At 71.1% G+C, this 55526-nt stretch carries 61 protein-coding genes, 1 tRNA gene and 1 riboswitch (2 of these 63 cut by a window edge); of the genes, 38 read left to right on the forward strand and 24 right to left on the reverse strand.

Annotation, left to right across the window (positions count from 1 at the left end; genetic code table 11):
• A protein-coding gene (locus V1351_RS01100) for a histidine phosphatase family protein (protein ID WP_338749897.1) crosses the window boundary here: on the forward strand, positions 1–141 show its final stretch. Its footprint begins 534 nt before the window's first position; only the last 141 of its 675 coding nucleotides appear in the window; the start codon falls outside the window, past its left edge; its stop codon occupies positions 139–141.
• A 38-nt stretch (positions 142–179) separates the two neighbouring features.
• Here V1351_RS01100 and V1351_RS01105 read toward each other — a convergent pair whose 3' ends face one another.
• A complete protein-coding gene (locus V1351_RS01105) occupies positions 180–1898 on the reverse strand; it encodes a S8 family peptidase (RefSeq protein ID WP_338749899.1) in 1719 nt (572 codons plus the stop codon).
• Between the two features lie 77 nt (positions 1899–1975).
• A riboswitch (cobalamin riboswitch) is annotated at positions 1976–2151 on the forward strand.
• A gap of 41 nt (positions 2152–2192) precedes the next feature.
• Between V1351_RS01105 and V1351_RS01110 the strand changes: the two genes are divergently transcribed.
• The 8 genes from V1351_RS01110 to V1351_RS01145 all read left to right on the forward strand — a co-directional run bounded on the left by V1351_RS01110 (position 2193) and on the right by V1351_RS01145 (position 9257).
• Entirely contained in the window at positions 2193–3032 is an 840-nt protein-coding gene (locus tag V1351_RS01110; protein WP_338749901.1) for a hypothetical protein, read from the forward strand.
• Positions 3022–4074, forward strand: coding sequence for a FecCD family ABC transporter permease (locus V1351_RS01115; protein WP_338749903.1), 1053 nt, complete (start codon positions 3022–3024; stop codon positions 4072–4074). The genes V1351_RS01110 and V1351_RS01115 overlap by 11 nt, the downstream gene beginning before the upstream one ends.
• A gap of 2 nt (positions 4075–4076) precedes the next feature.
• Positions 4077–4880 (forward strand): ABC transporter ATP-binding protein, encoded by an 804-nt coding sequence (locus V1351_RS01120; RefSeq protein ID WP_338749905.1) that lies wholly within the window; start codon positions 4077–4079, stop codon positions 4878–4880.
• Positions 4877–5944, forward strand: a complete 1068-nt coding sequence (locus V1351_RS01125; RefSeq protein ID WP_338749907.1) for an ABC transporter substrate-binding protein — start codon at positions 4877–4879, stop codon at positions 5942–5944. Before V1351_RS01120 ends, V1351_RS01125 begins: the two co-directional genes overlap by 4 nt.
• Positions 5945–6009: 65 nt before the next feature.
• Complete coding sequence (locus V1351_RS01130; RefSeq protein WP_338749908.1) at positions 6010–6732, forward strand: enoyl-CoA hydratase/isomerase family protein; 723 nt, start codon at positions 6010–6012, stop codon at positions 6730–6732.
• 54 nt (positions 6733–6786) lie between these two features.
• Positions 6787–7338, forward strand: a complete 552-nt coding sequence (locus V1351_RS01135; protein WP_338749911.1) for a hypothetical protein — start codon at positions 6787–6789, stop codon at positions 7336–7338.
• Between the two features lie 249 nt (positions 7339–7587).
• Positions 7588–8247 (forward strand): DUF47 domain-containing protein, encoded by a 660-nt coding sequence (locus tag V1351_RS01140; RefSeq protein ID WP_338749913.1) that lies wholly within the window; start codon positions 7588–7590, stop codon positions 8245–8247.
• 5 nt (positions 8248–8252) lie between these two features.
• Positions 8253–9257, forward strand: a complete 1005-nt coding sequence (locus tag V1351_RS01145) for an inorganic phosphate transporter (RefSeq protein ID WP_338749915.1) — start codon at positions 8253–8255, stop codon at positions 9255–9257.
• Positions 9258–9293: 36 nt separating this feature from the next.
• Here the strand turns inward: V1351_RS01145 and pstB are convergent, their stop codons facing one another.
• From pstB to V1351_RS01185, 8 genes are all read right to left on the reverse strand, one after another.
• Complete coding sequence (gene pstB, locus V1351_RS01150) at positions 9294–10073, reverse strand: phosphate ABC transporter ATP-binding protein PstB (RefSeq protein WP_338749917.1); 780 nt, start codon at positions 10071–10073, stop codon at positions 9294–9296.
• 29 nt (positions 10074–10102) lie between these two features.
• Positions 10103–11206 (reverse strand): phosphate ABC transporter permease PstA, encoded by a 1104-nt coding sequence (pstA, locus tag V1351_RS01155; RefSeq protein ID WP_338749919.1) that lies wholly within the window; start codon positions 11204–11206, stop codon positions 10103–10105.
• A complete protein-coding gene (gene pstC, locus V1351_RS01160) occupies positions 11206–12153 on the reverse strand; it encodes a phosphate ABC transporter permease subunit PstC (protein ID WP_338749921.1) in 948 nt (315 codons plus the stop codon). Before pstC ends, pstA begins: the two co-directional genes overlap by 1 nt.
• A 94-nt stretch (positions 12154–12247) precedes the next feature.
• Positions 12248–13360 carry a phosphate ABC transporter substrate-binding protein PstS gene (locus V1351_RS01165; protein ID WP_338749923.1) on the reverse strand — a complete coding sequence of 371 codons (1113 nt, stop codon included), beginning with the start codon at positions 13358–13360 and terminating at the stop codon, positions 12248–12250.
• Positions 13361–13553: 193 nt separating this feature from the next.
• The gene (locus V1351_RS01170) at positions 13554–14513 is read right to left on the reverse strand and encodes an NUDIX hydrolase (protein ID WP_338749925.1); all 960 of its coding nucleotides are present in this window, start codon (positions 14511–14513) and stop codon (positions 13554–13556) included.
• A 1-nt stretch (position 14514) separates the two neighbouring features.
• A complete protein-coding gene (locus V1351_RS01175; RefSeq protein ID WP_338749927.1) occupies positions 14515–16797 on the reverse strand; it encodes an RNA degradosome polyphosphate kinase in 2283 nt (760 codons plus the stop codon).
• Between the two features lie 8 nt (positions 16798–16805).
• Positions 16806–17711 (reverse strand): mycothiol synthase, encoded by a 906-nt coding sequence (gene mshD, locus V1351_RS01180; protein ID WP_338749929.1) that lies wholly within the window; start codon positions 17709–17711, stop codon positions 16806–16808.
• The gene (locus V1351_RS01185) at positions 17708–18418 is read right to left on the reverse strand and encodes a winged helix-turn-helix transcriptional regulator (RefSeq protein WP_338749931.1); all 711 of its coding nucleotides are present in this window, start codon (positions 18416–18418) and stop codon (positions 17708–17710) included. Before V1351_RS01185 ends, mshD begins: the two co-directional genes overlap by 4 nt.
• A 43-nt stretch (positions 18419–18461) precedes the next feature.
• Between V1351_RS01185 and V1351_RS01190 the strand changes: the two genes are divergently transcribed.
• Positions 18462–19298: a hypothetical protein gene (locus V1351_RS01190; RefSeq protein ID WP_338749933.1), complete on the forward strand. Its 837-nt coding sequence runs from the start codon at positions 18462–18464 to the stop codon at positions 19296–19298.
• Positions 19299–19320: 22 nt separating this feature from the next.
• A complete protein-coding gene (locus V1351_RS01195) occupies positions 19321–19815 on the forward strand; it encodes an FABP family protein (protein WP_338749935.1) in 495 nt (164 codons plus the stop codon).
• 249 nt (positions 19816–20064) lie between these two features.
• On the opposite strand, the gene V1351_RS01200 is transcribed toward V1351_RS01195, so the two are convergent.
• Positions 20065–21072 carry an LCP family protein gene (locus tag V1351_RS01200; protein WP_338749937.1) on the reverse strand — a complete coding sequence of 336 codons (1008 nt, stop codon included), beginning with the start codon at positions 21070–21072 and terminating at the stop codon, positions 20065–20067.
• A 122-nt stretch (positions 21073–21194) separates the two neighbouring features.
• Here V1351_RS01200 and V1351_RS01205 point away from each other — a divergent pair, with 122 nt between their 5' ends.
• From V1351_RS01205 to V1351_RS01240, 8 genes are all read left to right on the forward strand, one after another.
• Positions 21195–21632 carry a Fur family transcriptional regulator gene (locus V1351_RS01205; RefSeq protein WP_338749939.1) on the forward strand — a complete coding sequence of 146 codons (438 nt, stop codon included), beginning with the start codon at positions 21195–21197 and terminating at the stop codon, positions 21630–21632.
• Positions 21629–22648: a YgfZ/GcvT domain-containing protein gene (locus V1351_RS01210; protein WP_338749941.1), complete on the forward strand. Its 1020-nt coding sequence runs from the start codon at positions 21629–21631 to the stop codon at positions 22646–22648. The genes V1351_RS01205 and V1351_RS01210 overlap by 4 nt, the downstream gene beginning before the upstream one ends.
• A 183-nt stretch (positions 22649–22831) precedes the next feature.
• Positions 22832–23506 carry a helix-turn-helix domain-containing protein gene (locus V1351_RS01215; RefSeq protein ID WP_338749943.1) on the forward strand — a complete coding sequence of 225 codons (675 nt, stop codon included), beginning with the start codon at positions 22832–22834 and terminating at the stop codon, positions 23504–23506.
• Positions 23503–24123 carry a hypothetical protein gene (locus V1351_RS01220; protein WP_338749945.1) on the forward strand — a complete coding sequence of 207 codons (621 nt, stop codon included), beginning with the start codon at positions 23503–23505 and terminating at the stop codon, positions 24121–24123. Before V1351_RS01215 ends, V1351_RS01220 begins: the two co-directional genes overlap by 4 nt.
• Before the next feature lie 96 nt (positions 24124–24219).
• Positions 24220–25206 carry an asparaginase gene (locus tag V1351_RS01225; RefSeq protein WP_338749947.1) on the forward strand — a complete coding sequence of 329 codons (987 nt, stop codon included), beginning with the start codon at positions 24220–24222 and terminating at the stop codon, positions 25204–25206.
• Entirely contained in the window at positions 25203–25631 is a 429-nt protein-coding gene (gene dtd / locus V1351_RS01230) for a D-aminoacyl-tRNA deacylase (protein ID WP_338749949.1), read from the forward strand. The genes V1351_RS01225 and dtd overlap by 4 nt, the downstream gene beginning before the upstream one ends.
• Before the next feature lie 9 nt (positions 25632–25640).
• On the forward strand, positions 25641–25937 hold the full coding sequence (locus V1351_RS01235) for a DUF2516 family protein (RefSeq protein WP_185990812.1): 297 nt from the start codon (positions 25641–25643) through the stop codon (positions 25935–25937).
• 46 nt (positions 25938–25983) lie between these two features.
• Entirely contained in the window at positions 25984–26349 is a 366-nt protein-coding gene (locus tag V1351_RS01240) for a phosphomannose isomerase type II C-terminal cupin domain (RefSeq protein ID WP_338749951.1), read from the forward strand.
• Here V1351_RS01240 and V1351_RS01245 read toward each other — a convergent pair.
• Positions 26337–27164, reverse strand: coding sequence for a class I SAM-dependent methyltransferase (locus V1351_RS01245; RefSeq protein WP_338749953.1), 828 nt, complete (start codon positions 27162–27164; stop codon positions 26337–26339). The genes V1351_RS01240 and V1351_RS01245 overlap by 13 nt on opposite strands.
• 70 nt (positions 27165–27234) lie before the next feature.
• Here V1351_RS01245 and mshA point away from each other — a divergent pair, with 70 nt between their 5' ends.
• From mshA to V1351_RS01260, 3 genes are all read left to right on the forward strand, one after another.
• Entirely contained in the window at positions 27235–28506 is a 1272-nt protein-coding gene (mshA, locus tag V1351_RS01250; protein ID WP_338749955.1) for a D-inositol-3-phosphate glycosyltransferase, read from the forward strand.
• Entirely contained in the window at positions 28503–28997 is a 495-nt protein-coding gene (locus V1351_RS01255) for a YbjN domain-containing protein (protein WP_338749957.1), read from the forward strand. The genes mshA and V1351_RS01255 overlap by 4 nt, the downstream gene beginning before the upstream one ends.
• A 112-nt stretch (positions 28998–29109) precedes the next feature.
• The gene (locus tag V1351_RS01260) at positions 29110–29841 is read left to right on the forward strand and encodes a phosphoglyceromutase (RefSeq protein ID WP_338749959.1); all 732 of its coding nucleotides are present in this window, start codon (positions 29110–29112) and stop codon (positions 29839–29841) included.
• A gap of 6 nt (positions 29842–29847) precedes the next feature.
• On the opposite strand, the gene phoU is transcribed toward V1351_RS01260, so the two are convergent.
• Complete coding sequence (gene phoU / locus V1351_RS01265; RefSeq protein ID WP_338749961.1) at positions 29848–30528, reverse strand: phosphate signaling complex protein PhoU; 681 nt, start codon at positions 30526–30528, stop codon at positions 29848–29850.
• Positions 30529–30681: 153 nt separating this feature from the next.
• Here phoU and V1351_RS01270 point away from each other — a divergent pair, with 153 nt between their 5' ends.
• Together V1351_RS01270 and V1351_RS01275 are read left to right on the forward strand one after the other, a co-directional pair.
• Positions 30682–31860, forward strand: coding sequence for a sensor histidine kinase (locus V1351_RS01270; RefSeq protein ID WP_338749963.1), 1179 nt, complete (start codon positions 30682–30684; stop codon positions 31858–31860).
• Complete coding sequence (locus tag V1351_RS01275; RefSeq protein ID WP_338749965.1) at positions 31857–32537, forward strand: response regulator transcription factor; 681 nt, start codon at positions 31857–31859, stop codon at positions 32535–32537. The genes V1351_RS01270 and V1351_RS01275 overlap by 4 nt, the downstream gene beginning before the upstream one ends.
• A gap of 65 nt (positions 32538–32602) precedes the next feature.
• On the opposite strand, the gene V1351_RS01280 is transcribed toward V1351_RS01275, so the two are convergent.
• On the reverse strand, positions 32603–33121 hold the full coding sequence (locus tag V1351_RS01280) for a hypothetical protein (RefSeq protein WP_338749967.1): 519 nt from the start codon (positions 33119–33121) through the stop codon (positions 32603–32605).
• 144 nt (positions 33122–33265) lie between these two features.
• Here V1351_RS01280 and V1351_RS01285 point away from each other — a divergent pair, with 144 nt between their 5' ends.
• Both V1351_RS01285 and ispD read left to right on the forward strand, forming a co-directional pair.
• Positions 33266–33748 (forward strand): CarD family transcriptional regulator, encoded by a 483-nt coding sequence (locus V1351_RS01285; RefSeq protein ID WP_277454157.1) that lies wholly within the window; start codon positions 33266–33268, stop codon positions 33746–33748.
• Between the two features lie 52 nt (positions 33749–33800).
• Positions 33801–34502, forward strand: a complete 702-nt coding sequence (gene ispD, locus V1351_RS01290) for a 2-C-methyl-D-erythritol 4-phosphate cytidylyltransferase (RefSeq protein WP_338749972.1) — start codon at positions 33801–33803, stop codon at positions 34500–34502.
• 100 nt (positions 34503–34602) lie between these two features.
• Here ispD and V1351_RS01295 read toward each other — a convergent pair whose 3' ends face one another.
• The gene (locus V1351_RS01295) at positions 34603–35655 is read right to left on the reverse strand and encodes an FAD-dependent oxidoreductase (RefSeq protein WP_338749974.1); all 1053 of its coding nucleotides are present in this window, start codon (positions 35653–35655) and stop codon (positions 34603–34605) included.
• Between the two features lie 50 nt (positions 35656–35705).
• On the opposite strand from V1351_RS01295, the gene ispF reads away from it, so the two are divergent.
• Positions 35706–36194: a 2-C-methyl-D-erythritol 2,4-cyclodiphosphate synthase gene (gene ispF, locus V1351_RS01300; RefSeq protein WP_338749976.1), complete on the forward strand. Its 489-nt coding sequence runs from the start codon at positions 35706–35708 to the stop codon at positions 36192–36194.
• 64 nt (positions 36195–36258) lie between these two features.
• Here the strand turns inward: ispF and V1351_RS01305 are convergent, their stop codons facing one another.
• Both V1351_RS01305 and V1351_RS01310 read right to left on the reverse strand, forming a co-directional pair.
• Positions 36259–36963, reverse strand: a complete 705-nt coding sequence (locus V1351_RS01305) for a type 1 glutamine amidotransferase (RefSeq protein WP_338749978.1) — start codon at positions 36961–36963, stop codon at positions 36259–36261.
• 9 nt (positions 36964–36972) lie between these two features.
• Positions 36973–37311, reverse strand: coding sequence for a transcriptional regulator (locus V1351_RS01310; RefSeq protein ID WP_338749980.1), 339 nt, complete (start codon positions 37309–37311; stop codon positions 36973–36975).
• A gap of 163 nt (positions 37312–37474) precedes the next feature.
• On the opposite strand from V1351_RS01310, the gene V1351_RS01315 reads away from it, so the two are divergent.
• From V1351_RS01315 to V1351_RS01335, 5 genes are all read left to right on the forward strand, one after another.
• Entirely contained in the window at positions 37475–38572 is a 1098-nt protein-coding gene (locus V1351_RS01315) for an S-(hydroxymethyl)mycothiol dehydrogenase (protein ID WP_338749982.1), read from the forward strand.
• The gene (locus tag V1351_RS01320; protein WP_338749984.1) at positions 38572–39207 is read left to right on the forward strand and encodes an MBL fold metallo-hydrolase; all 636 of its coding nucleotides are present in this window, start codon (positions 38572–38574) and stop codon (positions 39205–39207) included. The genes V1351_RS01315 and V1351_RS01320 overlap by 1 nt, the downstream gene beginning before the upstream one ends.
• Before the next feature lie 133 nt (positions 39208–39340).
• Positions 39341–40771 (forward strand): cysteine--tRNA ligase, encoded by a 1431-nt coding sequence (gene cysS, locus V1351_RS01325; protein ID WP_338749986.1) that lies wholly within the window; start codon positions 39341–39343, stop codon positions 40769–40771.
• Entirely contained in the window at positions 40771–41715 is a 945-nt protein-coding gene (rlmB, locus tag V1351_RS01330) for a 23S rRNA (guanosine(2251)-2'-O)-methyltransferase RlmB (RefSeq protein WP_338749988.1), read from the forward strand. Before cysS ends, rlmB begins: the two co-directional genes overlap by 1 nt.
• A 90-nt stretch (positions 41716–41805) precedes the next feature.
• Positions 41806–42354 carry a hypothetical protein gene (locus tag V1351_RS01335; protein WP_338749990.1) on the forward strand — a complete coding sequence of 183 codons (549 nt, stop codon included), beginning with the start codon at positions 41806–41808 and terminating at the stop codon, positions 42352–42354.
• A gap of 55 nt (positions 42355–42409) precedes the next feature.
• Here V1351_RS01335 and V1351_RS01340 read toward each other — a convergent pair whose 3' ends face one another.
• The 3 genes from V1351_RS01340 to V1351_RS01350 are packed head-to-tail and all read right to left on the reverse strand — an operon-like array spanning position 42410 to position 45878.
• The gene (locus tag V1351_RS01340) at positions 42410–43657 is read right to left on the reverse strand and encodes a DUF4032 domain-containing protein (RefSeq protein ID WP_338749992.1); all 1248 of its coding nucleotides are present in this window, start codon (positions 43655–43657) and stop codon (positions 42410–42412) included.
• A 10-nt stretch (positions 43658–43667) separates the two neighbouring features.
• Positions 43668–44432 (reverse strand): trehalose-phosphatase, encoded by a 765-nt coding sequence (gene otsB, locus V1351_RS01345; protein WP_338749994.1) that lies wholly within the window; start codon positions 44430–44432, stop codon positions 43668–43670.
• Positions 44433–45878 carry an alpha,alpha-trehalose-phosphate synthase (UDP-forming) gene (locus tag V1351_RS01350; RefSeq protein ID WP_338749996.1) on the reverse strand — a complete coding sequence of 482 codons (1446 nt, stop codon included), beginning with the start codon at positions 45876–45878 and terminating at the stop codon, positions 44433–44435.
• Positions 45879–45961: 83 nt separating this feature from the next.
• Between V1351_RS01350 and V1351_RS01355 the strand changes: the two genes are divergently transcribed.
• The 6 genes from V1351_RS01355 to V1351_RS01380 all read left to right on the forward strand — a co-directional run bounded on the left by V1351_RS01355 (position 45962) and on the right by V1351_RS01380 (position 52037).
• Positions 45962–46390 carry a CBS domain-containing protein gene (locus V1351_RS01355; RefSeq protein ID WP_338749998.1) on the forward strand — a complete coding sequence of 143 codons (429 nt, stop codon included), beginning with the start codon at positions 45962–45964 and terminating at the stop codon, positions 46388–46390.
• A gap of 69 nt (positions 46391–46459) precedes the next feature.
• Entirely contained in the window at positions 46460–48151 is a 1692-nt protein-coding gene (locus tag V1351_RS01360; RefSeq protein WP_338750000.1) for a serine/threonine-protein kinase, read from the forward strand.
• A complete protein-coding gene (locus V1351_RS01365) occupies positions 48148–49986 on the forward strand; it encodes a threonine/serine exporter family protein (RefSeq protein WP_338750002.1) in 1839 nt (612 codons plus the stop codon). The genes V1351_RS01360 and V1351_RS01365 overlap by 4 nt, the downstream gene beginning before the upstream one ends.
• A 130-nt stretch (positions 49987–50116) precedes the next feature.
• Positions 50117–50935: a transglycosylase family protein gene (locus V1351_RS01370; RefSeq protein ID WP_338750004.1), complete on the forward strand. Its 819-nt coding sequence runs from the start codon at positions 50117–50119 to the stop codon at positions 50933–50935.
• 242 nt (positions 50936–51177) lie between these two features.
• Positions 51178–51894: a transglycosylase family protein gene (locus V1351_RS01375; RefSeq protein WP_338750006.1), complete on the forward strand. Its 717-nt coding sequence runs from the start codon at positions 51178–51180 to the stop codon at positions 51892–51894.
• A 70-nt stretch (positions 51895–51964) separates the two neighbouring features.
• Positions 51965–52037 (forward strand) — tRNA-Thr (locus V1351_RS01380).
• Positions 52038–52057: 20 nt separating this feature from the next.
• Here the strand turns inward: V1351_RS01380 and V1351_RS01385 are convergent.
• The 5 genes in view from V1351_RS01385 to V1351_RS01405 are tightly spaced (at most 58 nt apart) and all read right to left on the reverse strand, a layout consistent with a single transcriptional unit that may run on beyond the window.
• A complete protein-coding gene (locus tag V1351_RS01385; protein ID WP_338750008.1) occupies positions 52058–53224 on the reverse strand; it encodes a tyrosine-type recombinase/integrase in 1167 nt (388 codons plus the stop codon).
• A gap of 57 nt (positions 53225–53281) precedes the next feature.
• Entirely contained in the window at positions 53282–53428 is a 147-nt protein-coding gene (locus V1351_RS01390; protein WP_277238874.1) for a helix-turn-helix domain-containing protein, read from the reverse strand.
• A 58-nt stretch (positions 53429–53486) separates the two neighbouring features.
• Positions 53487–54989 carry a replication initiator gene (locus V1351_RS01395; protein ID WP_338750017.1) on the reverse strand — a complete coding sequence of 501 codons (1503 nt, stop codon included), beginning with the start codon at positions 54987–54989 and terminating at the stop codon, positions 53487–53489.
• Positions 54976–55386, reverse strand: a complete 411-nt coding sequence (locus tag V1351_RS01400; RefSeq protein ID WP_338750019.1) for a WhiB family transcriptional regulator — start codon at positions 55384–55386, stop codon at positions 54976–54978. The genes V1351_RS01395 and V1351_RS01400 overlap by 14 nt, the downstream gene beginning before the upstream one ends.
• Positions 55383–55526, reverse strand: the final stretch of a protein-coding gene (locus tag V1351_RS01405; protein ID WP_338750021.1) for an FtsK/SpoIIIE domain-containing protein. It continues 1293 nt past the right edge of the window; the window shows 144 of its 1437 coding nt (coding positions 1294–1437); its start codon lies off the right edge, out of view; its stop codon occupies positions 55383–55385. Before V1351_RS01405 ends, V1351_RS01400 begins: the two co-directional genes overlap by 4 nt.

Raw genomic sequence — 55526 nt, forward strand, 5'->3', positions numbered from 1 at the left:
ATGGGTGTCCTCGAGGGCGACCCGCGGTCGGGATGGCGCCTGGCCGGCTGGTCCAGCCAGCCGCTCGGTGGTCTCGACCTGGAGGACCCGGACGCGCAGGACGTCACCGGTGAGAGCGCCGAGGACGTCCTCGACGGCTGAGGCGAAGGGGGTGCCCCGTCCCCGCGGAGGTCGCCCGGTCAGCGCACGGCCGCGGCTGCGTCGAGGATGCCGTCGCCGAAGAAGCCGTTGCGCTCGGTGGTCCCGGTGCACACGGCACTGGTGCCCCCGTCACCGTCCTCGTCGCTGCCGAGCGACGGGCACTCGTGGTCGCGGGCGCTGCGGCGCAGGGTCTGCACGACGTCGTCGGGAGCCATCCGGCCGCCGTGCTCGCTGATGACCAGGGCGGCGGTGCCGCTGACGTGCGGAGCGGCCATCGACGTGCCCATCAGCCAGGTGTAGAGCCCGCACGTCTCCTCGGGGTCGGGTTCACCCTGACCGATGCCCTCGGGGCAGCTGCGGACGATCCCCTCCTCGGCGCCGGAGACGCTCACCCGGCCCTCGTCGTCGACGCGGCCCGTGGCGCGCAGCTCGTCCCTCGATGCCGTCGAGAGGATGGGCAGGCCGCCGTCGGCGCCCGCGCCGCCGGGTGCTGCGATCGCCACGTCGTCCGAGCCGGGGTCGGACGTGTAGTTGGAGAAGCCGCTGCGCGTGAGGTCCTCGTCGATCGAGGAGACGCCGACGACGTGCGGCCCGTCGAGGGGGAGCAGCCGGCAGTCCTCGTCGAGCGTCCGCTCGTGCGTCGTGTCGCCGAAGTTGGGGCTGGTCTGGTCGATGCCGGGGTCGGCGAGGTCCCGGTCGTTGTTGCCGGCTGCCGTGACGAGCGTGACGCCCTGCTCGTGGGCGAGCTCGAGGGCCCGTCCCATCAGCTCGATGGTCACGTCCTGCACGGCGGCCTGGGCGGCGGAGTCCTCGGGGGCGCCGCCCGGGCAGGAGTAGAGCCAGGGATCGACGTAGAAGCTCATGTTGAGCACGTCGAGCTCCTGCGCCGCGCCGGCGGTGACCGCATTGGCGACCGGACCGAGGAAGAAGTAGCCGGAGTCCTGGCCCGCGCGCAGGTCGACGATGCCGACCTCGGGTGCGACCCCCTGTACGCCGAGCCCGTTGGCGGAGGCGGCGATGGTCCCCGCGACGTGGGTGCCGTGCCCGTTGTCGTCGCTGCCCACGGGGTCGATGCACCCGTCGTGCTCGCAGGCACCGTCGAGACCGGGCAGGTCGGTGACGAAGGACCGCGAGCGCTCCTCGTCCACGCGGTCGACCAGATCGGGATGGCCGGAGTCGACACCTGTGTCGATGACCCCGACGCGCACGTCCGGATCCCCGGTCGTCACCGATCGCGCCCGGGCGGCGTTGATCTCGGCCATGCCCCACAACCACCCGTCGAAGGGGTCGCCGCCCTCGGGGGGAGGTGGAGGGCGCAGCGTGCTGCCCGCGGGAGAGGTGTCGTCCGCGGTGGGGGTGGGCTCCTCCTCGGGGGACCAGCCGACGCTCTGGTCGGTCACCGCGTGCACCACCCCGTCGACGTCCTCGGCCACCGTGCGGACGTCGTCGTCGGTGCTGCGCAGCGTCACCATGCCGATGCCCCGGTTGAGCGAGGTCAGGGCGAGGCCGGACCCCTCGAGCTCGTCGGCGACTCGATCGGTGTCCGTCGGGTCCTCGACGAGGACGACCCAGTCGCGCCCCTCGGCCGGCTGGGCCCGGGTCTCGACGAGATCCCTCTCCGGCGAGCCCGACGACGCGGTGGACGTCGTCGTCCCCGATGGCGAAGGGGGGTCCTCACCGAGGAGGGAGCAACCGGCGAGCGAGACGGCCAGTGCGGCGACGAGCGCCCCTGCGGTGCGGGTGCGTCGTCCACGCATCTGTGCTGCCCCCTTCGTCCGAACCGGTCGGGAGGCAGTCTACGGATGGATCCGTCGGTGGCGGGCGGAGTCGCTGCTATGGTCCGTGGTGAGTCAGACGCACACCAGTGCAAGGGAATCCGGTGCGAATCCGGAACTGTCGCGCAGCGGTGAGGGTGACTGACGGAGTGTGAACCACTGGGCTGCCAGCCCGGGAAGGAACTCCGTCGGGACGACCCCGAGTCCGAAAACCTGCTGGCTCACCGTCATCCGACCGGGCCTCGCGATTCGGGCCCCTGATGCTTCTGGAGAACCGTGGGCTCTGCCGTCCCCGCGCCTCCCGCCCTCGTGGCGGAGGCCTGTGAGTTGTTGCGCGCTGCACCGACGCGCGCGCCGTTGACCCTGACCCCTGACCTCGATCCACCGAGCGGCCTCGTCGGCTGGCATCCGGTGACCCGGTTGACCGAGATCCCCTTCGTGTCCGACCTGGTCGCCGCCTACAGCGCCGGCCTGGCCACGCGTCATCTCGCCGTCGGCGGGGCGTGCGGGCTGCAGCACTACGCGGGCCGCTTCGTCCTGGCTGCCATCGGCGCATGGGTGCAGACCTCGGCGGTGCCGGACATGGACCACTCCGCCTGGCGGGTCAAGCTCGACGAGTCCGGACACACGGTCAGCGTCGCGCCCCCGGTCACCGGCGCCACCCACGTCGGCACCGCGCAGGACGCCGCCAGCGAGATCATCACCGCTCACCTGGGGCCGATCGTGGCCGCTGTCCGGGAGGTGTCCCGGATCACCGAACGCGTCGCCCACGGGTGCATCGCCGCCTCCTGTGCCGGGACCTTCGCGACCTTGTACCGCCGCACCCCGCCGCAGCGCCAACGCCACCTTGCCGACCTCGCGGACGCGTTTCTCGGTGCTCCCGCCTGGCCGGGCGGACGGCCGCTCGTCGACCTGCAGGAGATCGACGTGCCCACCGGCCCGGCGCTGGTGCACCAGCGCAACGTCTGCTGTCTCATCCGCCTCGGCCGGCGCCATGGTGCCTGCGGTACCTGCCCCGACATCGATCCCGACGAGCGGATGACCCGGATCATCCGCCACGCCACGGCAGCCGCCCGCGGCACCGACCTGCCCCTGGGGGTGCCCGGTGTCTCATGACCGCCCCGGCGGACGGCGCCTGCCGCTGGTGGCGCTGTGTGTCGTGCTGCTCACCGGCACCCTCGTCAGCGCCGTCGTCTCCTTGGCCTTCGGCTCGGAGCCCCTGTCCGTCTCCGGTGTCATCGACGTCCTGCGCTCCAGACTGACCGGGGTGCCGGGCGCCGACCCCACCTACGACACGATCGTCTGGGAGCTGCGCGCACCGCGTGTGCTCATGGCGATGGTCGTCGGTGCGGGTCTGGCTCTGGCCGGGGCCTGCATGCAGACCCTGGTGCGCAACCCGCTGGCCGACCCCTACCTGCTGGGCGTCTCCGCCGGGGCCGGCGTCGGAGCCACCCTCGTGATCGTCCTTGGCGTCTTCAGCGGTCTGGGCATCTGGGCGCTCTCCTTCGGGGCGCTCGCCGGGGCCCTCATGGCGACCGTCCTCGTCTTCGGCATCTCCATGGCCCAGGGTGGGATCACCCCCCTTCGCCTCATCCTCACCGGCGTCGTCATGTCCGCCGCCTTCTCCTCCGTCTCCAGCTTCCTCGTCTTCTTCAGCGCCGACCCGAAGGCGACGCAGTCAGTGCTCTTCTGGCTCCTCGGCAGCCTCTCCGGGACGGTGTGGCAACAGATCCTCCCGTCGGTCATCGCCGTGACGATCGCGGGCGTGATCCTGATGAGCCTGCACTCCTGGCTCGATGCGCTCGCGGCAGGGCCGGACGTCGCCGCGGGCCTCGGCGTGCCGGTCAAGGGCCTGCGGGTCGGCCTCTTCGTCCTCGTCTCGGTTCTCGTCGGCGTCCTCGTCGCGGTCTCCGGGGGGATCGGTTTCGTCGGTCTCGTCATCCCGCACCTGGCGCGCATCCTCGTCGGCGCCCTGCACCGCGCGGTGCTGCCGGTGGCCGCCCTCGGCGGAGCCTTCTTCATGCTCTGGGTCGACATCGCCGCGCGCGTCATCGTGCGCCCCCAGGAGATCCCCCTCAGCGTCGTCACCGGCCTCGTCGGTGCACCGATCTTCCTGCTGCTCCTCGGCCGGCGCCACTACACCTACTCGGGAGGCTGACGATGCACCACCTCGTCGCGCGGGGCCTCGCCTGCGGCATCGACGGACGAACGATCGTCTCCGGGGTCGACCTGGACATCCCGCGAGGGTCGATGGTTGCCCTCGTCGGACGCAACGGCAGCGGGAAGTCCACCCTCATCCGCTCGCTCATCGGACTGCGACCGATGACGGCCGGCACGGTGCACATCGACGGGGCCGACCTGTCGACCCTCTCCCCGCGGCAGCGCGCGACCCGGCTGGCCCACGTCGGCCAGGAGGACGCGCCGCCGGAGGACCTGCTCGTGGGCGAGATGGTCGCCATGGGCCGCATCCCGCACCGGCCCCCGTGGGCCGTGACGGACACGTCCGACGAACCCGTCGTGCTCGATGCGCTCGCCGCCGTCGGGATGGCCCACGCCGTCGACCGTCCCTGCCAGCACCTGTCCGGGGGTGAGCGACGCCGGGTGATGTTGGCGCGCGGGATCGCCCAGGGCAGCGACCTGCTCGTCCTCGACGAGCCGACGAACCACCTCGACATCCACCACCAGATCCAGCTCATGGACACCATCCGGGGGCTGGGCGCCACCGTGCTCGCGGCCGTGCACGACCTGTCGCTGGCCGCCGCCCACTTCGACCGGGTCGCCGTGCTCCACGAGGGGCGCTTGTTCGCCGTCGGAGAACCCACGAGCGTCCTCGACCCCACCACCCTCCACCGCGTCTTCGACGTCGACGCGGCCCACCTCACGGATCCGGTCACCGGCCGGGCCCACCTCGTCCTCGGCGCCGGCGCACCCGTGCTCGCCGATCAGAGAAAGGCAGTCTCATGACCTCCAGCCCCATCCGCCCGGCACCCCGCCGCGTCGTGCGCGCCGCCGCCGTGGCCGTCCTCGGCGGTCTCCTCGCCGGATGCGGCAGCGGCGCGGGAGACCCCTCGGCCGCGCAGACGAAGGGGGAGGTCACGGTGACCAACTGCGGAGCCGAGGAGACCTTCCCTTCGCCCGCGGAGCGGCTCCTGGTCACCGGCGACGGCAACATGGTCGCGATGGTGCTCGCCCTCGGCGCGCAGGACCAGATCGCCGGGGTGACGGGAGTCGACGGTCCGAACGAGACGCTGTCGGTGGCCTACGGTCAGGACGTCGTCGACGCCCTGCCCGTGGCGTCGAAGGACTACCCGACGATGGAGAACACCATCGCGACGAAGCCCGATGTCGTCGTCTCCGGGTGGAACTACGGGTTCAGTGAGGAGAAGAACTTCACACCGGATGCGTTGAGGGACCATGGCATCGCCCCCTACGTGCTCTCCGAGAGCTGCCGTCAGGCGGATGGTGCCCGCGGGACGATGCCGCCGTGGGAGGCGCTCTACGCGGACCTGGAGAACCTCGGGCAGATCACCGGACGCGACGACGTGGCCGAGGAGGTCACCACGGACATCAAGGACCGCCTCGATGCCCTCGACGGGTTGCCCCGGGCGACGAAGACCCCGACCGTCTTCCTCTTCGACTCCGGGACGAAGGACATCTTCACCAGCGGAGCCTTCGGCGGTCCGCAGGCGATCATCGAGGCGGCCGGCGCGAAGAATGCCGCCGCTGACGTCCAGGACACGTGGACGGAGGTCTCCTGGGAACGGCTCGTCGCGTCCGAACCCGACTTCTTCGCCTTCGTGGACTACTCCGGGCAGAGCTTTCAGGACAAGGTCAGGGTGCTCGAGTCCAACCCGGCGACGAAGGACCTCCCGGCCGTGCGGGAGAAGCGCTACCTCAACCTGCCCATCTCCGCCTGGACATCCAGCCCGTTGAACATCGATGCGGCCGAGCACCTGCGGATGGCTCTCGAGGACCACGGGCTCGCCCCGGGAACCGACATCGAGCCGACCCACGACCTCCGGCCGTGAGCAGCAACCCCGGCACCACGTCAGGGGAGTGCGCTCCGGAGGCCGCGGTGGCTATGGTTCAGGGTGTGGGAGTCACGTACGAAGCATCCGATCGCCTGGCCCGAGTCGTGCTCGACCGGCCCGAGGCCGGCAACGCACTCGACCTCGGCATGGCACGCGAGCTGCACGAGCAGGTCCAGCGCGCCCTCGCGGACCCGTACGTCGACATCCTGACGCTGACCGCCAACGGCGCTGACTTCTGCGTCGGGTCGGACACGAGTGAGGCAGAGCAGGCGGACGACCCGACGACGGCCGTCTTCGAGCTCGCGGCCGCCCTCGAGGAGCTCTTCACCCTGCTCAACTCCTCCGCCAAGCTCGTCCTCGTCGGCGTCCAGGGGCTCGCGGCCGGTTCCGGTCTCGGCCTCGTCCTCGCCGGGGACCTCGCCTTCTGCTCCGCAGACGCCTGCTTCCGTGTCCCGCCGAAGGGAGGAACCGGCGCCCCCGACCCGGGGCTGGCCTGGCTGCTGCCGCGAGCGATCGGTCAGCAGCGCGCACTCTCCTTCGGGCTGGGGGGCCGCACGCTCGATGCGGCCACGGCCGACAGCTGGGGCATCGCCGAGCTCGCGCCGGACGGTGACGTGTCGTCGGCCCTGCGCGATGCCGCAGAGAACCTCGGCGGCAAGCACCTCTGGGCCAACTCAGAGATGCGCCGTCTGCTGCATGCCTCCTGGGAGACCTCGCGCACCGAGCTGTCCCAGTCCGAGGCGGTCACGCTCGTGCGCGCACTGCTCAACCGGCAGCGGCGCTGAGTCGTGGTCGATCCCGGCAGGCCGCGGCGACCGCTCCACTTCGGCCCCGACGCCATGGAGGCCTACGGAGGCACGCTCCCCGACCCCGCCGAGGCGGCCGAGGCAGCCCATGCGGCCGCCGTGACCGTCGTCGAGGCCGGGCGCTCCGGAGCCGATCCAGCGACGACCGACCGGCTCGTGCGTCTCGTGGACGAGCTGGGTATCGACACCCTGGCCCAGCTGTGGTCCGACCGGCCGGCGCGCAGCCTGCCGGGCGCGCTGTGGCGGATGTACCTGCTGCGTGAGTGGGTGCAGCGCCAGCCGGTGGAGGCCGCCCGGGAGTACGGATCCGGCATGACCGTCGCCCCCGTCAGCCACGTCATCGCCGGCGTCGTCGAGCCGCCGGGCGTCGACGAGATGCGCCAGCTGTCCGACCGGATCCTCTCCGGCGTCTTCGACGGGGACCTGGCGATCGCCCTGGAGCGGGCTGCCGCCTTCTGCCGGGTGATCGCGACCGGCCGGGCGCACCTGGAGGACGGCAATGTCACCGCCGCCTCGGCGATGATCGGCACTGCCGAGAACCTCGAGGCGAGTGCGCGGCTGTGGCGCAGCGGCCACCTGGCCTGACTGCTCCCCAGTCCCGACGGCCCCTCACCACGCAAGAGCCCCGGCAGATGCGAAAGGGGAACATCGTGACCTTGGTCGCCGTTAGGGTGGGGGAGTGCGCCGGGCCGCGGTAGCCCCGGGTCCCAAAAATCGCCGCTACGAGCGGCCGTGCGCCGTGAGGCGCTCCCGGCCCGGCGCACTCTCTCCTGTCGTGGGGCGCGTGCCGATGGCGTGGAAGTGGTGTGACGGTTCTAGGCTGGGACCGACAGCGTGACTTCCCCCCCGATCCGGAGACAAGAACGAGTGGGCTTCCTACGAGCAAAATCACGAGATGACGGCTTCTACCAGCTCCTCGCCGACAGCGCCCGCCATGCCGTTGCCGCGGCCGAGATGCTCACCCGTATGCTCGGGGCGAGCCCGGCGGAGCGTGAGGAGCTGGCACCCCGGCTGAAGGACATCGAGCACGAGGCCGACGAGGCCACCCACGCGATCATCCACAAGGTGAACTCCAGCTTCGTCACCCCCTTCGACCACACCGACATCGTCGAGCTGGCCGCCGCGCTGGATGACTGCACCGACCACATCGAGTCCGTCGGCCAGACCGTGGTGCTCTACCGGATGAACGGCCTCATGCCCGAGATCACCGGCCAGATGGAGGTCATCCTGCGGATGGCCGAGCTGACCGCGCAGGCCATGCCGCAGCTGGCGACGATGAAGGAGCTCAAGGACTACTGGGTGGAGATCAACCGCCTGGAGAACGAGGGCGACGCGATCTACCGCCGTCTGCTGCGCGACCTCTTCGGCGGCGCCGTGAGCGACCCCATCGAGGTGATCAAGCACAAGGACATCATCGAGCGCCTCGAGATGGCGGCCGATGCCTTCGAGAACGTGGCCCACCGCGTCGAGGGCATCGCCATCAAGGAGTCCTGACCGACGTGGAGTGGATTCCGGTCGCCCTCGTCACTCTCCTGGCGATGGGCTTCAACTACACGAATGGCTTCCATGACGCGGCGAACGCGATCGCCACGTCCGTCTCCACCCGGGCGCTGACCCCGCGGGCAGCGCTGGCGATGGCCGCGGTGGCGAATCTCTTCGGTGCGTTCTTCGGCGCCAAGGTGGCCAAGACGGTCGGGGAGGGCATCATCGACGCCCCCGACGGAAACCTCGGACTCGTGCTCGCTGCGTCCGCGCTGATCGGTGCGATCGCGTGGAATCTGCTCACCTGGTGGTTCGGGCTGCCGTCCTCCTCCTCGCACGCCCTCATCGGAGGGCTCGGCGGCGCGGCACTGGCCGCCGGCGCCGCGGTGAAGTGGCAGGGGATCCTCGAGAAGGTCATCATCCCGATGGTCCTCTCCCCGATCGTCGGCATCGTCGTCGGCTACCTCGTGATGCGATTCATCCTCAGGGCCTTCCGCGACGCCCACCCCGGCCGCACCAAGCGGGGCTTCCGCTATGCCCAGACCGCTTCGGCGGCCGCAATGGCCTTCGGCCACGGTATGCAGGATGCCGCCAAGACGGCCGGTGTCGTCGTGCTCGCCCTGACGGTGGCCGGCTATCAGGACAGTGGTGACCAGAGCATCCCGCTGTGGGTGCTCGTGATGTCCGCCGTCGTGATCTCGATGGGCACCTATGCCGGTGGTTGGCGGATCATGCGCACCCTGGGTCGCGGGATCATCCACCTGGACCCGCCGCAGGGATTCGCTGCGGAGGTCACTGCCGCCTCGATCCTCTACGTGGCGACGGCGTTGCGGGCCCCGATCTCGACGACCCACGCGATCACGTCCGCGATCATGGGTGTCGGCGCGACGAAGTCGCTCAAAGCCGTCCGGTGGGGCGTGGCGAAGAACATCGTCGGCGCCTGGATCTTCACCTTCCCCGGGGCGGGCCTCAGCGCCGCGATCCTCATGTGGATCCTGACGCCGATCTTCTTCGGTTTCTGACCCTCTGGGGATCACCGGCTGACCCGATGACGTGACTCAGCCGAAGCGCCCCGAGATGTAGTCCTCGGTGGCCTGCTGGCCGGGGTTGTTGAAGATCCGCCCGGTGTCGTCGAACTCCACGAGCTGGCCGGGCTGGCCGGTCCCCTCGATGTTGAAGAAGCCGGTCCGGTCCGAGCACCGGGCGGCCTGCTGCATGTTGTGCGTGACGATGACGATCGTGTAGCTCTCCTTCAACTGATCGATCAGATCCTCGATCGCCAGCGTCGAGATCGGGTCGAGGGCAGAGCACGGCTCGTCCATGAGCACGACTTCCGGTTCGACGGCGATCGTGCGGGCGATGCACAGGCGCTGCTGCTGGCCGCCGGAGAGCCCGGAGCCGGGCTTGTCGAGCCGGTCCTTGACCTCGTTCCACAGGTTGGCGCCGCGGAGGCTGGACTCGACGAGGGCGTCGGCGTCCGAGCGCTTGATCCGCTTGTTGTTCAGCTTCACGCCGGCGAGGACGTTCTCCCGGATGGACATCGTCGGGAAGGGGTTGGGCTTCTGGAAGACCATGCCGACCTTGCGCCGCACGAGCACCGGGTCGACCCCCTTCGCGTACATGTCCTCCCCGTCGAGGACGACGGTGCCGTCGACGTGTGCTCCCGGGATCACCTCGTGCATGCGGTTCAGCGCCCGCAGGAAGGTGGACTTGCCGCAGCCCGAGGGGCCGATGAGGGCGGTCACCGTGCGGGGCTCGATGGTCACCGAGACGTCCTTCACGGCGAGGAAGTCGCCGTAGTAGATGTCGAGGTTCTTGACGTCGATGCGCTTGGACACGTCGGCTTTCCTTTGTCTGGTCTGCTCGGTCAGCGACCGGTCTTGGGGGCGAAGAAGGTGGAGATGAGGCGGGCCGCGAGGTTCAGCGCCATGACGATCAGGATGAGCGTCAGGGCAGCCGCCCACATCCGCTCGAAGTACGGCTCCTTGGGGATGCCGGGCGTCGCGTAGCTGTAGTAGGCGAAGATCGGCAGCGTCTGCATGCGCCCGTCGAAGGGGTTGAGGTTCATCGAGTCCGTCGTGCCGACGGTGACCAGCAGCGGAGCCGTCTCACCGATGACGCGGGCGATCGCGAGGGTGACGCCGGTGGCGATGCCGGCGATCGCGGTCGGCAGGACGACCTTGGAGATCGTGAGCCACTTCGGCACGCCGAGCGCGTAGCTGGCCTCGCGCAACTCGTTGGGCACCAGCCGCAGCATCTCCTCGGTGCTGCGGACCACGACGGGGATCATCAGCACCGTCAACGCGACCGCGCCGATGATGCCCATGCGCACGCCCGGACCGAAGAAGAGGGTGAACAGCGCGATCGCGAAGAGACCGGCGACGATCGAGGGGATGCCCGTCATCACGTCGACGAAGAAGGTCAGGCCCTTGGAGAGCGCGTTCCTGTTGCCGTACTCCACGAGGTAGATGGCAGCGAAGATCCCGATCGGGACCGAGATCAGCGTCGTCAGGCCGGTGATGATCAGCGTGCCCATGATCGCGTGGTACGCGCCGCCGCCCTCACCCATGACACCGCGCATCGACCAGGTGAAGAACTCGGCATCGAACCGTGAGATGCCCATGCTCGCGACCTCCCACACGACCGACACGAGCGGCAGCAGGGCGATGAGGAACATCGTGGTGACGACGCCGGTGACCGTGCGGTCGACCGCGTGGCGGTGGCCCTCGACGACCCGGGAGAGCGTGTAGATCCCGATCAGGTAGAGCACTGCGGAGACGGCGCCGGCGGCGATGGCACTCCATCCCCACGCGAGCGTCGTGATGAGGACGCCCAGGACCACGGAAGCGGCGAGCACGGCCCAGCGGGCCGCGTCGGTCAGCGTGCCGTGGTCGCGGGTGCTGCCGGTGCCGCCCGGCCGGCGGTCAGGGGGCCGCGGCGGTGCCGGTGCCTCGGTGTTGGTCGCGGTCATCAGTTGGCTCCTGAGAACTCCGACCGCCGGGAGACGATCCAGCGGGCGAACATGTTGACGAGCAGGGTCAGGAAGAACAGCACCAGCCCGCTCGCGACGAGGGTGTTGACGTCCATGCCGCTCGACTCCGGGAACTGCAGCGCGATGTCGCCGGCGATGGTGCCGGGATTGGCCGAGCTGGTGATCACCGGCGTGAAGCGGGCGGACGCCGACAGGATGATGGCGACGGCCATCGTCTCGCCGAGCGCGCGGCCCAGACCGAGCATCGCACCGGAGATGATGCCGGACTTGGCGAAGGGCAGGACCGCCTGCTGGACCATCTCCCACCGGGTGGCGCCGAGCGCCAGTGAGGCCTCCGCGTGCAGACGCGGTGCCTGGAGGAAGATCTCACGGTTCACGGCGGTCATGATCGGCAGGATCATGATGGCCAGGACGAGGCCGGTGACGAGCATCGACTTCGGGCTGGCCGGGCCACCGAAGAGTGGGATGAAGCCGAGGTACTCGATCAGTCCCTGCTGCGTCGGCATCAGCCACGGGCCGAAGACGTAGAAGCCCCACAGGCCGAAGATGACCGAGGGCACCGCGGCGAGCAGATCGATGACGTAGCCGAGCGCCGAGGCGAGCCGCCGGGGGGCGTAGTGGGAGATGAAGAGCGCGATCCCGATGGCCAGCGGGGTGCCGACGACCAGGGCGATGAGCGCGGAGACGACCGTGCCGAAGAGCAGGGGTGAGATGTAGTGGACCAGGCCCTGACCCCCACGCACCTCCTCGGGCGCGGCGGTGAGGGCGGGCAGCGCCTGCCAGAGGAGGAATGCCGCGACGAGGAAGAGCACGACGAGGATGGTGATGCCGGCCGACAGGGAGAGACCGGCGAAGACCGCGTCACCGCGGCGTTTCCTGAGGCTGGTGAATCCGGTGTCGCCGGGAGCCTGGGGTGGCGAGCTCACGAGTGGGGACTCCTGTGGGAAGGGGGGTCGGACGCGGTCGTGGCGGCCCACGCCCGGGTGGGCCGATCCGGGACCGCTGGGAACCGTTGGGTGGTCACTTCGCGGTGATCGCCTCGATGGCGGTCATGGCTTCCTCCTGCGTCGCCGGACTGATCGGGGCGGAGCCGGCGGTCTTGGCGGAGGCCTGCTGGCCCTCGTCGCTGGTGACATGGGTCAGCCACGCCTTGACGAGGGCGGCGGTCTCGTCGTCGTCGTACTGGGTGCAGGCCAGCTCGTAGGACGCCAGCACGATCGGGTAGGTGCCCGCCTCGGTGGTGTCCCGCTCGATCTCCGTGGCGTGGTCGTACTGGCCGCGGCCCTCGACCTGGGCGGAGGTCTCGATGATCCTGGCGGCGGCCTCGGCGCTCGGGCCGACCCAGTCCTGACCCACCTCGACCTGCACGGCGGGGAGGTCGCCGATCTGCGAGACGTCGGAGTAGCCGATGGCGCCGTCGGTGGCCTCGACGGACTGGACCACGCCGGTGGTGCCCTTGGCCGCGGTGCCACCGGCGACCGGCCAGTCCCCGGAGACCTCGTGCGGCCAGGCGTCACCCGCCGCGACCGAGAGGTAGTCGACGAAGTTCTCGGTGGTGCCCGACTCGTCGGAGCGGTTGACGACCGTGACCGGCGTCGACGGCAGGTCGGTGCCCGGGTTGTCCCGGGCGATCGCCTGGTCGTCCCAGCTGGTGATCTGCTGGTCGAAGATCAGCGCCAGCGTCTCGGCGGAGAGCTTCAGGTCGTCGACGCCCGCGATGTTGTAGGGCACCGCGATCGGGGAGATGTAGGCGGGGATCTCGATGACGTTGCCCTCGCCGCCACAGCGCTGCCGCGCCGTGGCCAGCTCGTCCTCGTCGAGGTAGGCGTCCGAGCCGGCCCAGGGCACGGCGCCGGAGACGAACTGCTCGCGCCCACCGCCGGAGCCGACCGGGTCGTAGTTGACCGTGGCGTCCGGGTTGGTCCCCAGGAAGCCGTTCTTCCAGGCGTCGACGGCAGCGGCCTGCGAGGAGGCGCCGGCGCCGGACAGTGTGCCGGAGACACCGCCACTGCCCGTACCGACGTCCGCGGTGGCGCCCGACTCGTTGACCGGGGTACACGCGGCAAGGCCCAGGGAGAGCGCCAGGGCAGCAGCCGCGGCCGGGCCGGTGCGGCTGCGAGTGGGGCGAAGCACGTCTGTCAGACCTCTCTGGGCGGGTGTCCACGACGTGCGACGGGCGGTCCCGCCGCGACCGCCGTGGTCGTACAGGACGAACGTAGGCAGCGAGGGTGACCGGACGGACCCCCCTTGGTGAACAGTGGGTGAAGTGCATCTGCACAGTGCGTGGTTCAGCCGGGTGACCCACGTGTCGCGAGGGCGACTGCAGTCAGGCCCGGTCGCGGGGGTGGTGGCGTTCGACGGCGACGACCCGGGCGTCCTCGCCGGTGCCGATGACGTGCGCCAGCAGCACCTCCCCCTTCGCCATCCCGTGGTCGAGGACGTCCTCGACCACGGAGCGGGCCGCCAGCCCGAGGGTGGAGGTGCGGTCGACCCGCTCGAGGAGGCATGCCACGAGGTCGGGCAGCACGGGGCCGTGGCTGCAGGCGGCGGCGGGGACGCCGCGCTCGAGGAGGCGCTCGATGTGGTGACGGGCCCTGCCCGGGTGCTGGGCATGGCCCTCCTCGGACAGCCCCGGCCTGGGGCGCAACCGGCCACCGCCGGCGGCCGCGTAGGGGGCGAGGGTGTCGGCGGCCCGGGTGGATGGACTGGTGACCAAGCGGCTGATGCCGTAGGAGCCGAGAACTGGGACGAGGCCCTGTGCCTGCGCGTGCCCTGCCTTGTCGAGGGGCCGCAGGGCGTCCTCCTGCCGCCACGTCGAGCGGGAGCGGGCCTTGGCGTGGCGCACGACCGCCAGCGGCCACGCCGACAGCGTCCCCCGACGGTCGGCGTCGACGAGAGCCTGGAGCTGGGTGTGGTCGTGGTCGTAGCTCAACCTCGCTGCGGCGGCGTCCGTCGCCAGCCAGACGACCTCGTCGACCTCGTTGACCAGTGCGCCGTCGCCTCCGGTCACCTCGGCGGCCCAGTAGCGCACCTCCTTGGTGGCCGGGCGGCCGCGGTGGCCGACCTGGTACGTCGTCGTCGGCAGCGGGTGGCCCAGACGCACGTGCAGGCCGGTCTCCTCGAGGGTCTCGCGGACGGCCGCGGACGGGAAGGCCTCGCCGGCGTCGAGCTTGCCCTTCGCCCAGGACCAGTCGTCGTAGCGGGGCCGGTGGACGAGGGTGACCTCGAGGCGGCCGCGACGACGTCGCCACGGCAGGGTTCCCGCGGCCGGGACGGTGGCTGCCACGTCAGCGCCGCGCCTTGCGGCGGCGCTTGGCGTGCATCGCGATCAGTGCTGCCTGGATGTCGGGCAACGGCTGCTCGTCCTCACCCCGGTGGATCCGGGTCCAGCGGCCGTCGCCGGCGAGGGTCCAGTGTGCGTAGTCACCGGACATCGCGCGCTCGAGCAGGTCGACGATCTGGTCGACGTGACGTGGGTCGACGACCTTGACCATCGTCTCGACCCGTCGATCGAGGTTGCGGTGCATCAGGTCGGCGCTGCCGATCCACGCCTCGCGGTCCGTGCCCCTGCCGAAGACGAAGACCCGGGAGTGCTCGAGGAAGCGCCCGAGCACCGAGTGCACGCGGATGTGCTCACTCAGCCCCGTGATGCCGGGGCGGAGGGTGCAGATCCCGCGGACCTGGATGTCGACGTGCACGCCGGCGCTGCTGGCGCGGTACAGGGCGTCGATGGTCGCCTCGTCGACCAGTGAGTTGACCTTGATGCCGACGTAGCCGTCCCCCGAGCGCTCCTGCCGCGCGACCTGCTTCTCGACGCGGTCGAGCAGACCGTCGCGGGCCGTGCGCGGGGCCACGAGCAGTCGCTTGTACTTCGTGCGCGGCGCGACGCCGGAGAGCTGGTTGAACAGCCGGGTGAGGTCCTGGCCGACCTCCGGGTCCGCGGTGAGCAGCCCCAGGTCCTCGTAGAGGCGTGCGGTCTTGGGGTTGTAGTTGCCGGTGCCGACGTGGCAGTACCGCTGCAGCCCGTCGGCCTCCTGGCGCACGACGAGGGCGATCTTGCCGTGCGTCTTCAGCCCGACGGTCCCGTAGACGACGTGGACGCCTGCGTGCTCGAGCTTGCGGGCCCACTCGATGTTGTTCTGCTCGTCGAAGCGCGCCTTGATCTCGACGACCGCGAGGACCTGCTTGCCCGCCTCCGCCGCGTCGATGAGCGCATCGACGATCGGACTGTCACCGGAGGTGCGGTAGAGCGTCTGCTTGATCGCCAGGACGTGCGGGTCGGCGGCCGCCTGCTCGATGAAGGCCTGCACGGAGGTGGAGAAGGAGTCGTAGGGGTGCTGCAGCAGCACGTCCTGCCGAGCGATCCGGCCGAAGAGGTCGGCCGCCTTCGCCGACTCCGCCGGGGCGAGATCGGGATGGGTGCCGGCGACGAAGGGGGCGAAGTGCAGGTCGGTCCGGTCGATGTCGGCGATCTCGTGCAGTCCCCGAAGGTCGAGCGGTCCGGAGAGTCGGTAGACCTCGTCCTCGGCCACCCCGATCTCGCGGCTGAGCAGTTCCATGACGTGGTCGTCCAGGTCGTGCTCGACCTCGAGGCGCACCGCCGGGCCGAAGCGGCGGCGGGTCAGCTCCTTCTCCAGTGCGGCCAGGAGGTTCTCCGCGTCGTCCTCCTCGACCTCGACGTCCTCGTTGCGGGTGACCCGGAAGGAGTAGTGCTCGTGGACCTCCATGCCGGGGAAGAGCTCGTCGAGGTGGGCCGCGATGACGTCCTCGAGCGGGACGAAACGGGCCTCGAAGAGGTCCGAGGTGACGGTTGCGGTCGCTCGCCGCACCTGCAGGAAGCGCGGGAGCGAGGGCGGCATCTTGATCCTCGCGAAGTGCTCCTTGCCGGTCTTGGGGTTGATCAGGATGACGGCGAGGTTGAGCGAGAGCCCCGAGATGTAGGGGAAGGGGTGGGCAGGGTCCACGGCCAACGGGGTGAGCACCGGGTAGATCCGGTGGAGGAACATCTCCTCGAGGCGCTCCTTCTCCACCTGCTCGATGGCGTCCCAGCGCACGATGCTGATGCCCTCGTTTTCCAGCGCCGGACGCACCTCCTCCTCGAAGATCCGTGTCTGCATCCCGGTGAGGTCGTGGGCGATCCGCGCGACCTGCTCCAGCACCTCGCGCGGCTCGAGGCCCGAGGAGCCGCGCACCGCGATACCGGTGGCGATGCGACGTTTGAGGCCGGCGACCCGGACCATGAAGAACTCGTCGAGGTTGCTCGCGAAGATCGCGAGGAACCGGGCCCGCTCGAGCAGCGGGACGCTCTCGTCGGCGGCGAGCTGGAGCACCCGCTCGTTGAACTGCAGCCAGCTCATCTCGCGGTCGAGGAAGCGATCACCCGGCAGGCCCTCGGCGTCCTCGTCCGGGGTGCCGGTGGTCCGAACGAAGCGGCCGTTGGTCGCGCGTGGCCGCAGCTGCGCGGTCGCGGGAGGAGACGCCGACGAGATCGTCACGTCACCGGGCCGGGCGCTGCCGGGACGCCGCTCGGTGTCCTCGTGCGAGGCCTTGGCGGCGGACCTGTCGGACATACCGGACATCATTCCACGGTGTGCTGAACCCCACGTGAATACATGACGTGCACGGCCGTGCGCTCGAAGCCGGCCCGGCGGTAGGTCGCCAGGGCCGGGTGGTTGTCCCCCTCGACGTACAGCTCGACCTCGCGCACGCCGCGCCGGGCCAGGTGGGCGAGCCCGAGCCGGGTGAGCGGCCCGCCGAGACCGCGCCCGTGCAGGTCCGGCCGCACACCGACGACGTAGACCTCGCCGACATCGCCGTCCGGGGGGTCGACCTTGGTCCAGTGGAACCCGGCCAGACCGTGCCCGGCGCCGGCACCGTCCTCGATGGCCTCCAGCAGGATCAGGCCCTCGGCCTCGAACCACGGCTGCGCCATGCGCTCGGCCAGCCCGGCAGCGTCGAGGTCGCCCTGCTCCGGGTGGGACGCGAAGGCAGCGGCGTTGACCGCGAGCAACGCGTCGTCGTCGCGACCGGGTTCGAAGGTCCGGTGGGCGAACCCCTCCGGGAGCCCCGGGTCGACCTCGTCGCCGTCCGCGAACGGCCGGGAGAGCACGAGCAGCTCGCGCACGACCGCCAGGTCCAGCGATGCGGCGAGCGCACGGGACGCCGGCAGGTCGCCGTGGGCCCACGGTCGGGCGTCGGGACGGCGCTCGAGGACGGCGCCCAGGAGGGCGGTACCGACCCCCTTCGCCCGGGCTGACGGGAGGACGAAGGCCTCGACCGAGCCGTCGGCGACGATCTGTGCGTACCCGGCCAGGCTCCCTTCGTCGGTGGCCACGAGGTGCTCGCCCTCACGGGGGAGACCGAGCAGGAAGGCCTCGCTCAGCGGAGCCACGCCGTCGACGGCGGTGGCCTCCTCGGCCGCGGCGCGCACCGAGGCGAGCCGGTCGGGCTCGAGCCGGGCGAAGGGGGTCACCTGGGTCGTCATGACGGCACCCCCGCTCCGTCGGCGGTCGGCACGCCCTCGTTGCGGGCGGGGACGAAGCGGTAGCCGACGTTGCGCACGGTGCCGATGAGCTGCTCGTGCTCGCTGCCGAGCTTGGCCCGCAGCCGACGCACGTGGACGTCGACTGTGCGGGAGCCGCCGTAGTAGTCGTAGCCCCACACCTCGTGCAGGAGCTGGTCGCGGGTGAAGACCCGTCCGGGGTGCTGGGCGAGGTACTTGAGCAACTCGAACTCCTTGTACGTGAGGTTGAGCACCTGCGTCCCGAGTCGGGCCGAGTAGCTCGCCTCATCGATGGTGAGGTCACCCGCGACGATACGGCCGTCCTCGTCGTCGGGCCCGACCGGCCGACTCGTTGCCAGGCGCAGCCGCGCCTCGATCTCGGCCGGACCAGCGGTCTCGAGCAGGACGTCCTCGACGGCCCAGTCCGCGTTGACCGCGGCCAGTCCCCCCTCGGTGAGCACGGCGATCACCGGGCAGGAGGTGCCGGTCGCGCGGATGACCCGGCACAGGGCGCGCGCCTGCGCCAGATCGGTGCGGGCGTCGACGAGCACGACATCGGCGTCGGGGCAGTCCAGCAGGACTGAGGCGTCCGGAGGGAGCGGGCGCACCTCGTGCCCGAGCAGCCCGAGTCCCGGCACGACCCGGGCGCCGGGCGCCGGGTCGTGCGTCAGGAGCAGGAGTCGGGCCATCGCTCCCAGAATATGCCGTCCGTGGCCAGATAGCCTCTGCGTCGTGAGCACCTCCGCACCGAACGAGCCGACAACGCGCGCTGCGCGGCACGCCCAGCGTGCCGCGCAGCGCGTGGCCGACCGTCGGGTGCCGGTCTCCCGCCCGCGTCCCCTCGTCATCGTCGGAGTCGTCGTCAGCGCACTCGTGCTGGCCGGGTCCGCCGCGAGCGGTCTGCGGGCACTCGAGATCGCCGCGGTCGTGCTCGCCGGGCTCGTCGTCGCCGTCGGGTGGCCGCGGCTGGTCGACTCACCGACGCCCGCCGGCTCCTCGGTGGTCCTCGCCGTCACGACCGTGGCGCTCGGTGCCGCCCTCCTGGCGAAGGGGGAGGAGCCGTTCCTCGAGCAGGTACCGGCAGCCGTCGCCGTCGGGATCATCGCGATGTGCCTGCACCCGCTCGTCCAGGCCTCGGCGCGAGTCGACCTCGCCCGCGGGCTGGCCGGGACCGCCCTGGGCATCCTCGTCATCTCGTGCGGCGCAGCCCTCACCAGCACCGCACCCCACAGCGCGAGCCCGGTCGTCATCGCCGGGATCGCCCTGGCGGTGGCCGGCCTGGTCGACCTGGTCACCGAGCGCGGTCGGGTCGTCAGGTGGATGCTGCCCGTCGGCATGCTCGCCGGTGGGATCGCGGGCGTGGGCGCCCACTGGGTCCTCGACTCCGAGCTCGCGCCCTGGGCAGCGCTCGTCGGGGTCCTCGGGGCCGGCGTCGCGCTGTCCCTGCGCCGGGCGTTGTCGCAGCAGCCTGCCGTGGAGGAGACTCTCGGCGGGGTCACCTCCGGCGTGGCCTCGGTGCTCCTCGTCGGCCCGCTGCTGCATCTGATCGCGCGGCTGCCCCTCGGCTGACCCGGCCACCTACGATGGGCGGGTGTTCACACTCGACCCCACGATCCACCCCGACATCGCCCCCCTCGCCTGGCTCGTCGGCCGCTGGGAGGGCGCCGGCGTCCTCGGCTACCCGACGATCGAGTCGGCCAACTTCGGCCAGGAGGTCATCGTCAGCCACGACGAGCGGCCCTTCCTGCGCTGGGAGAGCCGCTCGTGGATCCTGGACGAGCAGGGCGAGAAGGTGCGTCCGGCCGGCACCGAGCTCGGTTTCTGGCGTCCCGGCGGTGAGGGCGAGGTCGAGCTGCTGCTGACGCACCCGACCGGCATCATCGAGATGTACTACGGCAGCGTCGAGCCCGGTCGGATCGAGATGGCCACCGACGGCGTCATCCGCAGTCCCCGCGCCAAGGAGTACACGGCCGCCCAGCGCATGTACGGCCTGGTCAACTCCAACCTCATGTGGGTCATGGACATGGCTGCTGCCGGGGAGCCGATGACCAGCCACCTGTCCGCGGAGCTCAAGCGCGTCGAGTGAGGGGGGTGCGTCACCCTCCTCGCCCGTAAGGGGCACCTCGCGGGTGAAGGGCTGCATCGGCCCTTGGCGCCCAGCCCGCACGACGGATCGTCAGCCCACCCGGGTGCTCGGTGCGGGCTGGGGCCTGAGTCGGGCCGACACAGCCCTTCACTCCTACTCACCTGGTGGACCCGACGGCGTTGGGCGCGCCTGTCACGCGGTATTTCGGGACACGGGTGCTCGCAATGCCGTCAGGCTCCGCCCCGAGGCCTACTCGGCGTTGTCGGCGTAGGACTGCAGATCGTCGGTGCGCAGGGCGTCGCTGAGGGCGGCCATGCCCTGCTCGTCGAGGATGTCGATGGATGCACCCTCGGCGGTCGTGCCGTAGCCGCTGAAGGGGGCGGTGATGAAGTGGATGTCGTCGCCGCGCACCGAGCGCAGCTTGATCGCCTCACTGCGGATGACTCCGCCGGTGAGGCCGTCGTCGACGACCGTGTGCTCCGTCCCGGCCTCGATGACCCCGTTCAGACGGCTGGGGTTGAGCAGCACCTGGGGATCGAGGGTCTCGCGCATGATCGCCTTGAGCCAGGCCTGCTGGCGCTGACCGCGGGAGATGTCTCCCTCCTGCAGCTGCTTGCGCTCGCGGACGAAGTCCAGCGACTGCGCCCCGTCGAGGGTGACCTCGCCGGCGGGGTAGTCCGGCCCGGGCTGGGTGTTGTTGACCGTCACGCCGCCGAGCGCGTCGGTCAGCTGCTTGAAGCCCTCGAAGTCCGTCTTGGCCACGTGGTTGATCTTGACCCCGACGAGGTCCTGGACTGTCCGCACGAGCAGCGGCGCCTGGCCGAAGGCGTAGGCGGCGTTGATCTTGTCCTGGCCGTGGCCGGGGATCGGTACGTACAGGTCTCGGGGGAAGTGGATGATCCAGACGTTGTCGTGGTCCTCGTCGACGTGGACCAGCTGGATGACGTCGGCCCGGCTGGAGGTCTCGCCCGGTCGGGCGTCGGAGCCGATGAGCAGGTAGTTCTCGCCCGCGTCGCCGACGAGGTCCTCGCCGGTGGTCGTCGTCGTGTCGTCCTCGGCGTCACCGAGGAGCTCCTCGTGGGTGAGTCCGCGGTCGACCTTGCTGCTGATGAACCAGCCGTACCCGCCGACGCCGATGCAGACGAGCAGGACGAGGGCGATCAGCGTGACGCCGACGCGACCGGCCCGGCCCATCCGCCGGCGCCGGCGCCGCGGAGCAGGCGAGGTGTCCGCAGCGTCATCGAATTCTTCGAGCATGGGCACAGGGTAAGGCCGTCGGGTGGGAGAACGTCCGAACGCCGCCGGAGCCCGGCGCGTGGTGCCGGGCACCGGGCCCGCCACCCCTGCCCGTGCCCGGATAGAACCCGTAGATTGGGGGCATGGACGATCCGGGCGAGGTGCTGCGCCGCCACGGGCTGCGCATGACCGAGCAGCGGCGGCGCGTGCTGGGCGCGTTGACCCGACGGTCGCACCTGACTCCCGACGCCATCGTCGCGCTGGTGGCGGCGGACGGGGGGCCCGAGCTGCCCCCGTCGACCATCTACCGCACGCTCGACGCGCTCGAGGAGGTCGGCCTCGTCGAGCACACGCACCTCGACCACCGGGCGCCGACCTACCACCGGGCAGGACAGCACGGTCACCTGCACCTGCGCTGCCGCGACTGCGGGCGGGTGACCGAGGTCGACCCGACCCTGGCGACGCCCTTCGTCGATGCCCTGCGCGGCACGACCGGTTTCGTCGCCGAGCTGAGCCACATGGCCATCCACGGTCGCTGCGCGGACTGCGCCGCCGACCCCGACTCCGAAGGAGGGGCATGACTGCCTCACCACTTCTCCAGACATCAGGCGCCGTCGTCGGCGAGGGACTCGACGCGGGCGTCGCCGCCCACTACGGCGACCCGATGCGTGAGCAGCGGCTGCTCGCCGAGGGACTCGCCGTCGTCGACCTCTCGCACCGCGGTGTCGTCACCGTGTCCGGGCCGGACCGCCTGTCCTGGCTGCACTCGCTGACCTCCCAGCAGCTGACCGACCTGCCACCACGCACCTCGGTGGAGTCGCTCGTCCTCACCTCCAAGGGGAAGGTCGAGCACGCCCTCCACGTCGTCGATGACGGTGAGCGGACCTGGCTGTCGGTCGAGCCGGGCACGGCGCCGGACCTCGCCGGCTGGCTGGACTCGATGCGCTTCATGCTCCGGGTCGAGGTCGAGGACGCCAGCGACCGCTACGCCGTCCTCGGCGAGAGCGTGGACCGCGAGGGTGGCGAGGGGGAGCCGCCGACGTGGTTGGATTCATGGCCGCGGGTGGTCGGGGACACCGCGATCTACGGCCCGCCGGCCGAGGAGCACCCGGGCCGCGTGCGGCGCTGGCGGGAGGTCATCGTCCCGGTCGAGGAGATGACCGCCGCGGTCGGCGACCGGGAGCTCGCCGGGACGTGGGCTGCCGAGGCCCTGCGGGTGGCCGCTTGGCGTCCGCGCCTCGGCGCCGAGACCGACCAACGCACGATCGCCCACGAGGTCGACTGGTTGCGCACCGCCGTGCACCTGCACAAGGGCTGCTACCGCGGCCAGGAGACGGTCGCCAAGGTGCACAACCTCGGGCGTCCGCCGCGGCGTCTCGCCTTCCTGCACCTCGACGGCTCGGGGCACGTCCTGCCGGACGCCGGAGCCGAGATCCGGTTGGGGGAGAAGGTCGTCGGCCACGTCACCACACGGGCGAGGCACCACGAGGACGGGCCGATCGCGCTCGCGATGCTCAAGCGCAACACCGACTCGGCCGCGGACCTGATCGTCGACGGGGACATCGCCGCAGCCCAGACGGAGATCGTCCCTCGCTGAGGGCGCTGCCCTCGCCCCGCGACACGAACTGCTGCAGGCAGCACCTGGTATCGCGTGCAGCACCTCGAGCTGCTGCAGGCTCGACGAAGTGCCGCCTGCAGCAGTTCGTTCGGCCGGTGAGACCTCCCTCACAAGTGCTGCCTCTGGTTTGCAAGCGCTAACTGAAGCAAGCATAATGAAGTCATGTCCAAGAACCCGCTCGACGCCCTCCCGGGCAACCTGGGGAACAACCTGGGCGAGTACCTGCGCGAGCAGCGTCAGCACGCGAAGCTCTCCGTGCGGCAGTTGTCTGCGTTGGCCGGGGTCTCCAATCCCTACCTGTCGCAGATCGAGCGGGGCGTGAAGCGGCCGAGTGCCGACATCCTGCAGCAGATCGCCAAGGGCCTCTCGATCTCCGCCGAGACCCTCTACGTCCAGGCCGGACTGCTCGACCCCAAGGACGCGGGAGCCGAGGCCGGGGACAAGACCCGCTCCGCGATCCGATCGGACCCCGCGCTCACGTCGCGGCAGCGGCAGACCCTGGTGGAGATCTACGAGTCCTTCGTCGGCGCAGACCGGACCCGGACGAAGGCCTCCACCCCGACGGCGGCTCCGGCGAAGAAGTCCGCCTCGCCCTCCTCCGCCACGAGGACGACCTCCTCCCGGGCGGGGACGAAGCGGGCCACGAAGACCGCAGCGAAGAAGCCGGCCACCGAGAAGACCTCCGCCCCCCAAAAGACCTCCGCCCCCCAGAAGGCCTCGGCCTCTCGGGTGGCCACCACCCGGGGCGGCGACACCTCGTCGTCCACCCGTACGAAGGGCTCGCCGAAGGCGTCGGGCTCGAAGAACTCGAAGTCCACACCAAGGAGAAACCCATGAGCGTCACCACCACCGTCAAGAAGGTCGTCACCGACCAGACCTATGCCACCGTCGGCGCGACCGACCTCGCCGTCGAGACCTTCCGCGGCTACACCACCCAGATCTCGGCCCTCGGTGCCGAGCTCGAGCCGAAGAAGGTCCAGGCGCGCGTCAAGGCCGCCCCGGCCGAGGTCCAGAGCTACTACAGCGACCTCACCAAGCGCGGCGAGGACCTCGTCACCCGCGTGCGCAACCAGAAGGCCACCAAGGACCTCGTCGGTCAGGCCGAGGCCACCGTGGCGCTCGGCAAGGGCCTCGTCACGACGGTCCGCAAGGCCGTCTCCGACGTCGAGGCGTCCGCCAAGCGCACGCTGACGATCGGTCGCAAGGAGGCCGTCGCGGCGGCCGACGCCGTCGCCGACTCGGTGGACGTCGACGTGGACACCGAGAAGGCCAAGAAGGCCGTCTCCGGTTCCGCCAAGCGCACCACCTCCGCCGCCAAGGGCACCAGCACCACGGCGAAGAAGGCCGCGAACCGCACGCGCACCGCGACCAAGTCCACGTCGACCGCCGCGAAGAAGACCGCCACCAAGACCGCGAAGGCCGCCGACAAGGCAGCTGACAAGGTCGGCGACTGAACGTCTGAAGTCCCGGGTGCTCCGGGGCGCGGCCCGTCGCGACCGAGCCCCCAACCGCACCAACCGATGCTGTGGTGAGGCGGTAGCCTGCGGCGGATGACCGCCCAGGCCCCTGACACCACCAGTCTCGACGAGGCCCCCGTGCTGGTCCACGTGACCCGCGGGGGCTTCGTCGAGTCCGCCCACCGAGCGACGCTCGTCGCCACCGACCCCGCCGGGGGAACCCCCCTTCGTCACGGCCGGGTCGACGACCCCGTCCTGCCGCGCTCCTCGCTCAAGCCGATCCAGGCGCTGGCGATGGTGCGCGCCGGACTCGACCTGCCTGCCCACCTGCTCGCCCTGGTGTGCGCGAGTCACTCGGGGCAGGACGTCCACCGCGAGGGTGTCGGCGAGGTGCTCGCGACCGTCGGCCTCGACCTGACGGCACTGCAGAACACCCCTGCCCTGCCCCTGGGCGAGGTCGAGCACGCCCGTTGGCTCGCCGCCGGGCGCACGCCCGAACCGGTCGCCCAGGACTGTTCCGGCAAGCACGCCGGCATGCTCGCGACCTGCAAGCTCAACGACTGGCCGATCGAGGACTACCTCGACCCCCGGCACCCCCTCCAGCAGGCGATCCGGGCCACCACCGCGCAGGTCGTCGGCCCGGTGACCCACACGACCGTGGACGGGTGCGGCGCACCGCTCTTCGCCGTACCGCTGCGTGGGTTGGCCACGGCCTTCGGGGTCATCGCCGGTGCGGACGAGGCCACCGACGAAGGGAGGATCGCCACCGCCATGCGGACGGCGCCGCACATGGTGGGCGGCACCGGTCGGGACGTCACGGCCTTCATGGAGTCCGTCCCCGGCCTCGTCGCCAAGGACGGCGCCGAGTCGGTCTACGCCGCCGGCCTCGCCGACGGCCGGGGCATCGCGATCAAGGTCGCCGACGGAACCGCCCAACCTCGTGCCCGCCGGGGCCTGCTCGCGCACTCCCTGCTCGCCCTCGGCGTCGACTCCGAGGGACTGCGCACCCTGGCCGACCAGCCCGTGCTCGGCCACGGCCACCGGGTGGGTGCCGTCGAGGTCGTCGGGCTGTCCTCGTGAGGACGGTCGTCCAACGGGTGAGCTCGGCGCGCGTGCGCGTCGGTGGCGAGACGGTCGGCGAGATCGGCCCCGGTCTCGTCGCGCTGGTCGGTGTGACGCACGACGACGGGCCCGAGGAGATCGCGACGACGGTGCGCAAGATCGCCGAGCTGCGCATCATGTCCGGCGAGACGTCGGTGACCGACAGCGGCGGCGCCGTGCTCGTGGTCAGCCAGTTCACCCTCCATGCCGACATCCGCAAGGGGCGCCGCCCGTCGTGGAATGCCGCTGCCCCCGGCCCGGTCGCCGAGCCGGTCGTCGACGCCGTCGCCGCAGGACTGCGTGAGCGCGGCCTGACCGTGGCCACCGGCCGGTTCGGCGCCGAGATGGCCGTCGACATCCACGGTGACGGTCCGGTGACGCTCGTCATCGACGCCCCCGCATAGGCTGACCCCGTGCAGATCATCGGTCAGATCCAGGCGTGGATCATCCTCGGTCTGGGGCTGCTCGCCCTGGCCATGGAGGTCTACGCCCTCCTCCATGCCGTCCGGCAGCGCCCGGACGCCTTCACGGCCGCGGGGAAGCAGTCCAAGACCTTCTGGGTCGTGGCCCTGGCGATCGCGACGCTGCTGGGCTTCGCCGTGCTCGGTGGCGGGCTCGGCCTGCTCGCGATCATCGGCATCGTCGTCGCGGGTGTCTACCTCGCCGATGTGAGGCCCGCCATAGACGCTGTCATGGGCCGCCGTCGCTGAGCTGCGGCACAATGACTGGCCAAGCATCCGCACCCGGGGGAGATCCGTGAGCAACCTGCCCGACCCGAGACGATCGATCTTCGTCTCCGAGCGGCCCTGGGGCCGCTTCGAGCAGTTCACCAGCAACCAGACGACGACCGTCAAGATCGTCACCGTGGCGCCGGGCCACCGGCTGTCGTTGCAGACCCACGAGTACCGGGGCGAGTTCTGGCAGGTCCTCGACGGACCGCTGGACGTCACCGTCGGCGACCGTTCGTGGACGGCCGGGACCGGCGAGAAGGTGTGGGTCCCCCCGGGCGCCGTGCACCGGATGGGCAACTCGGGCGATGCGCCGGCACGGATCCTCGAGATCGGCTTCGGCGACTTCGACGAGAGCGACATCGTGCGCCTCGAGGACGACTACCGCCGCTGAGATCGAGCCAGCGGGCCGGAGCGTGGCGCCACGAGCGACCACGGCACGGTCAGCTCGCCGAGGCGCCACCGGTCGGACCGACCGACGACCGGGACCTGCTTCGCGACCTCGCCGATCGCCGCCACTGCGCGCTGCCGAGGACCGTAGGGGGCGAAGGGGGCGGCCCACCGCCACGCGTCATCGAGCCGCCCGAGCAGGTCGTGGACCGGTTCGCCGGGGATGTTGCGGTGGATGAGTGCCTTGGGCAGCCGTGCGGCGACGGTCGAGGGTTGCCTCTGCGGGCCGAGGTCGCGCAACCGCCAGGAGAGGGTGAGCGTGCGTGGCCCCCCGCCGTCGAGCGTGATCCAGCTGCCGAGGCGACCGAGCTCGTCGCAGGTGCCCTCGATGAGGATGCCGTGGTCGTCCAGACGCGCGAGCATCGTCGCCCAGGGTGCCTCGACCTCCTCCTCGTCGTACTGGCGCAGCACGTTGAAGGCGCGAATGACCCGTGCCCGCTGGCCACGGGGGAGGGGTACCTCGAAGCCACCGAGGGTGAACTCCACACCCGGGCCGGCCCATGCCTGGGCGCTCACCACCCGCGCCGGGTCGATCTCCAGACCGCGCACCCGCGCGTCCGGCCGCACGGTGCGCACACGCTGGGCCCACTCCGCCGTCGTCACCCCGCTGGCGCCGTGGCCGAGGTCGACGAGGACCGGCGGCGTCCCGGCGCGCAGGACACGACGGTGGGTCGACACCAGCCACCGGTCGCACCGGCGCAATCGGTTCGGATTGGTCGTTCCGCGGGTGATGCTGCCGACGGGACGGTGGCTGGACACCCACGCAGCGTAGGCCGACCGGCGACACAACTACGCTGGCGGGGTGGACGATCGAGTGAAGGGTGGTCCGGTGAACGATCAGCCGATCCGCCGCGTGGCCATGATCAGCGTGCACACCTCGCCGCTGGAGCAGCCGGGCGCGGGCGATGCCGGCGGGCTGAACGTCTACGTCGTCGAGTCCGCCCGCGAGCTTGCTGCTCGCGGGGTCGAGGTGGAGATCTTCACCCGGCGCACGGCGGCGGACCTGCCCGACGTCGTCGAGATGGAGCCCGGGGTGGTCGTGCGCCACATCGACGCCGGGCCCTACGAGGGCCTGCTCAAGGAGGACCTGCCGGGTCAGCTGTGCGCCTTCGCCGCGGGGATGATGCGGGAGATCGCCCGGGTCCCGGACGGCCACTACGACGTGGCGCACTCGCACTACTGGCTCTCCGGGCAGGTCGGGTGGCTCGTCGCCGAACGCTGGCAGGTGCCGCTCGTGCACACGATGCACACGATGGCGCGCGTGAAGAACCGCAAGCTCGCCGAGGACGACGTCCCCGAGCCCCCCGGCCGGGAGATCGGCGAGGCGCAGGTCGTCGACATCGCCGACCGGCTCATCGCCAACACCCTGCAGGAGGGCGACGAGCTGATCGAGTACTACGACGCGGACCCGGACAAGGTCCAGGTCGTCCCGCCCGGGGTGGACCTGACCACCTTCGCCCCCGGTGACCGCGACGACGCACGCTCGCGGGTCGGCCTGCCGCAGGATGCGGTCGTGCTGCTCTTCGTCGGTCGGATCCAGCCGCTCAAGGGCCCGCACGTCCTCGTGCGGGCCGCCGCCGAGCTGCTCGAGCGGCGCCCCGAGTTGCGTGGACGCCTCGTCGTGGCCGTCCTCGGTGGCGCCTCTGGCCGGGGTCTGGTGGCGCCGGACCGGTTGCAGCAGCTCGGTGAGGAGCTCGGGGTCGCCGAGGTGTTGCACCTGGTGCCACCGGCGGGCCGCGCCGACCTGGCCGACTGGTACCGTGCCGCGGACCTCGTCGCGGTGCCCTCGCACACCGAGTCGTTCGGCCTGGTCGCCATCGAGGCGCAGGCCACCGGGGCGCTCGTCGTCGCGGCGGACGTCGGTGGTCTGCGCACCGCGGTCGGCGACGGTGGCGTCCTCGTCGCCGGGCACGACCCGCAGGACTGGTCACGTCAGCTGGAGGAGCTCATCGACGACCCCGCCGGGGCCGAGCGGCTGCGCGGCCGCGCCCGGGCGCACGCCACGGCCTTCGGATGGTCGTCGACGGTGGACCGGCTCCTCGATGTCTACGCTGGCGCCGTGGCGGAACGTCACAACGTGCTCGTGGAGGTGGCTCGATGAACGACAAGGAACAGGCCCTCGAGGTGGTCCGCTCGGTCATCGCCGAGACCGGGATCGAGAGCGAGCCCGGGACCCGGGACGGCGAGGTCGTCGTCACCCTTCCGGGGGAGAAGAAGCTGAAGACCGTCGCCTCGCTCGTCGTCGGCGAGCAGGCCCTGGCGGTGACGGCCTTCGTCATCCGCAACGCGGACGAGAACCATGGGGAGTTCTACCGGTTCCTGCTGCGCCGCAACCTGCGCATGCCCTTGCTCGCCTACTCCATCGACTCCGTGGGCGACGTCTACGTCGGGGGGAGGATCCCCCTTCGCGCCGTGACACCTCAGGTGGTCGACCAGGTCCTCGGTGTCCTGCTGGAGGCTGCCGACGAGCCCTTCAACGAGCTGCTGCTCATCGGCTTCCGCAGCTCGATGCAGAAGGAGTGGGACTGGCGGGTCTCGCGGGGCGAGTCCCTGCGCAACCTCGAGGCCTTCCGGTCGGTGCTGGAGCACTGACCCCAGGGGCGCGGGTCGATGGGCACATCGCCCTTGGTCGTTCGTTCCTCACTCCCTGAGTCGGGCCGCATCCGCATCGGCCCGCACCGACGGGCGTCAGTACGCTGACCCCATGTCGACACTCATCCTGCTGCGCCACGGGCGCTCCGACTGGAACGAAAAGAACCTCTTCACCGGCTGGGTCGACGTCGACCTGACCGACCGGGGCCGCCAGGAGGCCGTCCGCGGTGGGCAGCTGATGACGCAGGCAGGTCTCCTCCCGGACGTCGTGCACACGTCCGTGCTGCGCCGGGCGATCACCACCGCCAACATCGCGCTCGACGAGGCCGACCGGCACTGGATCCCGGTCCGTCGCGACTGGCGCCTCAACGAGCGCCACTACGGCGCCCTGCAGGGTCTGGACAAGGCCGCGACCCGGGAGAAGTACGGCGAGGAGCAGTTCATGCTGTGGCGCCGCAGTTTCGACACCCCGCCACCGCGGATCGACACCGACGACGAGTACGCGCAGACCGGCGACCCGCGCTACGCCGGTATCGAGATCCCGCGCACCGAGTGCCTGAAGGACGTCATCGAGCGCCTCATGCCCTACTGGGAGGGACCGATCCGCGAGGACCTGGCCGCCGGCAGGACCGTCCTGGTGACCGCCCACGGCAACTCGCTGCGGGCCCTGGTCAAGCACCTCGACGGCATCAGCGACGAGGACATCGCCGGGCTGAACATCCCGACCGGCATGCCGCTGGTCTACGACCTCGGCGAGGACTTCATGCCCACCGGCCCGGCCGAGTACCTCGACCCCGAGGCGGCCGCTGCCGAGGCCGCGAAGGTGGCCGGTCAGGGCGGATAGCCCGGCTCAGACGCCGTCGTCGACGTCGACCTCCTCGTCGTCGACCCCGTCGATCTCGCCCGTGACGAGGAAGCGCACGCGGCGGGCGACGGTGACGGCATGGTCGCCGAAGCGCTCGTAGTAGCGGCTGAGCAGGGCGACGTCGACGGCCGCGCTGCTGCCGTGCTCCCAGCGGCTGTCGGCCAGCCGGGCGAACATCGAGCGGTGCAGCTCGTCGAGCTCGTCGTCGATCTCCTCGATGGCGCGGGCCCCCTCGAGACTCTGCGACACGAGGATGTCGGCGACCTTCGCGACGATCCGCTCGGCGACGTGCCCCATCTGGAGGAAGGACGCGCGCATCTCGTCGGGGACGGCGCTCGTCGGGTAGCGCAGCCGGGCGACCTTGGCCACGTGACGGGCGAGGTCCCCCATCCGCTCCAGATCGCTGGACATGCGCATTGAGGTGACGACCGCGCGCAGGTCGCTGGCGACCGGGGCCTGGCGGGCCAGCAGGTCGATCGACTTCAGGTCGAGCTGGTTGCGGCGCTCGTCGATCTCCTGGTCGGCCTCGATGACCTGCTCTGCGAGCTGCACGTCGGCATCGAGCAGCGCGGACGTGGAGCGGCGGATGGCCGAGCCGACGAGGTGGGCGAGCTCGACCAGGTCGGCGGACACCTGCTCGAGCTCGTCGTGGAAGACCTGACGCATGGTTCGCCTTTCGTGAGGGGTGTCGGTGTCTGGGATGGATTGAACGCTGCCTGCGTGAACGCCCTCGGGCCGGCAGATGAACATCGTGGGATGCACCGCTGGACCTGGCGTCCTGGTGCCAGCATGCCTGATCGGAGAAGTACTCTCGGTGTCGTGGAGCCAACGACCGCGGCAATTCTGGGTGGCCTTGCCGGCCTGCTCATCGGATTCCTCGTCTGGGCCGCGATCACCATGAGCGACCGGGAGCGTGCGGCTCAGCCGCAGCCGGAGCCGGAGGTGCCCCGCGGCGTCGGAGACGTGCTCGCCGTGCTGCGCTCGTCCGGGGTGGTCCTCGACCCGACCGGTGGGGTCGTCACCACCTCGCCGGCAGCCGTGACCTACGGACTCGTGCGTGGCGGGCGCCTCGCCCACCCGGAGATCCGTGGGATCGCGGAGAAGGTCGCCCGTGACGGTGTGATCCGCGAGGCCCAGTTCGAGCTGAGCCGGCAGGGCCTGCGCTCCTCGGTGTACGTCTCGGCACGGGTGGCGCCCCTGGGCTCACGGCACCTCCTGCTGCTCGTGGAGGACCAGACACAGGGGCGGCGCGTGGAGGAGACGCGTCGCGACTTCGTCGCCAACGTCAGCCACGAGCTGAAGACCCCGGTCGGTGGCATCTCCCTGCTCGCCGAGGCCGTCATGGATGCCAAGGACGACCCCGAGGCCGTCGACCGGTTCGCTCGTCGCATGCAGAGCGAGGCCACCCGCCTGTCCAGCCTGATCAAGGAGATCGTCGAGCTCTCCCGTCTGCAGGGCACTCCGGTGCTGCAGGACCCGCAGCTGGTCGACATCGAGGACGTGATCCAGCTGGCCCTGGAGCACGTGCACATCGAGGCGGAGGCCAAGCGGATCACCCTGACCGACAAGGTCGCCGACGAGCTCTACGTGCGCGGCGACGAGGACATGCTCGTCACCGCAGTGCGCAACCTCGTCGGCAATGCCATCGCCTACTCCGACGCCGACACCTCGATCGGCGTGGGGGCGAGGCTGGTGGACGAGACGGTCGAGATCGCCGTGACCGACCAGGGTTCCGGCGTCCCCGAGGCCGAGCAGTCCCGCATCTTCGAGCGCTTCTACCGGATGGACATGGCCCGCTCCCGCGCCACCGGGGGCACCGGGCTGGGCCTGTCCATCGTCAAGCACATCTGCGCCAACCACGGTGGCGACGTGCGGGTCTGGAGCGATGGGCAGCACGGTTCGACCTTCACGATCCGACTCCCCGTCGCTCCCGAGACGCTCGAGTCGCTCGACCAGAGCCTGGACCCGATGACCCCCACAAAGGAGTTCCGCCGATGACACGCATCCTCGTGGTCGAGGACGAGGTGTCCTTCTCCGACCCCCTGTCGTACCTGCTGGAGAAGGAGGGGTACGAGGTGGCAGTCGCCGAGAACGGCCCCGACGCCATCTCGGCCTTCGAGTCCGACGGTGCCGATCTGGTGCTGCTCGACCTGATGCTCCCGGGCCTGTCCGGCATCGACGTCTGTCGCACGATCCGACAGCGCTCCAACGTGCCGGTCATCATGCTGACCGCCAAGGACGGGGAGATCGACAAGGTGGTCGGGCTGGAGATCGGCGCCGACGACTACGTCACCAAGCCGTACAGCTCGCGCGAGCTGCTCGCCCGGATCAAGGCCGTCCTGCGTCGTCGCGCCGAGCCGGATGAGCTGCTGCCCTCGACGCTCGAGGGCGGGCCGGTGCGCATGGACGTCGAGCGGCACGTCGTGGCCGTGCACGGCGAGCAGGTCCAGCTGCCACTCAAGGAGTTCGAGCTCCTCGAGATGTTGCTGCGCAACGCCGGCCGGGTCCTCACCCGCGCCCAGCTGATCGACCGGGTCTGGGGCAGCGACTACGTCGGGGACACCAAGACCCTGGACGTGCACGTCAAGCGGCTGCGCGCCAAGGTCGAGCCCGACCCCGCCAAGCCGGTGCACATCGTCACCGTCCGCGGCCTGGGTTACAAGTTCGAGGGGTGAGCCCGGGACCACGCATGACGACGGGGGCCCGACCGGATCAACCGGTCGGCCCCCGTCGTCATGCGTCAGTGGTCCTCGGACTCCCCGTCCGCGGTGCTGCTCGGAGAGGGCTGCGGGGTCCAACCCTTCGGGGCGTACTCCTCGTAGTAACCCGTCGGCAGGACGACAGGTGCCTGCAGCGGGATGGTCGTGTCGCCGACGGTGACCTCGACCTCCGTCATGGCGCCCGCGCCCTGCTCGAGCCCCGTGAGCGTGAGGTCCTCGTCGCCGAGGGTGACGAGCGTCCCGGGGGCGACCTCGGTCGACGCCTCGCCCGAGCCGCCGGCGATGGTGACCGTGATCGGCTTCGTGCCGGAGTTCTCGACGGCACCGGTGACGACGGCCTCGCCGCCGTCCTCTCCGCTGACGAGGGCGAGGTTCTCGAGCTGGACGTCGTCGGGCAGTCCCTTGACGGCGACCCCGTCGGAGATGGACTGGGTCTTCGTCGTCTGCAGCGGGGAGAACACGGAGCAACCGGCGGTGCCGGCGACCAGGACGACGGTCAGAGCGAGGGCGCGGCCACGGGTGCGGAGATTGTGCTTCACGGGGCACATCGTAGCGGGGCGTCGGCGTCGGGAGGACAGGGGCGCCCGTCTGCCCGGAGCGGGGGCATTGTGTCGGTCAGGGTTGCCTGTGCGACCCACGACACGCCGTGTTAAACTGGAGGTCGCGAAAGGGGCAATCTCCACATGGATTTCAAGGTCGGCGAGACGGTCGTGTACCCCCACCACGGGGCTGCTTTGATCGAAGAGATCAAGTTCCGAAAGATCAAGGGTGAGGACAAGCAGTACCTCAAGTTGAAGGTGGCACAGGGAGATCTGACCATCGAAGTTCCCGCCGAGAACTGCGACCTCGTGGGTGTCCGCGATGTCGTCGGCAAGGAAGGGCTGGATCGGGTCTTCGAGGTGCTGCGCACGCCGCACGCCGAGGAGCCGACGAACTGGTCGCGTCGCTACAAGGCCAATCTCGAGAAGTTGGCGTCCGGCGATGTCATCAAGGTCTCCGAGGTCGTCCGTGACCTCTGGCGCCGCGAGAAGGACCGCGGTCTGTCCGCGGGTGAGAAGCGGATGCTGGCCAAGGCGCGCCAGATCCTCGTCTCCGAGCTCGCGCTCGCGGAGAAGACGGACGAGGACAAGGCCGAGACCATTCTCGACGAGGTCCTCGCCTCGTGAGGACAGCGTTCTGAACCACAGGCAAGATGACGACGCCCACACCGACTCCGGTGTGGGCGTCGTCGTCGTGGCGGCCGGATCCGGCAGCCGCCTGGGTGCCGACCGGCCCAAGGCCTTCGTCGAACTCGCGGGGGCGACCCTGCTGGAGCACGCGCTGCGGGGCGTGGTCGCCGCCGGTGTCGACGAGGTGGCCGTGGTCGTCCCGGCCGACTGGGTGACGCAGGCCGAGATGGTCGCCGTGGCGGTGGTCGGCCCGGCCGGCCCGGCCGGCCCGGCGATGACCGTCGTGCCCGGAGGGGCCGAGCGCACCGACTCGGTCGCCGCCGGGCTGTCTTCCCTCTCCGAGCAGGTGCACCACGTCCTCGTCCACGACGCCGCCCGGTGCCTGACCCCCGTGGTCGTCTTCGAGCGCGTGATCGCGGCGCTCGCGCGCGGGGCGAGGGGAGCGATCCCGGGGGTGCCCGTCGTCGACACGATCAAGACCGTCGCCCCCGACGGGCTGATCACCGGCACCCCGTCGCGGGACTCGTTGCGTGCGGTGCAGACACCGCAGGGGTTCCGCCGGGACGTGCTGGAGCAGGCCCATGCCGCAGGGGTGCCGGCGACCGATGATGCCGCGCTCGTCGAGGCGCTCGGTCACCCCGTCCTCGTCGTCGACGGCGACCCCCGCTCGCTGAAGATCACGACGCCGGCCGACCTGGTGCACGCCGAGCGTCTGCTGGCCGCCGGGAGCCGCGCGCCCGGCCACCGCTGACCGAGCGGCCCCATCCCCGATCGGCCGTCCGACCGAACCGGACCCGCACCGATTCGGCCACGCGGATGCGGTGGGACACGACGGGGCCCGGGCACTCTCGTCAGGGGTGGGCGAGCTGGCGACGCACGGCCAGCGCGGCAGCGCGACCGGCCCGGTTGCCGCCGATGGTGCTCGCGGACGGTCCGTAGCCGACGAGCTGCACCCGGGGGTCGACGGCGCTCGTCACCGAGGTCTGCACGTCCGTGCTCCCGGGCAGCAGCGCGATGCCTCCCCGAGCGCCACGAAGACCCAGGGGGGCCAGGTGACGTACGGCGGGACGGAAGCCGGTCGCCCACAGGATCGCGTCGACCTGCTCGTGGGTGCCGTCCGCCCAGCGCACCCCGTCCGGCTCGATCCGCTCGAACATCGGTCGCCGTCGGTCGTAGACACCGGTGCGGGCAGCGGCCATCTCCTGCGGGCGCAGCGCCAGCCCGGTGACCGAGACGACGCTGGCCGGTGGGCGGCCCTCGCGGACCCGCCGCTGGACCAGCTCGATCGCCTCCCGGCCGGAGAAGCCCCCGTCGTTCCACACCGGCTCGCGCCGGGTCACCCAGATGACGTGCGCGATGGTCGCGATCTCGCCGATGAACTGCACGGCGGACGCGCCACCGCCGACGACGACCACACGCGTGCCGCGGAAGTGCTCCGCCCCCGGGTAGGCGACGGTGTGCCACTGCTCCCCGGCGAAGTCCCGTTGGCCGGGGTAGGTGGGGATGAACGGGCGCGTCCAGGTCCCGGTCGCGTTGATCAGCGTGCGCGTGGTCCAGGACTGCTCTGCGGCGTGGGCGACGATCAGTCCACCCTCGTCGGTCACCCGGCCGACGTGGACCGGCCGCAGCACGGGGAGCTCGTGGGCCTCCTCGTACTCGTCGAACCACTGCGCGATGACCTCGTTGGCCCGGTCGCCGGACCCGCCGGGCGCGGGGGCGTCGGGCAGGTCCGCGACGCCGTGGACGTCGTCCATCGACAGCGAGTCCCAGCGGTGCTGCCACGCTCCGCCCGGGCGGGTGTTCGCGTCGAGGACCACGTGCTCGACACCCACGCGACGCAGGTGGAAGGACGCGGACAGGCCCCCCTGACCGGCGCCGATGACGACGCACTCGTGGATCTGCACGACGCCACGCTAGCCGCAGTGCCGCGGCGCGGTGCTGCAAGACTGGCGCCATGACTGCGCTGCCCCGCACCGGGATCGGTGTCGACGTCCATGCCTTCGCCGCCCCCGGTTCCGGGCGCGAGCTGTGGGTCGGGGGGCTGCTGTGGCCGGGCGAGGTGGGCCTCGAGGGTCACTCTGACGCCGACGTCGCCTGCCACGCCGCCTGCGACGCGCTCTTCTCGGCCGCCGGGATCGGGGACCTCGGGGCCCACTTCGGCACCGGCAGGCCGCAGTGGGACGGGGCGAAGGGGGTGACCCTCCTCGTCGAGGCCGCGCGCCTGGTGCGGGCGGCCGGCTTCGAGGTCGGGAACGTCGCGGTGCAGGTCGTCGGCAACCGCCCCAAGATCGGGACCCGGCGCGAGGAGGCACAGACGGCCATGTCGCAGGCCTGCGGTGCGCCGGTCAGCCTGAGCGGCACGACCACCGACGCACTGGGTCTCACCGGCCGGGGTGAGGGTGTTGCCGCCATCGCCACCGCACTCGTCGTCGCCACTGCCTGACCCTCGGGTTTCTCCCGGAGAGCCGGCGACGAGGTCCCGCGATCCGCGGCCCCAACGGGTGGGATCAGCGTCGCAGCACGGCGGCGAAGGCGGTGGCCACGGGGCGCCACGCTGCCTCGACGGCCGGTCCGGACCCCTCGATCTCGGTCAGCACCGCCGGGACGTCGACGTCGGCCAGCTCCGTGGTGCCCGCGTCCTTGCTCGCCCAGTCCGCGACGATGTCGTGGTCGGCCTCGGGGTGGCCCTGGACCCCCCACACGGTGGGTGCGAGGCGGGCGAGCAGCAGATCTCCGCACGCGTTGACCGCCAGGGCCGTTGCGCCGGTGGGCAACTCGGTGACGATGTCGTCGTTCCACTGCACCACGGGGGCGGCCTCGGCCGCCTCGAGGACGGGGTCGGTGGACAGACCCGCGGAACCGAGCACGGAGAACATGCCCAGGGTGCGGCCCCGCGGGTTGCGTGCGACCGTCCCGCCCAGCGCCGAGGCGGCCAGCTGGTGGCCCAGGCAGATGCCCAGGGTGGGGACCGCCCCCTTCGCCGCTGTGCGGATCAGCCCACGTGTCGCGGACAGCCACGGGGCGGCCGCGTCGTCGGCGTGGCCCATCTGGCCGCCGAGGACGATGAGGCCGTCGTGTCCGGACAGGTCGTGGGGCAGCGGGTCCCCGGCATAGGGGTGACGCACGTCGAGATCGACGTCGGCGTCGGTCAGCCAGTCACCGAGGCGGCCGGGTGGGCAGGTGCGCTGGTGCTGCACGACGAGGACGGCCATGCGGCGAGGCTATCCCGGCATCCCCGAGGCCCGCTGCGCAGGCATGCGCATCCGCGGTGACGCGAGGCGCGCCAGCCGCTGCAGCTCGGAGACGTGCCCGCAGAGGGCTTCTCGGCCCTGCTCGGTGAGCTCGACCCGGGTGGAGCGTCGACCGTCGACGATCTGCCGGGAGAGCAGGACGTACCCCTCGCCCTCGAGACTGCTCAGGTGCTTGCTCAGCGCCGAGTCCGACAGGTCGACCTCGTCGCGGATCCGGGCGAAGGGCAGGCCCCGGGTCGGTGCGAGGAGCGCGCAGATCTGCAGCCGGTGCGGCTGGTGCACCACCGGGTCGAAGAGCGGGCGTGGCATGGCCCCAGAGTAGGTGACTTGCCTCCGCGGAAAGACCGACGTCGCGCACCCCGACGGGCGTCCGGGTGCCGATGCGTGCCGCAGGGGTGTCCCTCCCTTCGCCCGTGGGACAGGATGGGGGCCTCACCACAGGGGTCACCCCACCAGCGAAGGGAGTCGCGTCGTGTCCCAGACCGTCAAGGCAGTCATCGCCCGCTCGGAGGGAGCGGATGTCGAGCTCGTCGACATCCTCGTCCCCGACCCCGGGCCCGGCGAGGCCGTCGTCAAGGTGCAGTCCTGCGGGGTCTGCCACACCGACCTGCACTACCGGGAGGGCGGGATCAACGACGAGTTCCCCTTCCTCCTGGGCCACGAGGCCGCCGGCCACGTCGAGGCCGTGGGGGAGGGCGTCACCGACGTCGCTCCCGGTGACTTCGTCATCCTCAACTGGCGCGCCGTCTGCGGCCAGTGCCGCGCCTGCGCCAAGGGTGAGCCGCAGTACTGCTTCGACACCCACAACGCGACCCAGGCGATGACCTTGGCCGACGGTGACATGGCCGGAACACCGCTGACGCCCGCGCTGGGCATCGGGGCCTTCGCCGAGAAGACCCTCGTCGCTGCCGGCCAGTGCACCAAGGTCGACCCGTCCGCCGACGCCGCGGCCGTGGGACTGCTGGGCTGCGGCGTCATGGCCGGCTACGGAGCGGCCGTCAACACCGGCGGGGTCACCCGCGGCGACTCGATCGCCGTCATCGGGTGCGGTGGTGTCGGTGACGCCGCCATCGCCGGTGCACACATCGCGGGGGCGACGACGATCATCGCCGTCGACACCGACCCGCGGAAGCTCGAGATCGCCAAGGGCTTCGGCGCCACGCACGTCGTCGACGCGAGCAGCGAGGACACCGTCGAGCGAATCCGCGAGCTCACCGGCGGCTTCGGCGCCGACGTCGTCGTCGAGGCGGTCGGCCTGCCGCAGACCTACGAGCAGGCCTTCTACGCCCGCGACCTCGCCGGCACGGTGGTTCTCGTGGGCGTCCCGACCCCCGAGAAGGAGGTGACCCTGCCGATGATCGAGATCTTCGGTCGCGGAGGGTCGCTGAAGTCCAGCTGGTACGGCGACTGCCTGCCCAGCCGGGACTTCCCGATGCTCGTCGACCTCTACCAGCAGGGGCGCTTCGACCTCGACGCGTTCGTCACCGAGCGCATCGGGCTGGGTGATGTGGAGTCCGCCTTCGACAAGATGCACTCCGGTGACGTCCTGCGCTCGGTGGTGATGGTCTGATGTCCGCACGGATCGAGAAGGTCATCACCTCCGGCACCTTCGAGCTCGACGGGGGCTCCTGGGAGGTCGACAACAACGTCTGGATCATCGGCGACGACAGCGAGTGCATCGTCCTGGACGCCGGGCACGAGGCCGCGCCGATCCTCGAGGCGATCGGGGAGCGCACGCTGCTGGCCGTGGTGTGCACCCACGCGCACAACGACCACGTCAACGTCGCCGCCGAGGTCGCCGACACCAAGCAGGCGCCCATCTGGGTGCACCCGGACGAGGCGCCCCTGTGGGCGTTGACCTACCCGGACCGAGCCCCCGACGGGGAGCTCGCGGACGGTCAGGTCATCACCGTCGCCGGGACCGACCTGCACGTGCTGCACACGCCGGGCCACGCACCCGGCGCCTGCAGCCTGCACGCGCCCGGGCTCGGCGTCGTCTTCTCCGGCGACACCCTCTTCAACGGCGGGCCGGGTGCGACGGGCGGCCGCTCCCACAGCGACTACGACCGGATCGTCGTCTCGATCCGGGAGAAGTTGCTGACGCTGCCCGACGAGACCGTCGTGCACACCGGCCACGGACCGGACACGACGATCGGCGACGAGGCTGCGCGCGAACCGGACTGGGAGCGTCCCGAGGGGGCGTGACCGCGACGACGCGCGATGCCGTCGCGAAGGGGTGGGCCCGACCACGATCGGGCCCACCCCTTCGTCGTCCCGGGGACGGGTGCACCGCTCCTCCGGGGACCGGTACGCGACCGGCGACGGTTAGCCTTGACGCGTGACCCTGCAGCTCTTCGACTCCGCAACGCGTACCCAGCGGGACTTCGTCCCCGTCACACCCGGCCGGGTGGGGATGTACATCTGTGGCCTCACGACGCAGGGCGCACCCCACATCGGTCACCTGCGCTTCGCCGTGGCCTTCGACGTGCTGCGGCGCTGGCTCGTGCGCGGGCACGGCTACGACGTCTCCCTGGTGCGCAACGTCACCGACATCGACGACAAGATCCTGCGCAAGGCGGCCGCGAACGGTGAGGACTGGTTCGCCCTCAGCTACCGCAACGAGCGCTACACCACCGAGGCGTTGGACCTGCTCGGCGTGCTCCCCGCGACGTACGAACCGCGCGCCACCGGGCACATCACCGAGATGGTCACCCTCATCGACGCCCTCGTCGAGCGCGGCCACGCCTACCCGGCGCAGGACGGCAGCGGCGACGTCTACTTCGACGTCAGGAGCTGGCCGGACTACGGCGAGCTGAGCAACCAGGGTCTCGACGACATGGTCGCCGCCGACGACGCGGACCCCCGGGGCAAGCGCGACCCGCGCGACTTCGCCCTGTGGAAGGGGCGCAAGGCCGACGAGCCGGCCAGCGCCAACTGGCCGACGCCCTACGGCGAGGGCCGGCCCGGTTGGCACCTCGAGTGCTCCGCGATGTCCCGCAAGTACCTCGGTGACACCTTCGACATCCACGGCGGTGGCATCGACCTGCGCTTCCCCCACCACGAGAACGAGCAGGCCCAGTCCCGGGCGGCCGGGCTCGACTTCGCCAACTACTGGCTGCACAACGGCTGGGTGACGGTCAAGGGCGAGAAGATGGGCAAGTCCCTGGGCAACGCCCTCGAGGTCCAACAGCTCGTGCGTGACCACGACCCGCTGACCGTGCGCTACTTCCTCACCGCCGCGCACTACCGCTCGATGATCGAGTACCACCCGGGCTCGCTCGACGAGGCCGGCTCCGCCGTCGAGCGCATCGCCGGCTTCCTGCGCCGGGCCCTGCCCGGCCAGCCGGTCGTCGAGGCCGACCCGCAGGTGGCCATCCCCGTGGAGTTCGCCGAGTCGATGGACGACGACCTCGGGGTCGCCGGCGCGCTGGCCGTGATCCACGAGACCGTCCGCAAGGGCAACACCGCGCTGGACGAAGGGGGGCGGACTGAGGCCGCGGAGATCGCGGCCACGGTCCTGGCGATGACCGACGTCCTCGGGATCAACCCGCTGTCGGCCACCTGGGGTGGCGCCGGCGGCAGCCGCGAGGAGGAGCTGCACGAGGCGCTCGACGCCCTCGTGCGCATGCAGGTCGACGCGCGCGCCGATGCCCGCGCCGCGCGCGACTTCGAGACCGCGGACCGGATCCGCGACGGCCTCGTCGGGGCCGGGATCACCGTCGAGGACACACCGGGCGGCGCCCGGTGGAGCCTGAAGAAGGAGCACTGATGGCCGGCAACAGCCAACGACGTGGCGCCGTGCGCCGGTCCGGGTCGAAGAAGGGCATGCAGGTCGGCACGGGCGGCCAGCGCCGCAAGAGCCTCGAGGGCAAGGGCCCGACGCCCAAGGCGAGCGAGCGCCCGAACCACAAGGCGTACAAGGCCAAGACGGACCAGAAGCGCCCCATGAAGCCTCCGCGCAAGAAGACCGCCTCCACCGAGGTCGTCGCCGGGCGCAACTCCGTCCTGGAGGCACTGCGCTCGCAGCTACCGGTGACCACGATGTACGTCGCGCACCGCATCGACAGCGACGAGCGGGTCAAGGAGACGCTGCAGATGGCCGTCGCCGCCGGGACCCCGATCCTCGAGGCGTCACGCCAGGAGCTGGACCGGCTCACCGACGGTGCCGTGCACCAGGGCATCGCGATCAAGGTGCCGCCGTACGAGTACGCGCACCCGAAGGACTTCATCGACTCGTCGCTGCCGGGTGTCCCGCTCGTCGTCGCGCTCGACTCGATCACCGACCCGCGCAACCTCGGGGCGATCGTGCGGTCGACGGCAGCCTTCGGTGGCCACGGCGTCGTCGTCCCGCAGCGGCGCAGCGCCGGCATGACCGCGTCGGCGTGGAAGACCTCCGCCGGTGCCGCTGCGCGCCTGCCGGTCGCGCAGGCCGCGAACCTCACCCGCGCGCTCGAGGACTACCGCAAGGCCGGGTTCTTCGTCGTCGGGCTCGACATGGACGGGGACGTCGAGCTGCCCGGGCTGGAGCTGGCGACCTCCCCGCTCGTGGTCGTCGTCGGCTCGGAGGGCAAGGGCCTGACCCGCCTCGTGCGCGAGACCTGCGACCAGATCGTCTCGGTCCCGATGAGCAGTGCGGTCGAGTCCCTGAACGCCGGCATCGCGACCAGCGTGACGCTCTACGAGATCGCCCGCCTGCGCAACGCCGGGGCGTGATTGATCCAGCGCCCGGCGCATGATGGGGTTCGGGCAGAGCGGGGGTCGCAGGGGCCCTCGCCAGGCCAGGAGGGATCTTCGATGTCAGCCATGCCCCCACCCCCGTCGTCCGACGGCGACACCCCGTCCGGCTTCCAGCCGGCTCCCGAGTACTCGTCCCCGGGTGGTCACGTCATGACGAGCGCGCCCCCGTCGATCGTCCGTGCGAAGTACGCCATGTGGGCCGGTGCGGTGCTGCATCTGCTCACCGTCCTGACCGCGTTCGTGGGGATGGACGACATGCGCGCCCAGATCCGGGAGGAGCTCGACCGGCAGGGGGTCGCCTACACCGACAACACGGTCGACGCGGCCGTGGCCCTGGGGGTCGGGTTCAGCGCCTTCATCGGCATCGTCGGCGTGGTCCTGTGGCTGCTCATGGCCTGGCTCACCGGCAAGGGCAAGGGCTGGGCGCGCATCGTGGCGACGGTGCTCTTCGCGTTCTACATCGTCTCCTTCCTCGTCAGCCTCGCGCAGCCCACGCAGGCGCTGACCCTCGTCGTCAGCCTCCTGGTGCTGATCGCCGGCACGGCGGCGACGTTCTTCCTCTGGCAGAAGGACTCCACGGCCTGGTTCCGGGCCCACAAGGCATCGCGGGTCTGACCACCCGGACCACGCACGAAGGGGAGGGGCGCCGGCACGGCGACCCTCCCCTTCGTCATGCGTCCTCCGGGTCCGTCCCGGGCAGTACCTGCGTGTCCGTGCCCAGCACGGCCCGTTCCTCGGGCTTGCCGGGCAGCACCTCCCGGAGGTAGTCGGTGAGCGCGTCCTCGATGGGGATGTCGTGGCCGGCCCGCTCGGCCAGGTACCACCGGTGCTCGAGGATCTCGTGGAAGACCTCGGCGGGCTCCAGCTTGCTGCGCATCTCTCGCGGGACCGCTCGCGTCGTCGGCTGGTAGATGCGGGTGAGCCAGTCGTGGGCGACGATCGACTCGTCGTCACCCTGTCGATCGGTCGCCGCACGGTAGGAGTCGAGGTCGTTGAGCAGTCGGCGGGCCTGGTTCTCCTCGACGTCGAGCCCGGTCAGGCGCAGCAACCGGCGGCTGTGGTGCCCGGCGTCGACGACCTTCGGCTCGATGCGCACGTGGGTGCCCTCGAGGTCGGTGGTGATGGCCAGCTCGTCGACGTCGAAGCCGAGGGAGTTCAACCGACGGATGCGCTCGTCCACCCGCCAGCGCTCGCCGGCCTCGAACCACTCGTCGCCGGTCAGCTCCTGCCACAGTCCGCGGTAGCGCTCGATGATCCCGTGCGAGACCGCGATGGGGTCGAGTCCCTCGGGGAGCAGGCCGGCCGCGGCGAGGTCCATCATCTCCCCGGCGATGTTGACCTGGGCGAGGTCGAGGTCGTGCTCGCGCTGCCCGGCGCTCAGCGTGTCGTGCAGCTCACCGGTCTCCGCGTCGACGAGGTAGGCGGAGAAGGCGCCGGCGTCGCGTCGGAAGAGTGTGTTGGACAGGGACACGTCCCCCCAGAAGAAGCCGGCCAGGTGCAGCCGGGTGAGCAGGACGGCGAGGGCGTCGGCGAGGCGGTCGGTCGTGTCGGCACGGAGCTGCTGACTGAACAGGGCCCGGTAGGGGAGGGAGAACTGCAGGTGCCGGGTGACCAAGCAGGCGTCCAACGGCCGGCCGTCGGCGTCGGTGCGTCCCGAGACGACGGCGAGCGGCACCACGCACGGCAGGTCGAGACGCTGCAGCGAGCGCAGCATCCGGTACTCGGCGCGGGCGAGCTCGGCCTTGATCTCCTTGACCGCGACGATGCCGCCGGAGAGGTGGGCGAACCGCACGACGTGCCGGGAGATGCCGCGGGGCAGGGCGGCGAGGAGGTCGGCGGGCCACTCCTGGAGGGGGAGCGACCACGGGAGGTCGAGCAGTGCCGGGTCGGGACGGGCTGCGGAGATGTCCAGCGGCACGGGGGCCCCCTCAGTCCGTGCGGTCGGCCCGGGCTGCGGCGAGGGCGGTCAGGACCGCCGGGACCTCGGTGCAGTCCTCGAGGCGCACCCGGGCAGCGGTCTCGCCGGGACCGACCTTGATGGACAGGTCCTGCTGACCGAGCACGGTGAAGACGTGCTCGTCGGTGACGTCGTCGCCGAGGTAGACGACCGCGTCGACGTGCAGATCACCGGCGAGGGCACGCAGGGCGGTGCCCTTGTCGGCATCCACCACGCTCAGCTCGTGCACGTCCTTGCCGGTGAGGAGATGGACGCCGGAGACCTTGGCGGCCTCGGCGGCGATCTCCTCGGCGATGCGGACCGCGTCCGCGGGGAGACCGCGGGTGTGCATCACGAGCGCGGTCGGCTTGTGCTCCAGGCGGATCCGCGGGTCACGGCCGGTGACCGTCGGCTCGACGTAGGCGCGCAGTGCAGCCAGACGGGCGTCGTGCTGGTGGCCGCTGGGCCGCTGCCGGGCGCGGCTGGTCTCCGCGCCGTGGCTGCCGATGAGCGTCGTCGCGGACCCGCCGAGCCCGGTCAGGTCGGTGAGGGTGGCGAGGTCACGCCCGGAGACGACCGCGGTCCAGGTGTCCGCGGCGGCGGACAGCGCGGTGATCGTCTCGATCGTGCCGGGCTGCGGTCGGGCGTCCAACGGGTCGCGGACGAAGGGGGCGAGCACCCCGTCGAAGTCCGTCGCCACGAGCAGCCGGGGACGCGCGGTGACCGCCGCGATGGCCTCGCCGATGCCGCGGTCCACTCAGGCCCCCTTCGTCGTGGGGCGGGAGGGTCGCTCCGGCGCCGTCTCGAGGTTGGTCAGGAAGGTGTCGGCCCACCGTTGCACGTCGTTGTCGGCGACCCGCCGGCGCAGTGCGCGCATCGCCCGCCGCTTGTCCTTCGCCGGCAGCGAGATCACGTGCAGCATGACCTGCTTGAGTCCCTCGATGTCGTGCGGGTTGCACACGAAGGCCTGCCGCAGCTCGTGCGAGGCGCCGGTGAACTCGCTGAGCACGAGCGCACCGCCGTCGTCGTGACGGCAGGTGACGTACTCCTTGGCCACGAGGTTCATCCCGTCGCGAAGGGGGGTGACGAGCATGATGTCGGCCGCCTGGAAGAGTGCCGCCATCTCCTCGCGGGGGTAGCTCTGGTGGAGGTAGTGCACGGCCGGTGCGCCGATGGCGGAGTAGGCGCCGTTGATGTGGCCGACGACCGTCTCCACCTCGGTGCGCAGGTGCTGGTAGGCCGCGACGCGTTCCCGGCTCGGGGTGGCCACCTGGATGAAGGTCACCTCCGGTGAGGAGATCGTGCCGTCGGCGAGCAGCTCCTCGTACGCCTTGAGGCGGTGGCGGATGCCCTTGGTGTAGTCGAGCCGGTCGACACCGAGCATCACCACCTCCGGGTCGCCGAGGGAGGCGCGGATGGCCCTGGCGCGCTCCCGGACCGACTCGGTGCGGGCGAGTTCCTCGAGTCCGTGGTAGTCGACGCTGATCGGGACGGCGGAGGCGCGGACCCGGCGGCCCGTGCCGTCCGGGTCCTGCGTGCTGACCAGGTCCCCCTTCGTCGTGCGGCCGTCGAGCTGGCGGCAGGCCCGCAGGAAGTTCTGCGCGTCGGGGGTGCGCTGGAAGCCGAGGTAGTCGGCGCCCAGCAGGCCCTCGAGGATGCGCGAGCGCCACGGGAGCTGGGCGAACAGCTCCACCGGAGGGAAGGGGATGTGGTTGAACCAGCCGATCCGCACGTCGGGGCGGCGCTCGCGGACCATCGCGGGCACCAGCTGCAGCTGGTAGTCGTGGATCCACACCTTGGCGCCCGGTGCGGCCACCTCGCACACCGCGTCGGCGAAGCGCTCGTTGACCGTGCGGTAGGAGCGCCACCACTCGCGGTGGAAGTGGGCCGGGACGATGACGTCGTGGTAGATCGGCCAGAGCGTGTCGTTGCTGAAGCCCTCGTAGAAGGTCTCACGCTCGTCCTCGGACAGCGGGACGGGGTGTAGCCACATCCCGGCGTCCTCGAAGGGCTCGGGGGCCTCGCCGGTCTCGCCGGCCCACCCCACCCAGGCGCCCTCGCGGTGACGCATCACCGAGTCCATCGCGGTGACCAGCCCCCCGGGGGAGCGGTGCCACTCGGAGGAGCCGTCGTCTCCGACGACGCGGTCCACCGGGAGTCGGTTGGCGGCGATGACCAGATCGAACACGCGCTGGGCCGTCATGGGACGCACCTCCAGGATCGATGATCCTCCCACCCTATGGCGATGGCCTTCCGCCGGGGCGTCGGGAGCACTAATGTTGATGCATGAAGATCTCGGACGTTCTGCGCAACAAGGGCTCTGATGTCGTCACCATCGGCCCGGACGACACTGTGGCCGCTCTCCTCACGCTCCTCGCCGACAACGGCATCGGGGCCGTCGTCGTCTCCAGCGGGGACGGTGTGGTCGACGGCATCGTCTCCGAGCGGGACGTCGTCCGCCGGCTGCACAGCCTCGGCGCGGCCGTCCTCGACGAGCCGGTCAGCGCGATCATGACCGCCGACGTGCACACCTGCACCACCCAGGACGAGGTGCGCGACCTCGCGGCCCGGATGACCGAGCGGCGCATCCGCCACGTCCCGGTGGTGGAGGACGACACGCTCGTGGCCATCGTCAGCATCGGTGACGTGGTCAAGCACCGCATCCGCGACCTGGCCGCCGAGCGGGACCAGTTGGAGGCCTACATCACGCAGTGACTGCAGGTCACAGCCACCACACAGGCATTTCTCCGCAATCATCCAACCACGGCCTTCTAGGCTGGTGGCATGACGACACAGGTGCTGGGGGAGGATCCGTCCCCGCAGGAGCGTGGTGAGACCGCAGTGTCGCACTTCGAGACGATCGGTCGCTACCGCGTGCTGCAGGAACTCGGGCAGGGTGGCATGGGCGTCGTTCACCTGGCGCTCGACGAGCGCGGACGCGCGGTCGCGGTCAAGGTGCTGCGCCCGCACGTGGCCCACGACGAGGACGCCCGGTCCCGACTGGCCCGCGAGGTCGACACGCTCGCCCGGGTGCGCTCGGACCGGATCGCCCCGGTCTTCGACGCGGACCTCGAGGGCGATCGCCCCTACATCGTCACCCGGTACGTCCCCGGTCCGAGTCTCGACCAGTTGGTGCGTGACGAGGGTCCGCTCGGGCCGCAGGCGCTGCTCTCCCTCGCGCGGGGCCTCGTCGACGCCCTGCGCGCGATCCACGGCGTGGGTGTGATCCACCGCGATCTCAAGCCCGGCAACGTCCTGATGCTCGACGGCGACCCGGTCGTCATCGACTTCGGCATCGCCCATGTGGCGGAGAGCTCGCGGATGACCATGACGGGGCTGGTCATGGGCACCCCCGGCTACCTCTCGCCCGAGCTGGTCGAAGGGGGCGACGTCACCGCTGCCACGGACTGGTGGGGGTGGGCGGCCACCCTCGTCTTCGCGGCGACCGGCCGGCCGCCCTTCGGCCGGGGCGGGATGGAGGCCGTCCTCGCCCGGGTGTTCCGTGGCGACGCAGACCTGCGCGACGTCGATCCCGGGCTGGCTCCGCTGCTGCACGCCTGCTTCGATCCGGACGCATCCCGCCGCCCGGACGCGCAGGAGGTGCTCACCGGCCTCGATGCCTGGGCCCACGGCCGGCCGGTGACCGAGGTCCTGCCGCAGCGCACCCGCACCCTCGAGCAGGGCTCGACGCGAGTGATGGCCACGCCCGCGGCGGCGCCGGTCGAGCCGCCCGCCCCCTGGGGTCAGGGCGACTGGCGGGACCCGAACCCCCCTCCTCCCGCCCCGGCCCCGGTGGCTGCTCCCCAAGCGGCCTACAGTCCGTGGCCCGGCTCGGTCGGGACCGACCCCGACAGGCCCGGCGACCCCCGCATCGGCAGGGCGCGACGCTCCGACGTGCTCGCCGCCCTGCTGGCCGCATGCGTCGCGTTGTTCGCCGCCGCACCGTGGGTCGGCCTGGGCGCCGCCCTCGCCTGGTCCTGGCTGGCGCGTACCGTCGACACGTCGATGACGAGCACCGTGCGACGGCGCCATGTTGCCGGCCCGCGCCGCAGCGACGGGGTCGTGGCCGCGCTGGCCAGCCCCTGGCACCTGCTCGTCGGGGCTCTCCAGGCGGTGGTGACGGCACTGCTGCCCCTGGCCGTCGGTGCCGCGGGAGTGCTCGCGGCCGCGCTGGGGCAGAGTGCCCTGGACGGACTCGGTGTGCGTCTGGAATCGCCGCTCCCGCTGGCGGCGGGGGCGTTGCTCGCGTTGCTCGTGGGGTGGTGGGGGCCGGGCGGCCCCAGCCTGCGCCGCGGCAGCCGTAGCCTCGCCCGCAGCGTCACCGGCATCCCGGCCGTGCGTCTCGTGGTCGTCGCCGTGCTCGTCGTCCTCGCCGTCGGGGTGCTCGGTGCCCTCGTGGCCGGCGCGCTCGACATCTCGTGGTGGCCCGGTCCCGTCTCGCCCCTGCCCGGCCCGGAGCAGCTGCCCACCCGATGATGACGCCACCCCCACCCCCGCGGCCCCGTCGCGGCTTCGACGCCTCCATGTTCCGGCAGGACCGCACGCGGGACGACCTGCCGCAGATGTCCTCCACCGCGTCCTCGGGGCCCGATGCCTCCGCGTCCTCGGGGCCGGGTGCCTCCGCGTCCTCGGGGCCGGGTGCCTCCGCGTCCGAGCAGACGGTGACGGCCGTGCCCGTGGGCAAGCGGCGCCGTGACTCGCGCTTCCGGCCGGCCGTGAAGACCGAGCCCGTGCCGCGGCCACGTCAGGAACCCGGACCGGAGCAGGTGACGGAGACGCCTCGCCGGGACAAGCCGGTGCCCCGGCCGAAGTCCAAGCCGAAGCGGGAGAAGACGGCGCCGACGCCGCGGCGCGAGCACCGTCCCCGGTTGCGCCCGCTGCTGCGCGGCGAGACGCCGACCCAGACGATCCCGCTGCGCGGCTCCCTGCGCGGCACGCCCTACCGTGACCCCCGCGTCACGCGCGCGGTCGCGGAGGAGCAGGCCGCGACCACCGCCCTCGACCTCGCGCTCCGCGTCGCGGAGCTGATGCTGCGCTGCGGCTCCGGCACCAGTGGCGTCGAGACCGCCGCGATCGCCGTCGGCGTCGCCGCCGGGCTGGAGGACCTCGACGTCGACCTGACGATGCAGTCCCTGCACATGCAGTGCCGTACGCCGTCGGGGCAGACGATCTCGCGGCTGCGCGTGGTGCGCCAGCCACGACAGGACTTCGCCCGTCTGTCTCTCGTGCACGCTCTCGTCGATGATCTGATCTCCGGGGAGATCGACGTCGAGCAGGCCGACGCGAAGATCAAGGAGATCAACTCCACGCGGCGGACGTGGTCGCGCTGGGTGGTCGCCCTCGGCGAGGGAAGCGTCGCCGGCGGTATCGCACTGATCCTCGGTGCCAGCATCTACGGCGTGCTCCTGGCGATGCTCTCGGGCGTGCTGATCATCCTGCTCGCCGGGTGGGTCGGGCGGATCGACCTGCCGGACTTCTACCTCGGTGCCCTGGGCGGTGCGCTGGCCACGGTCATCGCCTTCGTCGCCTACGTGTTCGGGCCGATCGACGGGGTGGACTTCGCCTTCGTCGTCGCCGGTGGCATCGTTGCGCTGCTGCCCTCGCGCACCCTCACCTCGGCCACGGAGGATCTGCTGTCGGGCTTTCCGGTGACCGGGACGGCGCGGTTGTTCGCGGTGATGTTCCACACACTGGGCCTGATCATCGGGGTCGCCGGTGGTCTGGGGATCAGCCTGCAGTTGGCGCTCACGTTCGAGCTGGGCTTCACGCCTCCGGGGATCGACAAGCTCGCGTGGGCATCGGCCCCCGTGCCGATCGTCGTCGTGGGAGCGGTGTTCATCGGCTTCGCCGGTGCCCTCACCCTGCAGAACAACCCACGCATGCTCCCGCCTGCCGGTCTGCTGTGTGCGCTCGGGGTCGCCGTCGCGCTCGTCTCCACGCAGGCGGGCCTGGGCCGGGTGACGGCCACCGGGATCGCCGCCGTGGTCATCGGCTTCTTCGCCCGGCTGATCGCGCTGCGCATGGACTCCCCGCCGATCACGCTCTTCGTGCCGGCCTCCTTCGGCCTCTACCCCGGCCTCGGGATCTTCGTCGGCCTGTACCACCTGACCAGCTCCGCGGGCGGGTACAACCTCGAGCAGGGTTTGATCTCGGTCTTCTCCTCGCTGGGTGTGATCATGGCGATCGCGACCGGAGCAACGTTGGGAGACAGGCTTGCTGCCCCTTTCGACGCCCAGGTCGCACAGCGGAGGAAGCAGGCCGTGGAGGCCGAGAGCGACCGGCGCACGGACGACGGCTGGGAGATCGTCTAGCGACACTCGGTCACGAGGTTTGACCTATTTGGTCACAGGACGGTAACGTTCCAACGTCCGCGAATGAGCCAGACCTTCTGGCAGCTTCACCACGAAGCCCCCTGAACTCCGTGGAAGGAAAACCCACCGCATGTTCTACTCCCCCAAGCACGTCACGGCCGTTGCCGCCTCCCCGACCCGCCGGCGGATCGCCGGTGTCGCGGTCGCAGGTGCCACCGCGGCCGTTGGCTCCATCGCCACCGCCTCCAGCGCGAACGCCTCGACGTCCAGCGGCGTCTGGGACGCCGTCGCAGCCTGCGAGAGCGGCGGCAACTGGTCCATCAACACCGGCAACGGTTTCTACGGTGGCCTGCAGTTCACCACCTCCACCTGGCAGGCCTTCGGTGGCGGTCAGTACGCCCCGAACGCTCACCAGGCCACCAAGGCCCAGCAGATCGAGGTCGCGAAGAAGACGCTGCAGGCCCAGGGCCCCGGCGCATGGCCGGTCTGCTCCGTCAAGGCTGGTCTGACCAGCTCCAACGGCATGACCGGCGGCTCCGCCGCTCCGGCCCAGGAGTCGGCTCCGCAGGAGCAGGCCCCGGCCCCGGTCCCGGCCCCGACGCAGGAGCAGGCCCCGGCCCCGGAGCCCGCCCCGCAGCAGCAGACCCAGGAGCGTCCCGCTGACCAGGGCGCCTCCCGCAGCCAGGCCCGCACCGGTGGGCTCGCTGTCGACGGCATCTTCGGCCCGAACTCCAAGGCCGCCGTCGAGAAGTGGGTCGGCGGCAGCGTCGACAGCAACCTGAGCTCCGACGACGTCAAGGCCCTCCAGGCCAAGGTCGGCACGGCCCAGGACGGCATCGTCGGCCCGATCACGACCGGCGCCCTCCAGGAGCTGGTTGGCGCGACGCAGGACGGCATCTGGGGTCCGAAGACCACCGCCGCGCTGCAGACGTACCTCAACAACAACTGAGCCTGACTCAGCACCCTCGAAGGGGGCGTCGCACCTACGGGTGCGGCGCCCCCTTCGTCGTGTCCGGGCATCGACGTGCGATCGAAGTCGGTGCGCAGACCGCCCACGCGGGCCCGTCATGTGGTTGGAGTTACAGGTCTGTATTTATGTGGCAAGTGTTGTTTGTGTGACTCATGAGTCCCTAGCGTCGCTGACGGATCTGTGCGGGACCCCTGCCCGCGCTCTGCCTGAAGGGACCATTCATGTTCAGCACCAACGACTTCCCCGACCAGCCGGCGTCGCGCCGTGGCCGTCGCCTGAAGCTCACCGGCGCCACCCTGACCGTGGGCGCGCTCGCGGCCGGTGGAGTGGTCGTCGCCACCGGTGCCGGCGCGTCCGGGACCGTCTGGGACCGCGTCGCCCAGTGCGAGTCGACGAACAACTGGAGCATCAACACCGGCAACGGCTACTACGGCGGCCTGCAGTTCTCCTTCCAGACCTGGAAGGGCTTCGGCGGGCAGAAGTACGCCTACACCGCTGACCGCGCCACCAAGGCTCAGCAGATCGAGATCGCCCAGGAAGTGCTCAAGGTGCAGGGCCCGGGGGCGTGGCCCGTCTGCTCGCGGCGCGCGGGCCTGACGGTCGCGAACGGTCTGGCGGTCGACCCGCGCACCGGTCAGGATCGCCCCTCCCGGGACTCCGGACGCACCACGATCGCCGGTGAGCTCGTCGTCGACGGCATCCGCGGTCCCAAGACCAACGCCGCCATCGAGAAGTGGGTGGGGCGCTCGCAGGACGGCACCCTCAACCAGCACGACCGCGCCGCGCTCCAGGCCAAGCTGGGCGTGAACCGCGACGGCATCATCGGCCCGGTCACCACCCGTGCCCTGCAGCGCAAGGTGGGCGCCGGCGTCGACGGCATCTGGGGGCCGCAGACGACCACACGCCTGCAGAGCTTCCTCAACCGTCACGTCCTCTGAGGACGGTGACTCGATGGGGACCGGGGTCGCGGGCTAGGATGCCGCGGTCCCGGTTTTCCCGTCCGGGCGTGCTGGCGTGGCGCAATTGGCAGCGCACCTGTCTTGTAAACAGGTGGTTGGGGGTTCGAGTCCCCCCGCCAGCTCTCTGAGCAGGGCAGACACGTCACTCACCGCCCTCTACGTCGTCCGAGCCTCCACTTTCGCCTCCACTTTGGGGAAGCGAAGGGGGCCGTGGGTTCGCCGCTTCGAGCGCCGCGAGCACCCGAGGATCCTGCTCGCCGCGCCCGAGGTAGACGTCCTGGGTCATCGACACCCGCGAGTGGCCGAGCTGATCGGCGATGATCCGCGCGGTCACACCCGACCCGTCGAGGATGCTCGCCGTCGTCTTGCGCCAAGCGTGCGAGGTCACCCACTCCAGGTCGCTGTCCGCGCGGACCTCGTGAAGCCAGCGGCTGACCGTGCGTGGCTCACGAAAGCCCCCGTCGATCGTGCCGAAGACCGGCTCATCCGGACCGACCCCGACCTCAGCACGCCGCCGCAGCATCGCCACGCACCACTGCGGAAGGGGGAGGCGACGCTTCCCCGCGGACGACTTCGTGGCCTTGCGGATGACGCCCTGCCCGGTCACCCGGATCAATGTCGAGGTCACCTCCACAGCACCCTCCTCCAGGTCGATCTCCGACCACAGGACCGCGACGACCTCGCCGAGCCGCAGACCCGTGGCCAGCATGAAGGCGCACAGGTCCGGCAGGTCACGCGAGACCGCACGTGGGTCACGGGTCACCGCGAGGAACCACGCCGCCCGCTCCTGCTCGGTCAGCGCACGAGGCCGACGACGCGGAGCAGTGCTCAGGCGACGAACCTCGCGGGTCGGGTTGAACCGAATGGCGCCCTCACGCACGGCACGGCCCATCGCGCCGGAGATCACCGCGCGGGCCGTACGCGAGGTCGCCGGCCCCACCCGCTCGTGCAGGTCGACCAGGAAGCGGTCGACAACCGGCGTGGTCACCTCACCGAGCCGCAGATTGCCCAGGGCCGGAGAGACACTGCGCTTCCACTGCCGCCGGTAGGTCTGCACCGTGCCCGGTGATCGCTGATCCATCCGCACCAGCTGCTCCAGGTCGTCCAGCCACTGCCGCACCGCCTCGTCCAAGGTGTCTCGCGCGGTCAGCCGACCCACGCCCGCCGTCGCGGCATCCTGCAACGCGGTGGCCAAAGCACGCTGCGACGCCGCCTGCGATGTACCCCAACGCTCCATGCGACGACGGCGACCGTCGAAGCCCCGGAACCATGCGCGGCTCTTGTAGGCCGTTCCGGAGGCAGTGGTCACCCGTACCGTCGATATCGAGCCCCACTCACCAGGGGCCAGTCCCTGACGTCCCATGGCTCACGCTGCCGTCTGCTCTTCGAGCCATGCGAAGACGTCGGTCTCGCGGTAGCGCAGCCGCCGACCCACCTTGAAGGCGGGCGGTCCCTCGCCACGGCAGCGCCAATCGTAGAGCGTGCCCACGGGTATCCCGAGGAACGTCGCCACGTCCTGAATGGTCCACAGCGGGTCATGTCGATTGCACATCTGAATCCCTCTCTCTCAGTCATCGCTTTGGTGTCGTCCGTGCCTTCTCCGCTCGCCACTGGTCGTAAGCGCGGGCACGGTCTGCTGCCGCCAGTGCCAGAGCGGTATCCGCGTCGGTGTCCCATCCGGTCCCGACGTAGGTCCAGGAGCCAACGACGAGGGTGGTCTCCTCCTCCTCGTCGGCCATCAGATCTGCGAAGTCCAGGACCGGCATCTCACGCCCGTCCCGCCCGCTGTCGGCGGCGATGCGCTGCCACCGCTGTCGAGCGCGACGCAGGGCGCCGAGGGTGATCGAGTAGCACCGCGACTTGCTGGAGAAGTGCCCCCGGAAGCCGAGCATGTGCGTCCACTTGCCCAGCAGCTCGTACTCGTCCTCCGGCCAGCGATGCGCCGCCAAGTCATCGATCGTGGCCCGCAGCCGCCGATAGTGCCCCGACGCGCGACGCGGATCGGTCGTGTCCGAGGCCGCCTTCGTCGCGTACTTCGCCAGATAGCCGGCCACCTGCTCACCCACCAGCGGAGCGTCCGGGTCATCCACGCGCGTCGCCGTCACCGAGCGGGCATCGACCTGGGCGCCGAAGCGCAACCGCCCCACGTCATGACCGGCGCACGGCGGCGCATCGAACCCCACGCGGCCAGCGGCGTCCTCGAGCATCCCCGCCAGCACCCCAGCCGAGACACCCTCAGGGCCAGGCGCGTACCCGTCAGCGGTCTTCGGACCGTCGAGTCGCACCAACGCGTGGAAGTGGACCACACCCCGCGCCTGGTACTCCGCGACCTTCGCATACTGCAACGTCGCGACCTCCCGCAGCCGCGAGGCCGGGACACCCATCGCCCGGGCGACCACGCGCCGGGTTGTGATGGTGAAGCGCCGCCACAGCTCCGGTGCCCACCACTGCCAGATCACGTGCGCGGTGTAGTCGTAGCAGTCCGGGCAGATCGGTGTCCCCACGTCGAGGTCGTCGCTCTCGTGTGCCTGCCAGCACGCCACCGAGCGGCCGTGCTCGCACACCTCGTGGCCATCCCGAGGACGGCACCGCTGCCCACCCTTCGCTGTGTGCACCGGACCGAAGGAGGGAGCTGTCAAGGTCAGGAACACCAGCGGGTTGCCGCTCACGCGCTCCGGGACGCTCTTGCCGCCGACCACCCCGGCGCGGATCATCTCGAAGGTGTCGCGGGCATAGATCCGCGAGCACGCCGGACAGACGCTGGCCCGCCGGTTGCCGCACCGCACGTACGTCACGCCGAAAGGCTCCTGCGTCGAGGAGTAGCTGGAGACCACCTCGCCCGTGGCCCGCTCCACCCGGCTCGATGAGCCCACCAGCTTGATCGGCTGAGCGCAGTGCCCCACCCGGGCGGCCGCATCCGACCACGCCTCGAAGGTCCCGCCCAGGAGCCGGTCGACCATGCCCCGACGTGCGGAGGCTCCCGCGTGGTCGAGGTCGAGGGGCGAGGCATCGCCGTACCCCGGGAACCCGCCATGCGACGTCCCGGCCGTGGACATGGCCTCAGGCCGTGTCATCGCGAACCTCGTCGTCGCTCCACCCCACGAGACCGTCGAGGGACTCCCCACGAAGCAGCCGCGCCGTCATTGCCTCCCGCTGCACCGGGGTGGTGCCACCCCAGATGCCGTACTCCTCGCCAAACCACAACGCCGACGCCAAACACACCCGCTGCACCGGGCAGGAGCGGCAGGCCCGCCGAGCGGCACGGGAGGCCAGCGAGCCGTCCGGGGCGAACCACGCCGCACCACCATCCGTAGCGTCCGTGCACACCCCGTCGATGCGCCATCCCCACGCATCGAGCCGCGATGCCAGCGAGGGCGAAGCCGTCACCCCGCAAACCGGCGTGCCATAGACCCGCTGTCGGACGTCTCTGCTCGTGCCGTTGCCGACCTGGGCACTGCGTAGCCGCTTCATGCCGCCTCACCGCCCTCGTCGCTCTCCCCGGTGTGGCCGAGGGGTGCGTGCGCCGGGATGCTCTTAGCCAGGGCCACCACGTCGTCATCGGTCAGGTACGCCGAGCGCACACGGCGGATCGCGCGAGTGCCCTCCACGCG

The sequence above is a fragment of the Janibacter sp. A1S7 genome (genome assembly GCF_037198315.1).
Taxonomy (GTDB): Bacteria; Actinomycetota; Actinomycetes; order Actinomycetales; family Dermatophilaceae; genus Janibacter; species Janibacter alittae.

Coding starts and splice junctions, on each gene's coding strand:
- V1351_RS01105 (WP_338749899.1), bottom strand. CDS start 1,898: ATGCGTGGACGACGCACCCGCACCGCAGGGGCGCTCGTCGCCGCACTG.
- V1351_RS01120 (WP_338749905.1), top strand. CDS start 4,077: ATGCACCACCTCGTCGCGCGGGGCCTCGCCTGCGGCATCGACGGACGA.
- V1351_RS01125 (WP_338749907.1), top strand. CDS start 4,877: ATGACCTCCAGCCCCATCCGCCCGGCACCCCGCCGCGTCGTGCGCGCC.
- V1351_RS01135 (WP_338749911.1), top strand. CDS start 6,787: ATGGAGGCCTACGGAGGCACGCTCCCCGACCCCGCCGAGGCGGCCGAG.
- pstA (WP_338749919.1), bottom strand. CDS start 11,206: ATGACCGCGACCAACACCGAGGCACCGGCACCGCCGCGGCCCCCTGAC.
- V1351_RS01175 (WP_338749927.1), bottom strand. CDS start 16,797: ATGTCCGACAGGTCCGCCGCCAAGGCCTCGCACGAGGACACCGAGCGG.
- mshD (WP_338749929.1), bottom strand. CDS start 17,711: ATGACGACCCAGGTGACCCCCTTCGCCCGGCTCGAGCCCGACCGGCTC.
- V1351_RS01185 (WP_338749931.1), bottom strand. CDS start 18,418: ATGGCCCGACTCCTGCTCCTGACGCACGACCCGGCGCCCGGCGCCCGG.
- V1351_RS01200 (WP_338749937.1), bottom strand. CDS start 21,072: ATGCTCGAAGAATTCGATGACGCTGCGGACACCTCGCCTGCTCCGCGG.
- V1351_RS01205 (WP_338749939.1), top strand. CDS start 21,195: ATGGACGATCCGGGCGAGGTGCTGCGCCGCCACGGGCTGCGCATGACC.
- V1351_RS01210 (WP_338749941.1), top strand. CDS start 21,629: ATGACTGCCTCACCACTTCTCCAGACATCAGGCGCCGTCGTCGGCGAG.
- V1351_RS01215 (WP_338749943.1), top strand. CDS start 22,832: ATGTCCAAGAACCCGCTCGACGCCCTCCCGGGCAACCTGGGGAACAAC.
- V1351_RS01220 (WP_338749945.1), top strand. CDS start 23,503: ATGAGCGTCACCACCACCGTCAAGAAGGTCGTCACCGACCAGACCTAT.
- V1351_RS01225 (WP_338749947.1), top strand. CDS start 24,220: ATGACCGCCCAGGCCCCTGACACCACCAGTCTCGACGAGGCCCCCGTG.
- V1351_RS01255 (WP_338749957.1), top strand. CDS start 28,503: ATGAACGACAAGGAACAGGCCCTCGAGGTGGTCCGCTCGGTCATCGCC.
- V1351_RS01260 (WP_338749959.1), top strand. CDS start 29,110: ATGTCGACACTCATCCTGCTGCGCCACGGGCGCTCCGACTGGAACGAA.
- phoU (WP_338749961.1), bottom strand. CDS start 30,528: ATGCGTCAGGTCTTCCACGACGAGCTCGAGCAGGTGTCCGCCGACCTG.
- V1351_RS01275 (WP_338749965.1), top strand. CDS start 31,857: ATGACACGCATCCTCGTGGTCGAGGACGAGGTGTCCTTCTCCGACCCC.
- V1351_RS01285 (WP_277454157.1), top strand. CDS start 33,266: ATGGATTTCAAGGTCGGCGAGACGGTCGTGTACCCCCACCACGGGGCT.
- ispF (WP_338749976.1), top strand. CDS start 35,706: ATGACTGCGCTGCCCCGCACCGGGATCGGTGTCGACGTCCATGCCTTC.
- V1351_RS01305 (WP_338749978.1), bottom strand. CDS start 36,963: ATGGCCGTCCTCGTCGTGCAGCACCAGCGCACCTGCCCACCCGGCCGC.
- V1351_RS01310 (WP_338749980.1), bottom strand. CDS start 37,311: ATGCCACGCCCGCTCTTCGACCCGGTGGTGCACCAGCCGCACCGGCTG.
- V1351_RS01320 (WP_338749984.1), top strand. CDS start 38,572: ATGTCCGCACGGATCGAGAAGGTCATCACCTCCGGCACCTTCGAGCTC.
- rlmB (WP_338749988.1), top strand. CDS start 40,771: ATGGCCGGCAACAGCCAACGACGTGGCGCCGTGCGCCGGTCCGGGTCG.
- V1351_RS01335 (WP_338749990.1), top strand. CDS start 41,806: ATGCCCCCACCCCCGTCGTCCGACGGCGACACCCCGTCCGGCTTCCAG.
- V1351_RS01350 (WP_338749996.1), bottom strand. CDS start 45,878: ATGACGGCCCAGCGCGTGTTCGATCTGGTCATCGCCGCCAACCGACTC.
- V1351_RS01355 (WP_338749998.1), top strand. CDS start 45,962: ATGAAGATCTCGGACGTTCTGCGCAACAAGGGCTCTGATGTCGTCACC.
- V1351_RS01360 (WP_338750000.1), top strand. CDS start 46,460: ATGACGACACAGGTGCTGGGGGAGGATCCGTCCCCGCAGGAGCGTGGT.
- V1351_RS01365 (WP_338750002.1), top strand. CDS start 48,148: ATGATGACGCCACCCCCACCCCCGCGGCCCCGTCGCGGCTTCGACGCC.
- V1351_RS01370 (WP_338750004.1), top strand. CDS start 50,117: ATGTTCTACTCCCCCAAGCACGTCACGGCCGTTGCCGCCTCCCCGACC.
- V1351_RS01375 (WP_338750006.1), top strand. CDS start 51,178: ATGTTCAGCACCAACGACTTCCCCGACCAGCCGGCGTCGCGCCGTGGC.
- V1351_RS01395 (WP_338750017.1), bottom strand. CDS start 54,989: ATGACACGGCCTGAGGCCATGTCCACGGCCGGGACGTCGCATGGCGGG.
- V1351_RS01400 (WP_338750019.1), bottom strand. CDS start 55,386: ATGAAGCGGCTACGCAGTGCCCAGGTCGGCAACGGCACGAGCAGAGAC.